The sequence below is a fragment of the Providencia sp. wls1922 genome (assembly GCF_009706505.1).
GTDB classification, from domain to species: domain Bacteria; phylum Pseudomonadota; class Gammaproteobacteria; order Enterobacterales; family Enterobacteriaceae; genus Providencia; species Providencia lanzhouensis.
In genome coordinates this window covers 1-57,671 of sequence record NZ_WLUG01000116.1, presented here as the reverse complement: position 1 = coordinate 57,671, position 57,671 = coordinate 1, and the positions used below count along the sequence as shown (strand labels likewise).

Here is a 57,671-nt window from a genome sequence, read left to right as displayed (position 1 = left end):
ATCTGGCTAAAATACAATGTTTTCAGTCAGATAGCGTTTAAAAAGTACAACTGTACTCTATTGAGATAACGTTATGACTGAAATAAGGCATCAGCGCAAAGGCGCAAAAGCCCCTGCACGCCAAAAATTCATTGTTGGCGAACAAGCGAGCAAAAACATTGAGCAGGTTCTCAATGAATATCAAACTAACCTTCTGGGGTTGTCTGAAAATGAGGCTCTCGACCGTCTAGTCGTCGAGGGGGAAAATGAAGTTGCTCATGAAAAAGCACCTCCTGCTTGGAAGCAATTACTCACTTCTTTTAAAAACCCATTTATTTTTGTTTTAATGATCCTCGCGATTGTGAGTTTCTTTACTGATTACGTGATCCCTGAGCGTCAAGGTGAAGAGACTGATTTAACGGGCGTTATCATCATTGTCACGATGGTTGTATTAAGTGGATTGCTGCGCTTTTGGCAAGAATATCGAACCAATAAAGCGGCAGAAGCCTTGAAATCCTTGGTAAGAACCACAGCAACGGTATACCGTCGCGACAATAGAACGGGACGTTCTATTCGCAAAGAGGTACCAATCAAATGCTTAGTGCCAGGGGATATCGTTTTATTATCAGCTGGAGACATGGTTCCTGCGGATTTAAAACTGGTGGAATCCCGAGATCTATTTATCAGCCAAGCTATTTTAACGGGGGAATCTATCCCGGTTGAAAAATATGACACTCTCGCAAATGTGTCCGCAAAAAGTTTGGAACCCGCATCACCGACAGAAAATGAATTACTTGAAATTTCCAATATCTGTTTGATGGGCACCAATGTAACGAGTGGAACGGCGAGGGGCATAGTGGTTGCAACGGGGAGCAAAACGTACTTAGGCTCGCTGGCCAAATCGATTGTGGGAACTCGAGCTCAAACTGCTTTTGATCGCGGTGTGAATAGTGTGAGTTGGTTGCTAATCCGCTTTATGCTGGTAATGGTGCCGATTGTCTTATTAATCAATGGATTCACTAAAGGTGATTGGTTTGAGGCAACACTATTTTCACTGGCTGTTGCGGTGGGATTAACCCCTGAAATGTTACCGATGATAGTGAGCTCAAACCTTGCAAAAGGGGCGATAGCCATGTCTAAGCACAAGGTTATTGTTAAACGGCTCAATGCTATTCAGAACTTTGGTGCGATGGATGTGCTATGTACCGATAAAACGGGAACATTGACGCAAGATCGTATCATTTTAGAGCATTATCTCGACAGTAATGGGCAAAAAGATAGCCGAATTTTGCAATTGGCGTGGTTGAATAGTTTCCATCAAAGTGGTGCCAAAAATATGATGGACCAGGCAATTATTCGACGTGGACGTGGCAATGATAAAGTCGAGCAGTTGAAGGCTTATCAAAAAATTGATGAACTACCATTTGATTTTATTCGCCGAAAATTATCCGTCACAGTAAAAACCCCTGAAGGTGAAGCTTTATTGATCTGTAAAGGGGCAGCGGAAGAAATGTTGGCTGTTTGTCATAGTTATCAGCAAGATGGACACTCCGTCTTATTGGATGACCAAGCTAAAGCTAGGATTGCGGAGCTGGTCAGTGACTATAATAAACAGGGGTTCCGGGTATTACTGCTGGCAACGCGTTCATTGAATGATGCTGAAGCTTTGTTACCGTTATCGGCTCAAGCAGAACAACAACTCGAGTTACAAGGTATTCTTACATTTTTAGATCCTGCAAAAGAGAGTGCAATTTCGGCTATTGCTGCACTAAGAGAAAATGGCGTGATGGTCAAAGTGCTTACGGGTGATAATGCCGTGATCACTGAAAAAATTTGCCATGATGTAGGTTTAAATATCGATGAGATAATGACTGGTCTTGAAGTCGAGGCAATGAGTGATGATGAGCTGAAAACGAAAGTTGAGCAAGTTTCCGTTTTCTGCAAATTAACCCCACTACAAAAATCTCGGATCCTAAAACTACTGCAAGCAAATGGACATACTGTCGGTTTCCTAGGGGATGGGATCAATGATGCACCCGCTTTATGGGATGCTGATGTAGGAATATCTGTAGATACGGGTACCGATATTGCGAAAGAGTCTGCGGATATTATTCTGTTAGAAAAGGATTTGATGGTATTAGAACAAGGGGTTATCAAAGGAAGAGAAACGTTTGGGAATATTATTAAGTATTTAAATATGACCGCTAGCTCTAACTTTGGAAATGTATTTTCTGTTCTTATTGCGAGTGCATTTATTCCGTTCTTACCGATGCTAGCTATTCATTTACTGGTTCAAAACTTGCTGTACGATATGTCCCAATTAGCATTACCTTGGGACAAAATGGATAAAGAATTTTTAAAACGTCCACGTAAATGGGATGCGAAAAATATTGGACGATTTATGATTTGGATTGGTCCAACATCTTCCATTTTTGATATCACGACATTTGCTTTGATGTGGTATGTATTCCAAGCCAATAGTGTAGCTCATGAAGCACTATTCCAATCTGGTTGGTTTGTTGAGGGATTATTGTCGCAAACCTTGGTCGTTCATATGCTACGAACACAAAAAATTCCCTTCATTCAAAGCACGGCTGCATTACCCGTGTTACTGACAACGGGAATTATCATGGCTCTTGGACTTTATATTCCGTTCTCATCATTTGGTACGATGATTGGCTTGCAGCCTTTACCAATGGAATATTTCCCTTGGTTAGTGCTGACATTAGTGAGTTATTGTTTTGTAGCACAAGGGATGAAGCACATTTATATTAAACGCTTTGGAACTTGGTTATAGTCTGCTCAAGTCACATTACTTTAGTAAAACAGTACAATAAAAAAAGAGCCATATAGGCTCTTTTTTTAACAGAGTAGGAAAGACTATTGCAGACCTAAAGCTGTTTTCATTTGTTTCATTGCATCAATGCCTTGCTGGCAAGCTTGATCTTGTTGGTCTTTAGGTAAAGCAGCAACTTGCTTTTTACCTTCTTCTAACTGACCTTTCATCGCATCTAATTGAGCTTTGGCTTGTGGGTTCTCAGAAGCTTTAGCAATTAAGCTATCAACTTCAGCGAAGTAAGCGTTACAAGTTTCAGTTGCACCAGCAACTTGACCTTTTTTCTCTTCTTCTGAACACGCAGTGATTGTCAATGCCAATAAACCCAGTCCACAAGCTAAAATCATCTTTTTCATAATCAACCTTATTAAAATTATTTATATATAAAGCAAATTAAGTATATAAGAGGATCTTCTTTTATCAATGTAACAAATCCTAAAAAGGAAATTGATAATTAATTCAAATGGTTAACCTTTAATGTAAATAGTTATACTTTATAAATGACTTTTGTAGCGATAATTATCTATCGTGTTTTATGTTAGCTTATTATGACGTGCGAAAAATAAGAATGGATTATTATTAATTGGTATAAATACGTAATTGATACTGAGTTCTCTTATTCATGAAATAAGAATAACCGCATAAAATACTTAGCGAGTAGTAAACCATTTTGTAAAAAATACGTTAAGTAGAAGTAACTAAAAATTGTATATAATAGGAGAAAATCAAACTCCTTATAACTTTTCTAATGACACTAATAACTTTTTTTCATATACAGTAAAAATAATTAAAATTAAGAAGTAGTGTAAAAAATAATTTACACCTCACTTATAAAACTGAATTATCGAATATTTATAGAATTAATGGCTGTACATTTAAAATGCGATTATAGAAGTGAAAAGTGAGCTGTATCACAAATTTATCAATAAAATGCTTTTCACTATATAATATTGATTTTTAAATTAAATTTCCTTTGAACCTTTAGGGGGTTATCAGGTAAAGTCTGTGCCTCCAAGGGGTGTCTCCTTTCGAATCTTGGTTCTTTAAGTGATAAAACTTTGCTATTTAGGTTAACAACGATTAGGTTCGTTAGGTTGACGCTAGGTCAAATTTACATGCAAAATTACTCTCATAAGAAATTCGCCAAAGTGTTTTAGACAGGTTAGAATGCTTCGGACAAAGGGAAATAAATTTTCTTACATTACATTCCCAGAAGGATCCACCTTACAAAGGGAAAGTAAGAAAATGAGATAAGGCAATTACGCTTATCTCGATATGCAACATAGCAGACAATCATTAATGCTATGGGCATGGTATGTATGTAACCGGATTTATCTTGTTACTTTTTATTTTTATAATTACACACAGGGCTTTACCATTATGTCTGCTTCTATTGTAAAGAAACGGCCGTTGAGTCGTTATATTAAAGATTTTAAACACAGCCAAACTCATTGTGCACACTGTAATAAAACTCTTGATCGTATCTCCCTCGTTTTCAACGATGGTATCTTGAATAAAGAAGCTATCGCTGACATGACCGATTTGGTTGATGAAGCGGCTTGGGGCGAACTTCAAGGGCAATTTACAGCACTTTGTCGTTTTTGTAGTGAAATTTTCTGTAATAGCAATACAGACTATTTCGATATTATGTCTTTTAAACAGTATTTGTTCTTACAGACAGAAATGAGTCATAGCACCGTCCGCGAGTACGTTGTTCGTCTGCGCCGCTTAGATGAACTGCTGTCATCCTCTAACTTTTCAATGAAAGATTTTACCGCAAGTAGAGTTCAAGAACAGTTGAGCGATAAAATGACTGATTCAGCATTTAGCAACTACAATATTGCACTACGTAAATATGAGCAGTATTTAAGCTGGCAGTCAGAAAAAAACTAATAATATTTTAAGTTAATAAAAATAGTTGGTTATACGATTATTTTTAATACTAAAATAGGCAAATAGGTGTCCAATAGGGCACCTTTTTTATTTTTTGAATAATAGTCAGTATAAATGATATAAATTGAACAGATTTAGAATTAAACGTAATCAACTGTTATAGCTAATACTTAATATATAATAATAAAAATTAATGGGAACTATTTAATTAAATTTATAGATAAATAAGAATGGCAAAAAACAAAAAGTAAGTGGATATTCGGATTTAATGATAAAGGAATAGAATATTATGAATGTAACCCAAGGGGTTATTGCTAAGAGAGAGCCTGAGTCAATCAGCCTATATTATACTGGACTGAAAAACTCAGGCTTTTGCCTATTATCCGATAGTCATTAAGCTTGCATTACCACCCGCTGCGGCAGTATTCACACTTAAAGAACGTTCATGTACTAAGCGTTCAATGAGCAAGTTAGTTTCACCACGCTCAAAGCCTTGAACAGAAATAATCGGTCCTTTACGTTTGGCAATCGCTTCGCAAACGTGTTTGAGCTGATCGCAATCTCCGTGATAAATCACACCTTCAATTGGCTCCACTGTGTTTTGCCAATCTTTGGTGAATGAGATAGTTTTGCGAACTTTTTCTGGCAGTGATTTAAATAGCTTCTGGTGCAGTTCGCTATTTTCCCACAATGTTTGACAACCACTTGCGAGCACAGCAGATAATTGAGTCAAACAATCACGTTCATTATCGCTAAGGCATAAAATAGTGCCGCGTGGACGCAAGGTGTAGGTGTTCTTTTCACCTGTTGGTCCTGGTAATAAACGTGTTGTACCGGCTTGTGTTAAACGGGCAAATTGTTCAACCGTAGATTGTTCAATTATGGATTGCTCAACATCCGTTTTCTGTTTTTGTACCCATGCAGAGAATGCTTCAAATGGTGCGAGTAACTCAGCGCGAGCACTTGCATCCATTGGTAAATGGCTGTCTTGCTGCTCCAGTGTTTGGCAAACTGCATTCTCAGGACGCTCGCTTAATAAACGGTAGAGATAAAGCGGTCCACCGGCTTTAGGTCCTGTACCTGAAAGTCCTTCACCACCAAATGGTTGCACTCCGACAACAGCACCGACCATATTACGGTTAACATATAAGTTGCCCACTTTCGCTTTAGCGACCACTTGGTTGATGGTTTCATCAATGCGAGTATGAACACCTAATGTTAATCCATAACCAGCAGCATTAATTTGGTCAACTAATTGCTCTAACTCATCACGTTTGAAACGAACAACATGCAGAACTGGTCCGAAAATTTCTTTCTTCAACTCACCAATATTATCTAACTCAATCAGCGTTGGCTTAACGTAGGTTCCTTCTGCCTGTTCTTGCTGATCTTGGCTATCGGCATAGACGGCTTGGAAAACGATTTTGCCTTTACTGCGCATTTGTTGAATATGTTGGTCAATATTCTCTTTGGCTTCACTATCAATAACAGGACCAATATCGGTGGAGATGTGTTCAGGATTACCCATCCGGCACTCTTCCATCGCACCTTTTAACATACGAATTGTTCGGTCAGCGACATCTTCTTGAACACAAAGAATACGCAATGCAGAGCAGCGTTGACCGGCACTATCAAATGCAGAGGCGACGACATCGGTGACGACTTGCTCTGTGAGAGCGGAAGAATCAACAATCATCGCATTCAATCCGCCAGTTTCTGCAATCAGTGGCGTCGGGCGACCTTGAGCATCTAAGCGACCTGCAATATTGCGCTGCAATAAGCCCGCGACTTCGGTTGAGCCAGTAAACATCACGCCACGAACGCGTTGATCGCCTACTAATTTTGCACCGATAGTTTCACCTTTACCTGGTAAAAATTGCAGGACATCACGAGGAATACCCGCCTGATGCATAATGGATACCGCAATAGCACCAATTAATGGTGTTTGTTCCGCCGGTTTAGCCAGCACAGTGTTGCCTGCGGCTAATGCCGCTGCGATTTGTCCTGAGAAAATGGCTAATGGGAAGTTCCATGGGCTGATACAAACAACAGGGCCAAGAGGGCGGTGAGTGTTATTATCAAAATCTTCACGAACTTGAGTTGCATAATAGTTTAAGAAATCAACCGCTTCACGCACTTCAGCAATCGCATTCGCGTAAGTTTTCCCAGCTTCACGCACCAGCACATCCAATAATGGCTGCAATTGTTGTTCCATAATGTCAGCTGCACGTAACAGGATAGCTGCACGTTCAGATGGTGGCGTTGCAAACCAAATCGCGCCAGCATCAGTGGCGATATTCAGCGCATGTTCAGCTTCTTGTTCACTGGCTTCGCGTACTTTACCAACGATATCACGATGACAGGCTGGGTTGATAATTGCGACAGCTTCAGGTAGCGCTTGTTGTGTCACAAATTCACCACCCAGCAGTGGTTCCGCGATTTTTTCTTGTGCCGCGGCATTGAGTAATGCGCTCGAGAGTGATGCTAAGCGGTGTTCGTTAGATAAATCTAAGCCCATTGAGTTAACACGACGGGTTCCATATAGGTCGCGCGGTAATGGAATTTTAGGGTGTGGTAAGCCAATTTGCCCTTCAGTTTTAGACAATTCACGAACATCTTTAACCGGATCAGCAACCAATTCATCTAATGGGATCGTGGCATCCGCAATTCGGTTAACAAACGAAGTATTTGCTCCATTCTCTAAGAGACGGCGTACTAAGTAAGCTAATAAGGTTTCGTGGGTACCTACTGGAGCATAAATACGACATGGGCGGTTGAGTTTACCGTCAGCCACTTTACCAACAACTTGTTCATATAATGGCTCACCCATGCCATGTAAGCATTGGAACTCATATTGACCAGGGTAGTAGTTTTTACCTGCAATTTGGTAGATAGCTGATAATGTATGTGCGTTATGAGTCGCAAATTGTGGGTAAATTAAATTAGGTACAGACAGTAATTTACGAGCACAAGCTATATAAGAAACGTCGGTATACACTTTGCGTGTATAAACTGGATAACCTTCTAAGCCATCAATTTGCGCACGTTTAATTTCGCTATCCCAATAAGCGCCTTTTACGAGACGGATCATCAGGCGTCGTTGGCTGCGTTCGGCTAAATTAATAATTGAGTCGATAACAAATGGGCAGCGTTTTTGGTAAGCTTGAATGACAAAACCAATACCGTTCCAGCCTGCTAATTTCGGCTCAAAACACAATTTTTCGAGTAAATCTAAAGAAATTTCTAAGCGATCTGCTTCTTCAGCATCAATATTGATACCAACATCGTATTGGTGAGCTTGCAAGACTAAAGAAAGTAAGCGCGGATACAGTTCTTCCATCACGCGATCGTATTGCGCGCGGCTATAACGCGGATGTAGTGCCGATAATTTGATGGAAATACCCGGTCCTTCATAGATACCGCGTCCATTCGATGCTTTACCAATTGCGTGGATCGCTTGTTGGTAAGAGACCATATAATCTTGGGCATCTTTCTCGGTTAAAGCGGCTTCACCCAGCATATCGTAGGAGTAGCGGAAACCTTTGTCTTCCAATTTACGTGCGTTGGCAAGGGCTTGGGCGATGGTTTCGCCGGTGACAAATTGTTCACCCATTAAGCGCATTGCCATATCCACGCCTTTTCGTACTAGCGGCTCACCACTTTTACTGATAATGCGATTTAACGATGTCGATAATTTGGCTTCATTGTGGGTAGAGACTAATTTACCTGTAAATAAAAGCCCCCATGTTGCCGCATTGACGAACATCGAGCTGCTTTGGCCAACATGAGATTGCCAGTTACCCGTACTGATTTTGTCTCGGATCAGCGCATCGCGAGTGGCTTTATCCGGAATACGTAATAGCGCTTCGGCAAGGCACATTAATGCCACACCTTCTTGAGAAGACAGCGAAAATTCTTGTAATAACCCTTGAACTAAGCCTGAACGACCAACCCCATTTTTTTGATTACGCAGTTTTTCTGCAATGGAGTAAGCCAATTTATGAGCCGCATCAGCTTGCTCTGGAGGCAGCTCAGCTTGTTGTAAAAGCATAGGCACGGCTTGAGTTTCAGGAATGCGGTACGCTGATGTAATTGCGGAGCGTTTTACGGATTGGGGTAAAATATGCTCAGCGAACTCAAGGAATGGCTGATAAAGGGTCTCAGGAGACGAAATTTCATCACCAGAATGCTGATCTTTTGTATCCAAAACCGTTGATAATTCAGGTATAATTTGGTTGTTATCGAGTTGCTCTAAATAATTATATATAGCTTGTTTAATAAGCCAATGGGATGTGCGATCAAGACGTTGAGCGGCGGCTTTAATGCGGTCACGAGTTTCTTCATCAAGTCTCACACCCATAGTTGTTGTGCTACTCATCTTAATTCCTTCCTTTTCACAGGTGTTAAATACCAAAAGTTACACACCATTATGATGATGTTGCAACTTTGTGCAACATTGTTAATGTGTTATGTGAAGAAAATGTGAAACAACTCTTATTTTTATGAGTGATTTATGATGCCCATTGATTGGGTTTTTATAATTTACTTATAAATCAATATATTGATTTCTCTTTTAAGATGGTGGCAAGTTAAACGCTTAATTAAGAATTTGACTTAAAAGTTTAACATTTGTGATGTGTCTTTTATTTATTGAACAAAAAATAGTTAATTTCTTGTTAAAAGCATCTGAGTCTGTCTAGCATGATGTGGCAAAGTTATTGAGTTATTGCAACACAAACAATCACAACATAGATAAGGTGTGCATCAAAAAACGCAAAATTGTGCAATTAAGTGCAACACCTTGAGATTAAAAGTTATCAAAGAAAATTATAAAGATAACGACAAAATAGACGCACTATGGAGACGACAGGATGACTGTAAGCACTCCGATGATCATTATGTTCATCGTATATATCACGGGTATGTTATTGATCGGCTATTTAGCCTATCGCTCAACGAAAAACTTTGATGATTACATTCTAGGGGGACGAAGTTTAGGTAGTGTGGTAACCGCATTATCTGCAGGGGCTTCAGATATGAGTGGCTGGTTATTGATGGGTTTACCAGGCGCTATTTTCCTCGCTGGGATTTCTGAAAGCTGGATTGCGATTGGTTTATGTTTAGGGGCTTATCTGAACTGGTTGTTTGTTGCAGGGCGCTTACGTGTACAAACCGAGAAAAATAATAATGCCTTAACGTTGCCAGACTATTTTACAAGTCGTTTTGAAGATAATAGTAAGATTTTACGTATTATTTCTGCGGTTGTTATTTTAGTTTTCTTTACTATCTATTGTGCATCAGGAGTTGTCGCGGGGGGCTTATTGTTTGAAAGTACCTTTAATATTAGTTACGACAAAGCGCTATGGTTAGGGGCATTGGCGACCATTGCTTATACTTTCTTAGGTGGTTTCTTAGCGGTAAGTTGGACAGATACTGTTCAAGCATCATTGATGATTTTTGCCCTGATCTTAACGCCAATTGTCGTGATTTTATCCCTTGGCGGGTTAGATACTTCAATCGAAGTCATTAAAGCTAAAAACCCTGAATATCTTGATATGTTTAAGGGAATGAACTTTGTTGCCATCTTGTCATTGTTAGGTTGGGGACTGGGTTACTTTGGGCAGCCGCATATTCTGGCGCGTTTTATGGCGGCAGATTCACATCGCACGATCCGTTCAGCACGCCGTATCAGTATGACATGGATGGCATTATGCTTAGGTGGAACGATTGCTGTTGGCTTCTTTGGTATCGCTTATTTTGAAAATAATCCTGCATTAGCAGGTTCTGTAATGAAAAATAACGAACGTATTTTCATGGAATTAGCCGGATTACTGTTTAACCCATGGATTGCGGGTATCTTGCTGTCTGCGATTTTGGCGGCGGTAATGAGTACATTAAGTTGCCAATTATTAGTATGTGCCAGCGCATTGACCGAAGATTTATACAAACCTTTCTTCCGCAAATCAGCGAGCCAGAAAGAGCTAGTATGGGTAGGGCGTGGAATGGTGCTGTTAGTAGCGGCGATCGCAATTTATATTGCCCAAGACCCAAATAACAAAGTCTTAGGATTGGTGAGTAATGCGTGGGCCGGTTTTGGTGCCGCATTTGGTCCCGTCGTTTTACTCTCTGTTATGTGGAAACGTATGACACGTACTGGTGCATTAGCCGGGATGGTTGTCGGTGCGGTAACAGTATTAGTTTGGATGAAATTCAAATGGTTAGGTTTATATGAAATCATCCCGGGCTTTATCTTTGCGACTATCGCTATCATTGTGATCAGCTTGATAACTAAGGCGCCAAGCGCAGCAGCACAAGCCCGTTTTGATGAAGCAGAAGCTGAATACAATACAAAATAATAGATAGATTTGGTTATCGATAGTAAAAAGGCTGAAAGGGAAACCTTCCAGCCTTTTATTTTTGTTAATTGCTTATTCGTCAAATAATCAACGTGGTTTACGGCGTTTTACGACTTGGTAGCCAATAAACAGAATAACAAACCACAGTGGTGTCGCAATTAATGCTTGTCGGGTGTCATGTTGGAACGCTAATAACACCACCATGAAAGCAAAGAAGGCGAGACTGACCCACGACATAAAAATACCCCAAGGCATCTTATAGCGAGATGCGGCATGTTTTTCTGGGCGATTCTTACGGAAATTCAGGTAGCTTAATAAAATCATACTCCAGATAAACATGAATAAAATCGCAGACACGGTTGTGACTAAGGTGAATGCATGCATGATATCGGGAATAAAGTAGATCAAAACAATACCGAAACTTAGGCAGATACAGGTGAAAATTAGGCCTGTTGCGGGTACTGCTTTTTTCGATAACTGACTAAATTGTTTTGGCGCATCTCCCTCTTTAGATAACCCAAACAGCATACGGCTGGTGGAGAAAACACCACTGTTTGCTGATGAAGCCGCAGAGGTAAGTACCACAAAGTTCACGATACTGGCAGCAGCAGGCAGGCTGATTAGCACGAACATTTCCACAAAAGGACTTTTATCCGCCAAAATGGTGCGCCAAGGGGTAACAGCCATAATCACAATCAGGGATAACACATAAAAAGCAATGATCCTAATCGGGATAGCGTTAATAGCTTTCGGCAGGGATTTTTCAGGATCACGGGTTTCCGCTGCGGCGGTTCCCACTAACTCAATTCCCACAAAGGCGAAAATAGCAATTTGGAATCCCGCAAAGAACCCACTGAGTCCCATTGGGAACATTCCGCCATCGTTCCAAATATTACTTAAGGATGCAGTATGCCCGGCCGGTGATTGGAAATTCATCGCAATCAACGTACCGCCAACGGCAATTAGTGTCACAATGGCGACAATTTTGATCATCGCGAACCAGAATTCCAGTTCACCAAATAGTCGAACAGAAACTAAGTTAAGCGTCAGTAGGGTGGCAACACAGATAAATGAAGTCACCCATTCCGGGAAATTAGGCACCCAGAAACTGACGTACGAGGTGATCGCGATAATATCGGCTATTCCCGTGATCACCCAGCAGAACCAGTAAGTCCATCCCACAAAAAAGCCAGCCCATGGACCGATTAAATCCGCAGAAAAATCACTGAAAGATTTATAGTCCAGGTTGGATAGCAGTAATTCCCCCATGGCTCGCATGACAAAAAACAGCACAAAGCCGATGATCATGTAGACAAAGATAATAGAGGGACCCGCAAGGGAGATGGTCTTTCCTGACCCCATAAATAGCCCTGTACCAATGGCCCCACCAATGGCAATTAACTGAATATGACGGTTACTGAGGCTACGTTTTAGTTGATTTCGGTCAGAAGATGGCCGAGAGGTGGTTGTCGCTGCATTTTCTTCCATATTGTTATTTATCCGATTGTCATTGTGATATTAGCCCACACTATTTTTTTAAGTTTGAGGCTGTGTTTGCTCGAAATATTGTGACATAAATCTCAATTAGAGTAAGAGAAAATTTACAAATGGCTGAGAGACCGCTGGTTTAACCAACGGATCCTCCTAGGTTATTAACACTATTAACGAAAAATTAACCTGAAAATAAAAATAGCAGAATAAGATGAAATGTACCAAATACTTAATTCTAAATAATGACAGTTGGGGTATTGGATATATATAAGAGTGATATAGCTTATTTTTTAACTGAAAATGCCACGAGTTTTCTTCTTTTTAACCGTTATCTTCGTTGGTTATTTCTAAACGATAGGGCTAACGGTCACTTTCACGTCATATCCCACGACAAATAAAGCTTGTTCGAGCGCTTCAATTTTTGATGCATATTGTAGGTCAAGTAACCGCTCTATTTGTTGAGCGCTGATATTGAGTGTCCGAGCAAGTTTGCTCCGCGGAGTTTGAGTTTCAAGAATGGCATTGTGTAGTGCGATTTTTAAGCAACTCAATACAGGTAAATGAATAGCAAACGCATTAGTGACCGAATTTTGGGGAAGAGGAATCGGATTTCTTAATGTGATTAGCTCCGAAAGTGTGGCGAGTAATGTTTCTTGAGCCTCTAGTTCGACATCTTCTGCGCAATAAGTCACGCCTTGAATATCGGGAAAATCACAAAAATTAATTTCGTATACTCCTTCATCTTCGACAAATTCAACTGTTGCTAAATAATTAAACATAGTAAACCTCAAAAATTAATTTCTTTATAAGATAAATAGTACAAAGCGTCACAGAATAGACAATGGGTTGCATGTTAATAAAATGAAAAATGGATAGCGATAGTTTGGAGAACGAACATTTTTACCGATTTTATGCCTGATTGGCTAAAGAATAAGCCTGTTTCATAATGAAACCATGATGTAACCTCATCACCTCTTTGTGAGCCAAGTCCCAGTTTTAACAATATTTTATCCACCCTTCACCTCAGTATCAATATGCCAATTTTACCCTTTTAGTCATCATATAATTTTTTAAATAAAACATATGAAAACGTATATGTATCTTAATTCGAATAAGCAGTTATACGTAATGTTGTCATTGTGGTTAAGTAATTTGTTAAAATAAAAGTATATAGTAACATAATGATATTATCATTCATTGTTACTAACTGGTAAATAAACAGCGATATGTACGCGGGGGTAATAAGTTAAATTACTTATTTACATAAGTCATATTTTCGAAGCAGGTCTTGCTTATTTACACATAGATGTAGTGAACTTGGATGACCATCTTATTGTTTATAAATTCGCTAGGAGAATGGTGCTTAGTTTTTTTTATTTTTTCCTTTTATCAATAACTCAGTGCGCTAACTAATGCTGTGGCTTGAATTTTTTATGCAAAAAATAATAGCTAAATAGGTTAATCAAATGTTTGAAAAGTTAATTTAATTAAAATGAGTTTGTCATACAAAAATAACAATATTGCTTATTAATATGGCAATGCTCGATGAAAATTCATGACAATTTTATCTGAAATCTTTAATGGTATTGTCTGTATATAAAATGGTCTTAATTAGAATTTTTAATGTTATTGCTATTGGTTAATATTAATACAGTTAAATTTAATTAATATAAATTTACTATGGAATAATAATATGTATGACAAATTTAACTTTAATCTTGGCAGGAAAAAATTGAATTAATTTGATTAAGATTTGTAATTTTGATTAAACACATTGAAAAATAATGTTTAATTTTTATTCCTAAGTTACCGATATTACTAAGCCTTTAAACGAATTGCATTTTTACGAGAGTAATAAAGATTGATTTAGATCAATATGTAGGCTCTTTCGTTATGCTTAGTGTTTATCGCTTATAAATTCCCTCATATGTGTGAGTTTTTTACTTAAAATGCTAGTATTTGACTTATGAAAAATCTAAATGTTGTGAATATTTGAGATAAGTAGGATTAAGATATAGTTGTAATAAAGAATTGTTAATATATAGATGGATAATTATCCCGATAGACCAAAAAGAAACATAAGTGTCTTGAATAGTTAATTTAGTGGTGCATAATAATTAACGGCTAATAATGAAATCGGTATATTCTGAGATTTACAGGAAATGCTAACTTTTTAGCCACTCGTTATTGTTGTAGGTAATCAGGAAATATATTTAATTTAAGTTTGAACCTGTGTGTTTATATACTCCAAACTGGGTATTTCAATGGACCTCATGGGATAGTAATGGACTACACTATCCAGCTTTAATTATTTTCATATTTAAAACTTTGGTTAACACATTCGGCTCAAATTGATATTTGTTCTTTCTTCATGCAGATGTTAATAATTATTCGAAAGGTATAAAAAAATGAGCTCTACCACTGATTTTCTGAAGCATATATACGATATTAATCTTTCATATTTGCTTTTAGCTCAAAAGCTTATCGCCCAGGAAAAAGCCACTGCCATGTTCCGTCTCGGGATTTCCGATTCAATGGCAAACACTTTAGCAGAACTTTCTTTACCTCAATTGGTTAAATTAGCGGAAACAAATCAGCTAATCTGTCAATTTAGATTTGAAAACAGCGACACGATTGAAAAGCTTACTCGAGATTCTCGAGTTGATGAATTGCAGCAAATTCATACGGGTATCCTTCTTTCTACCCGATTATTGCAAACGCATAATGAGTCCGATTCAGATATAGCGAGAAAAAGATGAGTAGCGTAGCTGAAAAAAGTATTGTCAAGGAAGCTAATGATATTCGTTTGGCAATGGAATTGATTTCTCTTGGGGCTCGCCTGCAGATGTTAGAAAGCGAAACTCAAATTAGTCGCGGACGCTTAGTGCGTTTATACAAAGAACTCAGAGGTTGCCCACCACCAAAAGGGATGCTCCCTTTTTCAACCGATTGGTTTATGACATGGGAACAAAATATTCACTCATCCATGTTCTACAACGCCTATCAGTTTTTACTGAAAACCGGTCAATGTGAAGGGGTTGATGCTATTCTCAAAGCCTATCGACTCTATCTAGAGCAGTGTTCACCCAATACTGGAGACGAGCCAATTTTGGCATTAACCCGTGCATGGACATTAGTTCGTTTTGTGGAAAGTGGCATGTTGCAAAGTTCCGATTGCAATTGCTGTAGTGGTTCATTTATCACCTATGCCCACATTCCTGAAAATAGTTTTACGTGTAGCTTGTGCCAGCCTCCATCACGAGCGATAAAAAAACGTAAACTTTCCGAGCATCTCGCCGATATTACGGAATATCGACAAGATGGCATTACCAAAGCGGTAATGTAATTGGATTAATTTGGTTTACAGGCAATTTTATTGCCTGTCCTTCCTCATATTCCCTTTGACTGCCATCTGTTAACCAACGGAGTGAAAGGGAATACTGTGTTAATACTCATCGGATATATCATTGTTACAGCTGCCGTTATCGGTGGCTATGTCATGGTCGGTGGTCATCTTGGCGCGCTGTACCAACCAGCTGAGTTTGTCATTATTTTAGGGGCTGGTTTAGGCGCATTTGTTGTGGGTAACAGTGGTAAAGCCATCGTTGCATTATGCAAAGTATTACCAAGACTCTTCCGTCGCTCTTCTTACAACAAAGCCATGTCAATGGACTTGATGGCTTTGTTATTTCAGCTTTTGAATAAATCTCGTCAACAAGGTCTACTTGCGCTCGAAAAAGATATTGAAAACCCGCAAGAGAGTGAGATTTTTTCTCAGTATCCTCGCATTCTCAAAGATCAAACTGCCATGATGTTTATCGTGGATTATTTACGTTTAATGGTGACAAGTAACTTACAAGCCCATGAAATCGAAGCATTAATGGATGAAGAGCTAGAAACATTCCGTCAAGAAAATGAAGTACCAGCATCCGGTTTGAACATGGTGGGTGAATCCATGCCTGCGTTCGGGATCGTGGCGGCTGTTCTAGGTGTGGTGAATGCACTTGCAGCTGCAGACCGACCTGCGGGTGAATTGGGCGCCTTGATTGCTCATGCAATGGTAGGAACTTTCCTTGGTATTTTAGTGGCTTATGGATTTATTTTGCCACTGGCTAGTTTAATTCGTCAGCGCAGTAGCGAACAATTAAAAATGATGGAGTGTATTAAAGTCACTTTCCTCTCTTCGTTGCAAGGGTATGCCCCTCAAATTGCGGTTGAATTTGGTCGTAAAGTCTTATTTAGCGTTGATAGACCATCATTCCTTGAGCTGGAAGACAAAGTCCGTGAAGTCAAAGTCGGTAATCGCGCAACAGAAACTACTGAGGAGTAATCGCTAATGGCAGCCAATGGCCCTCAAATTATTCGTGTTAAGAAAAAAGGCGGTCATCAGCAGCATGCCCACGGTGGAGCATGGAAAATTGCTTACGCTGATTTTATGACTGCGATGATGGCATTCTTTCTGGTTATGTGGCTGATTTCCATCTCCAGTCCTCAAGAATTAACCAAGATAGCGGAGTATTTTCGTACTCCGCTCAGTACTGCCATCAACCCAGGAACGAAAAGCGGAGATGCCACTAACCCCATTCCCGGTGGTGGAAAAGATCCGATTTTTCGTGATGGTGACGTGATGCCAGAACCAAATGACATCATTTCCGGTGATGCGAATTATCGATTTGAAAAATTAAAAGAAAATCTTGAGCAAGCGATTTTACAAGACCCGCGTTTGAATGAATTAAAACCCCATTTATTGATTGACATGATCAACGATGGTTTACGAATTCAAATCGTAGATAGCGCCAATCGCCCTATGTTTAAAGTGGGTTCTGCTACCGTCGAGCCTTACATGCGCGATATTCTGCGTGCCATTGCGCCACTACTCAATGATGTCCCGAATCGCATTAGTATTTCAGGACATACGGATGACTTGCCGTATGCCAGCGAAGCCTATTACAGCAACTGGGAACTCTCATCCGATAGAGCCAATGCCTCTCGCCGTGAGCTGATCATGGGGGGAATGGATGAGCGAAAAGTTTTACGTGTAGTAGGGATGGCTTCATCCATCCATTTAGACAAAGAAAACGGCTTAGCACCCGTCAACCGGCGGATCAGCATCATCGTATTGAATGAAGATGAAACAAATCAAATTTTACATGAATACGATGGCGCAACACCGATTAACGATGTGCTGAAAAAAGGCCCAGAAGATGTGCCAATACCGGCAAACAGTGATGTCGTGACTGTGAAGGTGACAAAGTCACCCGATAAACAGTAATGACAAAAACCATAATCACCCGAATCTCACTACTGCCGGACTTATCCGGCAGTCAGTGTTAAGTGAAACTTAAGCGAAATTGGATAAAAAGCATGGATATTACCGAGTTTTATCAAACATTTTTCGATGAAGCCGATGAGTTGCTTAGGGATATGGAACAGCATTTGCTTGAGCTTGATCCTATTGACCCAGATAGCGAGCAGCTCAATGCCATATTCCGCAGTGCCCACTCAATTAAAGGTGGGGCGGCAACCTTTGGTTTCACTCATCTACAAAACACCACGCATACCTTAGAAAACTTGCTCGATAAGGCACGTCATGATGAGCTGACATTAACGCCAGATATTATTGACGTTTTCTTAGATGCAAAAGACGTGATGGTGTCCCAATTGGATGCCTATAAAAATGACTCATTACCGGATGATGAGACTTTCAAACGCATTTGTGATGTGCTCAAAAGCATTGAACATGATGTCAGCGAAGTCGGCCCGGAAGAGGTTGCCGCTCTTGTTAGCATGAGTACCGAAGAGACTGACAGTGTTGTGGCTGACGATGTTGCGACAGAAGAGTCCTCGTCAGAAACCGCGATGCAAACTCATGCTGCGTTGACAAATAACGAATTTTCTCACTATTTCATCATTACGTTAAACGGTCTGAAATCGACGGAAGTAGATGTATTAGCGGATGAACTAGGTTTATTCGGTAGCTTATTTGGCTCTGAAAAAAGTGATTCCAGCTTAAAAGCGTGGTTAGGGACCAATACGGATATCGAAGATATCTGTGGGGTACTGTGTTTCGTCGTGGATGAGTCTCAAATCCAGCACAGCGAAATCAGTTTTGAAGAGTGCCAGCGTGCAACACAAGGTAGTAACCAAAAAAGTAAAGTTGCTGCAACTCTCGAAGAATTGGAAGCAACGGTGGAAGAGTTGGCAGCAATGGTTGAAGCACCTGCCGATCCAGTTGAAGCGCCTCAAGCGGTTGTACCGACATCTACACTTGTTGCGGCACCAACGTCAGCGCCATCTTCGACATCATCATCTTCAGCATCGTCATCCGCAGCCACTAAAAAAGCTGCTGCAGCGAAGCCCAAAGGGGATTCAAGCAGTATTCGTGTTGCAGTTGAAAAAGTTGACCAACTGATCAACTTAGTCGGCGAGCTGGTAATCATCCAGTCAATGTTGACTCAGCATAGCCAACAAGTTGACCAAAACGAATATGCAGATTTACTCAGTTCTATCGTTCAATTAGAGCGTAACTCACGCGCTCTGCAAGAGTCAGTTATGTCCATTCGTATGATGCCGATGGATTATGTCTTCAGCCGCTTCCCGCGTATGGTGCGCGATATTGCCTCTAAACTGGGTAAGAAAATCGAACTGAAGGTGGAAGGTAGCTCAACTGAATTAGACAAGAGCCTTATCGAACGCATCGTCGACCCTCTTAATCACCTTGTCCGAAATAGTCTTGACCATGGTATTGAAAAACCAGAAGTTCGCTTGGCAAATGGTAAGCCTGAAGCGGGAACATTAACGCTCTCTGCGGCACATCAAAGCGGCAATATCTGCATCGAAGTGCGTGATGATGGGGCAGGGCTAAACCGCGAACGAATTTTAGCAAAAGCTCGCTCTCAAGGTATGAATGTTCACGATGGCATGACCAACGATGAAGTCGCGATGTTGATCATGGCGCCGGGCTTCTCTACTGCCGAAGTGGTGACGGATGTTTCAGGGCGTGGTGTCGGAATGGACGTGGTTAAACGAAACATTCAAGACATGGGCGGACGTATTCAAATCGGTTTCACAGAAGGTAAAGGCACCATCATTCGGATTTTACTGCCATTAACCTTAGCCATTCTTGATGGTATGTCAGTCAAAGTCTCTGACGATGTGTTTATCGTGCCACTTAGCGCAATTATTAGCACATTACAGCCACGTCCAGAGGATATCTATCGCCTTGCCGGTGAAGAAAAAATGCTGCTCGTTCGCGGTGAATATTTACCACTGGTCGAATTGCATCACGTCTTTTCTATCAAAAATGCCGAACCAAATCTTGCCAATAGTATCGCGCTGATCATCCAAAATGCGGGGCATCGTTTCGCTTTATTGGTTGACAAGCTGGTGGGGCAGCAGCAGGTCGTGGTGAAAAATATCGAAAGTAATTATCGCAAAATTCCGGGAATTTCCGCTGCAACCATCATGGGCGACGGTTCTGTTTCGCTGATTTTAGACGTCGCAGAATTGCAGAGAATGAACAACAACATTTTGATTAATAAGAAACAGCCTGTTTCTCAACCAGTAATGCACTAAATAGAGGTTATATACCATGTCTATGTTAGATGACGATTTAAACAAGCTTGAAGAAGAAAAGAATGGCGAAGGCTACCTCATTTTTACGCTTGGTGAAGAAGAGTACGGAATCGAGATTTTAAAAGTGCAGGAAATTCGTGGTTATGAGCAAGTGACTCGTATTGCGAATACTCCTGACTTTATTAAAGGTGTCACCAACCTGCGTGGCGTCATTATTCCGATCATCGATCTGCGCATTAAGTTTTCCCATGAAAACGTAGTTTACAACGACAACACCGTCGTCATCGTTGTGAACTTAAAAGACCGAGTTGTGGGAATTGTGGTTGATGGTGTTTCCGATGTACTGGTGTTGCATGAAGAGCAAATTGCACCACCGCCAGATTTTGCGGTGACATTATCCACTCAGTATCTGACCGGTCTAGGAACAGTAGGCGAACGTATGTTGATTTTGGTTGATATCGAAAAATTATTGACCAGTGAAGAGATGGTGTTAATCGACAATATCGCGGAATAACGAGTCATTAGATGCGTTAAATACGCTGATAATTTGCTCAAAAATGGTAAGTGAATGACTAAAGTTTTTGAGCAACTGTCCGATATCCAAACTACAACAACACTATGTTAGTAAAACACCATGTACAGTCGAATTAAAATCGTATCAGGACTTTTGTCCGTTATTTTTGTATTTATTTTATTGCAGCTGGTATCAAGTGGTTTGATGTTTACCAAACTCGGCGATAACAGCGACAGTATTAATTATTTGAATTCTCTCCAACGCCAAAGACTCGTTCTGACTCAAAGCTGGGTCAATCTATTGCAAGCTCGTTCTGACTTAAACCGCGCCATTAACGCGTATTTATTAGAAGAGTTAAGCATTAAAGATGATGCCTCTGCTGCGGATCTTATTGCTTCAGCAAAAGGTAAATTTAAAGCTGCCGATGAAGCGTATGACAGTTACAGAAAGTTGATGGCAAACGCAGATGTGGATAAGGGGTTATTTGATAACTTACTAAAATCCTATGAGGATTATCGTGTTGCATTAACCAAACTGTCGGAATATGCAGAGAAGGGGGATTTAAACGGCTTCTATGCGCATAGAACGTCAGGGTTACAAGCCAAATTTGAAGAGCAATTTGGCCTCTATTTTGCTGAAATTTCTTCAGATTTTGAAAATGAAGTCGTGAATGCAGAATCCAATTACCGCCAATCACTGTATTTGCTGGTTATCTTATCCGTACTGTTAGCAGTGATCAGCGTGATTAGCTATCGCTATGTGCGTAAAGGGATCACTGAGCCATTAAATACGCTGATCGAGCGCATTAAAGTGTTCGCTTCAGGGGATTTAACGCCAAAAATTGATACCTCAGCGAACAATGAAATTGGTGAGTTAGCGCGTGGTGCTCAGCACATGCAACAAGAGCTGATCAATACGGTTCGTGGTGTACTGGATGGTAGTGAAACTATCTATCAGGGAACCACTGAAATCGCAGCGGGTAACAATGACTTATCTTCACGTACCGAGCAGCAAGTGGCTTGCTTAGAAGAAACGTCTGCTAGCATGAGTGAGCTGACAGCAACCGTTAAGCAAAACACTGAATATGCTCATCAAGCTAGCGAGTTTGCAAGCCAAGCTTCTGTTATTGCAAAAGAAGGCGGCAAAGTGGTGTCTAACGTGGTTCATACCATGCGCAACATTGCTGATAGCTCGCAAAAAATCTCTGACATTACCGCTGTTATCGACAGTATTGCTTTCCAAACCAATATCCTCGCATTGAATGCTGCGGTTGAAGCGGCGCGTGCTGGTGAGCATGGCCGTGGATTTGCTGTGGTTGCCGATGAAGTTCGTAGCCTTGCTCAACGCAGCGCAGATGCAGCAAAAGAGATCAAAGGCTTGATTGAAGACTCTGTTTCTAGAACAGACGTAGGGGCTCGCCAAGCAGAAGATGCTGGTGAAACAATGACAAAAATTGTCGACTCAGTCACACGTGTTACTGACATCATGACGCACATCGCAACCGCGTCTGATGAGCAGAGCAAAGGTATTGCTCAAGTGAGTATTGCCGTGGAAGAGATGGACAAAGTAACTCAGCAAAACGCCTCACTCGTTGAGCAATCCGCTGTTGCTGCAAATGTACTGGAAGAGCAAGTCGCTAAGCTTTCCCAGTTGATCTCCATTTTCCGTTTACCTGCAATGGATCAAGCAAAAGTACGCAACGCACAACCTGCACCAAGAACAGTATCTAATATTGTTAAAACACCAGATTTATCCAAAATCGCATCGAAAAATCATAAAGATGACGATAACTGGGAAACCTTTTAAGGGTAAATCTGTTCGAGCGCTGTGAGAGTTTCTCTCGCAGCGCTTTTATATGTTTAAGCTCGATAATTAAAAAAGGGCCAAATTTTTGGCTGGCATAAGTAGGGGATTAAATATGTTAGGAAAGAATATCCGAATTTCAGTGAGCTTATACTTACTCCTGATTTTATTTTGTGGCATGCAGTTAACCTCAAGCGGCGTTTCTGTTGGCATCGTTAACAGCGAATTAAACGCGCTAGAAAGAATCGATATGGGTTCTAAAAAACGCGCATTACTGGAAGAGACCAGCAAAAACTTAATGCAGGCACGTAATAGCCTGACTCAAATTGCCTTACTGATGAAAGTAGGCGACCACGTTCCATTAATCGAAGAAACCCGCGTTGTTTTCGATAACTACTTAATTTCAGCTAACAAATCGTATAACGAATTCAAAACTCAGCCAGTGCTAAGCGAAAAAGAAAACTTAGCGGCATTGGAAGAGAAATTTAATGCCTTTGTCGTCACGTTAAACGCATTGAAAGGCAATCTTGATAACAACGATGTTGCGGCTTATATCAATCTGCCTGCACAACAAAACCAAGATGAATTAATCAGTGTTATTAATAATTATCTCTCTGTTTTAAATGATGAAAGTAATGATTCTATTGCGGATGCAAGATTTTATAACCAATTTGCATGGGTTTCATTCTTTACCGTCATTGTCATTATTTTCGGTGTGATTGCCGTTGTGCATCTGTGGTTAAAACGTAAAGTCATTTCACCATTAAACAGCATGAGTGAACACTTTATGCACGTTGCGGAAGGAAAACTAAATCAGAATATTGAAATTAATTTCCGTGATGAAATCGGTGATGTATTCGAAAAATTAAAAGTCATGCAGCAATCATTGGCAAAAACTGTCACCTCTATTCGTTCTAATACAGACCAAATGTATACGGGTATTCGTGAGATTGCTTTAGGGAATAATAATTTATCATCAAGAACAGAACAGCAGGCCGCCTCGTTAGAAGAGACGGCAGCGAGTATGGAAGAGTTAACTGCGACAGTGAAACAAAACGCCGATAATGCGCGTCAAGCTAGCGAACTTGCAGTGAGTGCATCGCGCACAGCGACAAAAGGCGGTGAAATCACGGAAGGTGTGATTGACACGATGACTGCCATTTCTAATAGCTCTCAGAAAATTAGCGCCATCATCAGTGTCATTGATGGCATCGCTTTCCAGACCAACATCCTTGCATTAAATGCTGCAGTAGAAGCGGCGCGTGCGGGTGAACAAGGTCGTGGATTCTCGGTAGTTGCAGGTGAAGTTCGCGCATTAGCGCAACGAAGCGCTGAAGCGGCGAAAGAGATCAAAGGCTTGATTGACGAGTCAGTAGGGCGTGTGAACCAGGGCTCTCAGTTGGTGAATGAAGCAGGTCAAACCATGAATGAACTGGTTGCCGCTGTTAACCAAGTGACTGAATTAATGGGCAATATTGCGTCTGCATCGAATGAACAGAGCCGAGGTATTGAGCAAGTTGCGATTGCAGTAAGCCAAATGGATTCTGTTACACAACAAAACGCCGCATTAGTAGAGCAATCAACCAGTGCGACAGCAGCACTTGAAGACCAAGCCAATAATTTGGTCGAGACTGTGGAATTTTTCGAATTACCAGAACAGTCGACCCGAGTTAGACGGTAATGGGTATTCATGCGATAGCGTGAATAATGAACTCTCAATCTAGATAACTTGAACTAGGGAGAGGCGGTTAGTTAGACAACGCATAAGTTAGACGATGATAGTTAGGCAGCCACTTTCGGCTGCCTCGCCGGTTTTTATTGAATAGGACGACAAGTACGATGCTATTAGTACCACAGATAGAACCTTTGACTGATGACGAGTTTGGTCGGGTTTGTCGATTTATTCATAAAAAGTCTGGAATAGTCCTTACGATGAATAAGAAAAATATGGTCTATAACCGCTTATTAAAGCGCTTACGTGACTGTAATATCGACAATTTTTCTGATTACTTACGGATGTTAGAGCGTGAACCGTTGAATACGGAATGGCAAGCATTTATCAACGCACTGACCACAAACTTAACGGCATTCTTTCGAGAGCCTCACCACTTTGCGACATTGACAGATTTTTTAAAAAGCCGTCGAAATAGCAATATCAATATTTGGTGTTCGGCTTCTTCGACAGGGGAAGAACCTTATTCTATCGCCATGACAGTGAGCGATGTTCTGGGAGCCAACGCTGTCAATGCCAAGGTCGTTGCCAGTGATATTGACACGGAAGTATTAGAGAAAGCGAAACAAGGGATCTATCGAATCGAAGAACTCAAAACCCTGACAGCACTGCAACGGCAGCGCTACTTCATGAAAGGGGTGGGTGAGTACGAAGGGTTTGCTCGCGTAAAGCCCGCACTTAGCAACATGATTGAGTTTCGTTACTTAAACCTGACGGAAGGCGATTGGCAATTACAACATCGCTTCGATGCGATTTTTTGCCGCAACGTCATGATTTATTTTGACAAGGAAATGCAGATAAAACTGCTAGAGCGCTTTGCGCCACTGCTCAAGCCGGATGGCTTATTGTTTATTGGTCACTCTGAAAATATTTCGCAACTGACAAAACAGTTTGTGATCAATGGGCAGACCGTCTACAGCTTAGCGTCGGCGAGGAGAGGACAATGAAAAAAATAAAAGTATTGTGCGTCGATGACTCTGCACTCATGCGCCAATTAATGCGTGAAATTATCAACAGTCACACTGATATGGAAGTGGTCGACACAGCGCCAGATCCGTATGTTGCTCGGGACTTAATTAAGCAACTGGAGCCAGATGTTATCACCCTCGATGTTGAAATGCCGAGAATGGATGGTATTGATTTTTTAGAGAAATTGATGCGGCTGCATCCAATTCCGGTCGTTATGGTCTCCACATTAACCTCTAAAGGCTCTGAAGTGACATTAAAGGCTTTAGAACTGGGCGCCGTAGATTTTGTGACAAAACCACAGATTGGTATTCGCGAAACCATGATGAGTTATCGCGATATGATCGGTGAAAAAATTCGCGCAGCGGCAATGTCTAAAATGTCGCAGCGTAACCGTTTTGCTCGTACAGAGAAAAAAGTTGCTGAGCCGACAACTCTCGCTAAACCGCTGACGCCATACGTGTGCAACAACCGTGTGATAGCCGTGGGAGCCTCAACTGGTGGAACAGAAGCTATCCGCCAATTTTTAGAGATGCTGCCAAGAGAATGCCCGCCAGTGGTGATCACTCAGCATATGCCAGCAGGCTTCACTCGCTCTTTTGCTGAACGCTTAAATAAACTGTGTGCACTTACAGTTAAAGAGGCGGAGCACAATGAGATTTTGCAAAAAGGCTGCGCCTATATTGCGCCGGGTGATTCACACATGTTGATTGCCGATAAAGGCAAAGGTTATCAAGTGGTGTTGGAACAGAGCGAGCCGGTTAACCGCCATCGTCCTTCCGTCGATGTGTTATTTGACTCAGTCGCTAAGCATGTCGGACGTAAATGTATTGGTATTTTGCTGACCGGAATGGGAATGGATGGCGCCAAGGGCTTACTCAACCTGCGTCAACAAGGGGCTTTCACTTATGCTCAAAACGAAAGTAGTTGCGTCGTATTTGGTATGCCGCGTGCTGCAATCGAAATGAATGCCGCAGATGAAGTGCTGGATCTACTGAAAATTGCCCCAAGCGTATTAACAAAACTTTCTACTGTCACCGTTTAGTGGTGACAGTTTATTTATCATTGTATTTTTGAAGGAGTGGTTATGGCCGCTAAAGATCTGAGCTTTCTGGTTGTCGATGACTTTTCTACTATGCGTCGCATCGTCCGTAACTTATTAAAAGAACTTGGTTTTAACAAAATTGAAGAAGCGGAAGATGGCGTTGATGCCCTCGAAAAAATCCGTGCTGGGAATATTGATTTTGTTGTTGCTGACTGGAATATGCCAAATATGGATGGTTTAGAGTTACTCAAAACCATTCGTGGCGATGATGCACTTAAACATATCCCTGTCTTAATGGTGACCGCAGAAGCGAAAAAAGAAAATATTATTGCGGCAGCACAAGCTGGTGCGAGCGGCTATGTTGTGAAACCGTTTACCGCAGCTATCCTCGAAGAAAAATTAAATAAAGTATTTGAAAAAATGGGGCTGCAATAATCGCGGGCGGTAAAGGAGACAGTGATGATTGAACAAGTAGCAATGAATGGCAGTCGTAATGGCACTGGCAACGAAGATCTAAAACACGTCATTACACGTATTGGAACTCTGATGCGAACCTTACGTGAAAGTATGCGTGAGTTGGGTTTAGAGAAAAGCGTTCAGCAGGCAGTAGCAAGTATTCCAGACGGTAAAGACCGCCTGCGTTATATTGCGCAAATGACAGCCCAAGCGGCAGAAAAAACACTCAACGGCATTGATGTTATCAAGCCGCTGCAAGTGGAAATGAACAAAAATGCGATTGCGTTGCAGCAACAGTGGGAAGAGGCGGCGTCCGGTGAAGTCTCTGAAGCGTTACGCGGCTCCACTCAAGCATTTTTGGGACAAGTTATCCAAGATAGCGAAGTGACGAAAGCTGAACTATTAGAAATCATGATGGCGCAAGACTTCCAAGACTTAACGGGGCAAGTCGTCAAAAAAATGATGGAAGTGGTTGAAGAAGCAGAGAAACAGCTATTAGCGTTGCTGATGGAAAATACACCACCAGAAATGCGAGTGAAGACTCAAAGTGAAAGCCTGCTCAATGGTCCTCAGATTAATAAAGAAGGTGTGAATGTGATGGCATCACAGTCACAGGTGGATGATCTGTTAGATGAATTAGGTTTCTAATTCGCTCCTTCGAGATATTTTGAGCTATAGCGTTATTGGCTGAGTTTACCTGCTTGCTATGGCTCAAACTATTTAGGGTAGTTGTGCATCATTATTTTATTAGCAATTTTTCATCAAAACCCATCGACCAGTAGATCGCGTTTTTGATTTTATCTCTTTAGTACCCAATGCAAATAATCTCTTTTTCTAGCATGGATTTAGAGATAGCTGACATCAAATGAGTCATAAGTACATAGGGCTGTCCTTCAATATTAATAATCGGGTTAAGTCGAATCGGTAGGGCGGCTTGTTGATGACGTGTATCAAATAATGGAATGATAAGGCGTGTTGTTAGGTCATGAATAAGTTGCAATTGCTGACGAATGACTGGATAGCGTGCCGAGAAATGAAATTATAATGGTGGAATAGGGAGAGGAATGTTGAGGTGGTAAAAGAGGATATTAATAGGGCATTAACGCAGGCTTGAATAGCTTTTCAAACCTGCGCAAACAAAACAGAGATAAAGTTATTTCTTTTTATTCAACATAGCTTTTAAATCTGCAAACGGGTTATAAGTGGCTTCACCCACATCTTTTTGTGCATCTTCACCCGCAACCACATTCGTTCCGTACTGGTCGGCTTCTGTATACTTAGAGTGTTCATGGTCATGGCAGAAGAGACACAATAATTCCCAGTTACTGCCATCTTCAGGGTTATTGGTATGATCATGATCGATATGATGAACAGTTAATTCTCTTAGATTTGAATAAACGAATTCCCGTGAGCAGCGTCCACATATCCATGGATAAATCTTGAGTGCTTTTTCACGGTAGCCACTTTCTAAGCGAGCATAGTTTTTAGGGATCAAAGCCATAACGAATATCACCTGCTATAAATAGAGTGTTTTATATTGATACTGTCAATATACCCCATTTTACAGCACGGGTATTATAGGAAGTGATTTTTTAGGTCATCCTTTTTGACTTTTTCTCTTGTTACCTTTCATTTGCCTCTTTGCGAAGCGCTTCGCAAAGTTGTTGCCATATTGCTCAATAGCCAAAAAACCCCTGCGAACTACGTCTATTTTCCACCATTGATTTTTTTACACTCTGTCATGCTATAGCGACTATGCGTATAGGCTAATTTTTTGGAAGTCACGTGTCCGACGAAAGTGATGTAGAAAAAACAGAAGAACCCACGCCCCATAAAAAGCAGAAAGCGAAAGATGATGGGCAAATTGTTCGCTCCAAAGAATTAAGCTCCCTCATGATGATGTTGGCTGGAGTCAGTTTGCTGTGGTTAAGTGGCGGGCATTTGGCAAACCAGTTACGACAAATCATGCGCCAAGGATTTATCTTTGACGGGCATTACCTGCAAAACACAGGGTTAATGCTCAGTTATTTGGGGAGGGTGGTTAGTGAGGCGTTATTTGCTCTACTCCCAATTATCGGGGGGTTAGCGCTGGTGGGGATCTCTGCTTCGTCACTGGTGGGTGGGCTGTTATTTAATAGCAAATTGATTAAGTTTGATTTGAAAAAATTAAACCCAATCAAAGGATTAAAACGAATTTTCTCTATGAATGCCTTATCTGAATTGTTTAAGGCGATATTAAAATCACTGTTTGTGGGGTTAGGAGCATCCATTTTCCTCTGGCAAAGTTGGCCTTCACTACTCCATTTGGTGATGGAACCACCGACAACGGCATTAGCGAATGCACTAGAGAAGGTAATTTTTGCAGGTTATTTAATTGTCTTTCTCTTAATCCCGATGGTGGCATTTGATGTGTTTTATCAATTTCGTTCCCACTTGAAAAAGTTGCGGATGAGCCGTCAAGAAATTAAAGACGAATTTAAGCAGCAAGAGGGTGATCCGCACATTAAAGCCAAAATTCGTCAGCAACAACGAGCGATTGCGCGTAACCGAATGATGGCAGATGTCCCCAGTGCGGATGTGATTGTTACTAACCCGACTCACTACGCTGTCGCCCTAAAATATGACGATAAAAAAATGGGGGCGCCGAAAGTTTTGGCAAAAGGCGCAGGAGTTATTGCTCAACGTATTAAAGAAATTGGTGCAGAGCACCGCATTTTACAACTTGAAGCTCCACCGCTCGCGCGTGCGTTATACCGTCATGCGGAGATTGGACAAAGTATCCCTGTTGCGCTGTATGCAGCGGTAGCAGAAGTTTTAGCATGGGTTTACCAATTACGCCGTTGGCGTCGTGAAGGTGGCCTGAAACCAAAGAAACCGAAGAATTTACCAGTGCCACCGACGCTGGATTTTGCTGGAGATAACAATCGCGATGGCTAATTTGGCTGCACTTTTAAAATTGCCGAAAAACTTACAAGGAACTCAGTGGCAAATCCTCGCTGGACCCGTGCTGATATTACTGATTCTGTCGATGATGGTTTTACCATTACCGGCATTTTTGCTTGATTTGTTGTTCACCTTTAACATTGCTCTGTCCATTATGGTTCTGCTTGTGGCGATGTTCACCAAACGGACATTGGATTTTGCCGCATTTCCCACCATTTTGCTGTTCGCAACCTTATTGCGCCTATCTTTGAATATCGCTTCAACGCGTATTATTTTGCTGGATGGTCATACTGGACCTGATGCTGCTGGGCGTGTTGTCGAAGCTTTTGGTCACTTCCTGGTTGGCGGTAACTTTGCCATTGGTATCGTTGTTTTCATTATCTTGGTTCTGATTAACTTTATGGTTATCACCAAGGGTGCGGGGCGTATCGCCGAAGTGGGTGCTCGCTTTGTGCTTGATGGTATGCCCGGTAAGCAAATGGCCATTGATGCCGACTTAAACGCCGGTATCATTAATGATGATGAAGCGAAAAAACGCCGAGCAGAAGTCACTCAAGAAGCCGATTTTTACGGTTCAATGGACGGTGCGAGTAAATTCGTCCGTGGTGATGCTGTCGCCGGAATTATGATCATGGTGATAAACGTCATCGGTGGTCTGATTGTTGGTGTGGGTCAGCACCATATGACCCTCGGTGATGCAACGAGCGTTTATACCTTATTAACCATTGGTGACGGTCTAGTTGCCCAAATTCCAGCATTGATCATTTCAACGGCAGCGGGGGTTATTGTCACTCGCGTTGCAACCGATGAAGATGTCGGTGAGCAGATGGTCACTCAACTGTTCAATAATCCGCGCGTGATGTGGCTCAGTGCTGGGGTGTTAGGGTTGATTGGTCTTATTCCAGGGATGCCTAACTTTGTTTTCCTACTGTTTACTGCGGCATTGGCTGCATTAGGCTGGTATCTGGTAAAACGCTCACGTAACCCAGAAAAAGTGATGGATGATAGCCAAGCGCAACATTTCCAAGAAGCCAATAAAGTGGTCGAAGCAACATGGGATGATGTGCAGTTAGAAGATTTACTGGCAATGGAAGTCGGTTATCGCTTAATTCCGTTGGTTGATAACGATCAACAAGGGGAGCTATTGGGTCGACTTCGTGGGTTACGTAAGAAATTTGCTCAGGAAGTCGGATACTTACCTCCGGTGGTACATATTTGCGACAACTTAGAGTTATCCCCATGTGAATATCGCATTCTTATCAAAGGGGCTGAGGTGGGGCGCGGAGAAGCTCAACCTGGACGTAACTTAGCGATTGATCCGGGTAATGCGGCGGGAACTTTACAAGGAGATATGACTAAAGAACCTGCGTTTGGTCTGCCTGCAATATGGATCGATGACGATTTACGTGAACAAGCACAAATCCAAGGTTATACCGTCGTTTCTGCAAGTACCGCGGTAGCAACGCACTTTAACCAAATTTTACTGCAATATTCGAGCACTCTGTTCGGTCGCCAAGAAGCCCAGATGTTGTATGACCGAGTGAAAAAAGAGATGCCAAAACTGGCGGATGATTTGATCCCTGACACTATTTCACTGACCATCTTGCACCGCGTTTTACAAAACCTACTCATGGAAGATGTGGTGATCCGCGACATGCGCACCATTATTGAAACGCTGGCTGAAATGGCAGGTGAAAATGGTGAACAAAAAGACACTGATTACCTTACCTCTCAGGTACGTATTGCTTTAGGACGAGCCATTACCCAGCAATGGTTTGGTAGCGCTGAAGAGATCCAAGTGATTGGGTTGGATGCGAAGTTAGAGCAAATCCTGCTACAAGCCGCAAAGAATGGCGGTGGCTTAGAGCCAAACTTAGCCCAGTTTATTCAAACTCAAGCTGAAGAAGCAGTGGGGCATCAAGAAGCGATGGGGGCGCCAACCGTATTGTTAGTGAATCATGCCCTGAGGCTGATTTTATCTCGCTTCCTGCGTCGTAGTTTGCCGCAATTAGTGGTGATGTCCAATTTAGAAATGACAGATCACCGTAAGATTAGAATGACATCGATGATCAGTGGGTCATAAACAGTCGATTGATTTCAAGTTAACGAAACGCAAATAAGTATCACAATAGGTAGTGTAGTGAGATGAGTGTCATAACTCCTCACTCACTGCCTATTTTTTCGTGCATTAGTTTTATACAAAAGCACAGTTAAGGTCTTTGCAGACTTTAAACCGAACGCTGCGAACAGCATCAAGTCTCACTAACATGAGCCGAAAAATGTTAGATATTAATCATTAATGTGCATCGATACCTTATACATAATCATGGTGTAAAGAACATGGCAGACACATTGAAGGAATTATTGGAATTTGCTAAAGGACTAGAGAAAATCGGGGTTACAGATGGAGATGTTGTGAAACGTATTGAGGCGAGAATAAAAGCAAAAAAGGTGAAATCTAATCGACCAAAAGGCTAAATTTAATAAACCAAAAGACTAAATTTAATAAACCAAAAGACTCTGATCATTTAACCAGATAAAAATGGGGGGCGAGGAAAACAGGTTTAGTCAGAAATCTAAATTGAAATTTTCTTTCCTAACGCAGGACGTTTAGATTCTAAGCCATCGGCACCGTAAGTTGACTGATTATTATGCTTTTTCACAAAATTTAGACGTTGTGCATTCAGCTCAATATGCAGTTGAAGCATTTGGTGATTACGATAATTTAAATCTTTTAGTTGGGTCGTTAGGTCTTTAATCGTATTCCAAGTATGGTTGAGCACTGGGTTACCTTCATAAGGTGCAACGATTTTTGCTTGCTCTTCCAGTTGTAAACGGTGGTTCTCACCATGACTGATAGCGGCAACTAAAAAACGTTTTTGCTCCGTCGTTTCCTGAAATGGAGAAGGTGGCACACGATGGTAACCCAATAATAACTCTTCATTCTTCATCACAATTTCCAGTGATTGCAAATGACCAAGCTGCTGTTCTAATAGTAGTAATAATTCGTCGTTCATAGTCGTTCAGTTTATTTCATAGAAAGCATGCATTCATGGGCATCACGTAAAATACCATCAGCGATTTTACCTGCATCCATGGTTAACGTGCCGTCTTTGATGGCTTGTTTGATTTTTTCAACTTTAGCGACATCAATATCAGAAGCTTGAGGTTGAAGTAATTTCTTTTGTAACTCACTCGGTGCAAAAGAGCTTTCTTTAACGGCTTCATTTGCGGAGACTTTTTTCTCACGAACCAGCGCTGCGGTTTCTTGTGGATCGCGAGTGGTTACCTGAGTCAAGGCAGAGATTGCAGATGTTTGCTCAATAGCCATAGTATTTTTCCTGTTCCCGATATTTTTGATATAGAAGGTTATCGGCAGATATTAATGAACCTTTAATATTCGGTTAGCTTTCAAATTACCAATGAGATAGGTAATTTCACTTAAATCGCGATATAAATTCTGATAATTAACTGCATGTTTAACTACTTCAGACGAATTGCAAAAATTATACCTGTAATTCACTTCAAAAACAGAAAATTATCACGCTATAACTTGATGATTTAATTTTAAATTAAGTTAGTTAAGCGCTACTTGAACACTGCCATTTTCTTGAGCTTCACCATTAACCACTTGCCCATTGATAAGTCGAACTCGAATATTTTCACCCATGGCGGCATTATTAATGGCTCGACCTTCATATTTAACGGAAAAGTTATTACCAGTGGCAAATACATACACGGTTTGACCTGCCTTAATAGCCCAAGGGCGCCTAACCATTGAGCTAGTAAACGTCTGCCCTGCGGTAATATTGCGAAGGGCTAACGTACCACGCAGCGCCATCTTGTCGGTAGATGCCCCAGATGGCAATTGGTGAATAAGCCCTCTTTTGGTGCCAATATCCACAAATTCAATGGTTTCTCCCCGTTGAATATTACGGGTGGCAACATAATATAGCCCAGTGACATTCACCGTCAGCTGTAAATACTGTTTTTTCTTATCGCATTGCACAGGAAGTGAGATATTTCCCATATTACGACCCCCACTTGGTAAGCCAATTTGCGGCTTATCACAATTTGGCCATTTATCAATTGGGGTTTTTATTTCAATTGAAACGCTATTTTGCTTTCCATGAATTTTACGGAAATACTGGTCAATATCTTGTGGGAGAGATGCTTGCGCAGAAAAAGAAAATAGATTTAATATACTGATAATTAAAATATATTTAATTGAAAAAACAGTTTTCATCATCCCATTTCCTTTTTCATCCCATACCTTTTTACCCTTGAAGTTTACCTACATCGTCAATAATGAATGAGGCAAATAGGTCAATTATTTTGCCTTTATCTCGCCATTAGATTTTTTATCTGCCAGCTAATATGAGCATCGAATTTCTATATTCAAACTTTGCGTTTATAAAAACTGCAATTAAAAAATTCTTAATTTTCGTCTAAATCGATTAGGAATTAACTTAAATCCATTGAGGAAACCATGATTGATAAATTAGATGCCACCTTTGCTTTTCAGCAACGGGCTTTGTCCATAAGAGAAGCAAGACAGACTGTTTTGGCTTCTAACATCGCCAATGCGGATACCCCTGGTTATCAAGCACGTGATATTGATTTTAATCGTCAATTACAACAAGCGATGGATAAAGGCGTGGTGAAAGGAAAGGGTATTTCACTGGCAGTGACAGCCAAAGGGCATATTGAAGGACATGATATGAAGCCTGCTGCATTGGATCTGAAATATCGTGTGCCTTATCAAACTTCAATGGATGGAAATACGGTTGATATGGATGTTGAGCGCAGCCAATTTGCTGATAACACATTGAAATATCAAGCCGATCTTACATTCATCAATAGCCAAGTCAAAAGTATGTTGGCCGTTCTACAACAAGGGTAAGGGTTATGGGTCTACTCAGTATTTTTGATATCTCCTCTTCTGCATTAACCGCGCAATCTCAGCGTCTAAACGTTAGCGCGAGTAACATGGCGAACGCAGAAAGTGTGGTGGGTCCTGATGGTGAACCGTACCGTGCGAAGCAAGTGGTTTTTCAAATGGCGCCACAAGGTCGCAATCAAGTCGGTGGCGTTCGTGTGAGTGAATTAATCGAAGATCCTGCTCCTCCGCGTATGGAATACAAGCCCGGTCATCCTCTTGCAGATGAAAAAGGCTACGTGAAGATGCCTAACGTCGATACCGTAGGTGAAATGATCAACACCATCTCCGCATCGCGCAGCTATCAAGCCAACTTAGAAGTCATGAATACCGCAAAAACATTGCTACAGAAAACCTTAACGCTAGGTCAGTAACGGAGGCGCGCAATGGGAATTTCTGCATCAATGAATGATTCTTTGGATAACACAGTTGCTGGGCCAGCAGCTGCAGCCAGTAACATTCCAAAGAAAAGTCAAAGTGATGATATGCGTGACACATTTTTAACCATGATTGTCACGCAGATGAAAAACCAAGACCCGACCAAACCAATGGATAACGCGGATTTAACGGGGCAACTAGCTCAAATCGCTACACTTGAGAGCATGAATAAGCTCAGTGATAGTGTGACAGGGATTTCGCAACAGATAGGGTCTGGGCAGTCATTACAGGCAACGCAACTCGTGGGCAAAGGGGTGCTTATCCCGCGCAATGAAATTGTGCTGGCACCACTGAAAAAAGAGAGTAGTGGCGAAAATAGCAATGTAGCTAAGCCAGCGAACCCATTACCTGACGATGTGATTAGCGCGAATAGCCCATCTAATTTTGGGCTCAGTAATTTTGGCGCAACAGAGGGTAATGAAGGCGGAGAAGGTACTGAAGAGCCGCAAACTGATTACATTTCATCGCCATTTGGCTTCTTCCTACCGAAGATGGCCGATAGCGTTGAAATTACCATTCGAGACAAAAACCGCACCGTAATCCGCACTATCACCTATGACTCAGAAGTGAAACCCGATATTTACGATATGGCATGGGATGGTCGCGATAACAACGGTAATGTGGTTGCCGATCCGAAAGGGAAATATTTCTTTGATGTGAAAGCCGTCAGGATGGGGTCTGAAATTGAGGTCACCAAACTCGGTTATACCCGAGTCAATGGTGTCACACCTGGCTCAGATGCACCATTACTGGATGTTGGAATAGGGCAAAGTGTGCCACTAAGCAGCATCTTTAAAGTGTATCCCGCATCTTAATTTTATTCCCCAAACTTTTATTCCCCAAATATTCATGGAGAAAATATGTCTTTTTCACAAGCAGTTAGTGGCTTAAATGCAGCATCAGCGGGGCTAGACTCGATTGGTAACAATATTGCCAACTCCGCAACTAACGGTTTTAAAGGGGCAACAACCTCGTTTGCTGATATGTTTGCCGGCTCCGGTGTTGGGCTAGGTGTGAACGTCGCAGCGGTCACTCAAAACTTCAAAGATGGTCCAATTACCCGTACTGATAGAGCAACCGACGTTGCGATTTCCGGTAACGGGTTTTTCCGCGTTCAAGACCAAAACGGTGATGTTTATTACAGCCGTGACGGTCAATTCTTGCGTGATAAAAGCGGTAACTTAGTCAACAACCAAGGCATGGTAGTGACTGGGTATCCGGCAAGCGTGGATGAGAAAGGTAACATCACTGTGCAAAGCGGCGGTGTTCCGGCTGGAATGAATATCCCAACGGATATGATGGATGCGAAGCAATCTGATTTAGCTAAGTTAACCATCAACCTGAACTCAGAAGATAAAGTTAAAGATAAGCCTTTTGATCCAAACAAGCCTGATGATATCGCGACATATAACTTCAGCACGACCATGACAGCTTATGACAGCCAAGGTAACACCCATGAAATTTCTGTTTATTTTGTGAAGGATGCAGATAACAAATGGAGTGCATACGCTAAAGATTCTAGTGAAACCAAAGCTGAAAAACTGGGGGAGCTAGAATTTGACGGTAACGGTAAGCTAATGACTGAAAAAGTAGTCAAAGGTCCAAACCCTGGTGACCCAGATACTACGGTTCAATTACCAACAACGTTTGCTTTCCCATTCAAAGGCTTAAATGGTGCGAATGATGGTACTCTACAAGTCGATTTGGGTAAAACTCGTCAACAAAAAGTGAGCGAATCTTCAGTCAGTGCTATCGATGTGAACGGCTACCCAGCCGGTGAATACACCACCTTCAAAATCGAAGATAACGGTCTGATTGTTGCTAACTACTCCAACCAACAAAAACGTGTTGTGGGTCAAATTGCGTTATCCGCATTTGCTAACCCGAACGGTTTGGTTTCCCAAGGTGGTAACGTTTGGGCGGCATCAAATGCTTCTGGTAACCCAATGGATGGCGTTCCGGGTGTAGGTCAATTCGGTAAGTTGACCAGTGGTGCGCTGGAATCGTCCAACGTGGATATGAGCCAAGAACTGATCAGCATGATCGTAATGCAGCGTAACTATCAGTCCAATGCCCAAACCATTAAGACCCAAGACCAGATGTTACAAACACTGGTTAACTTACGTTAATCCTAGAGGCTGGCGATGGATCATGTCATTTATACCGCAATGGGCGGGGCGCGTCATGCGCTTGAAAACCAAAGTATTGTTTCGAATAACATTGCGAACGTTTCAACAGCGGGCTTTAAAGCTCAACTGTCAGCGATGCGCGCGGTGCCTATTCACGGTGATACCGAGCAGACGCGTACGCTAGTTGTTGCATCAACACCGGGTGCGGATATGAGCCAAGGTCAACTGAACTATACCGGTAGACCGATGGATGTTGCGTTGAATGATAAACACTTTTTGGCAGTCGCTTTAGGCGATGGCACGGAGGCGTATACCCGCAACGGTAACATCCAAATTTCGCCAGACGGTGAATTAATGATTGGTGAGCGTGTGTTGCAAGGGGATGGCGGGGCTATCAACGTGCCACCTAACGCGGAATTAACCATTGGTAACGATGGCACCATTACGGCTTTGCTGGCAACCGATCCACCAACCATGTTGGGACAGATTGGCCGCCTCAAAGTGGTTGAAGCGCAGCCGCAAGACTTAGTCCGTGGCGAAGATGGATTATTCCATTTATCTCCTCAGGCACAAGCAGCGAATGGCGAAGGATTACCCATGAGCGAGCGTGCTATCGTGACTTCTGGCGTGATTGAAGGAAGTAACGTCAATGCCGCTGAAGCCATGGTCTCCATGATTGCCAATGCTCGTCATTTTGAAATGCAAATGAAAGTGATCCACAGCGCAGACGAAAATGCGCAGCGTGCCAATCAACTACTTACTATCAGTTAATCACTAACAGCTAGCCGCTAGTCGGCAAATGTTAGTAAGGAATGACTATGATCCGCTCTTTATGGATTGCAAAAACAGGGCTTGATGCTCAACAAACTAACCTTGACGTGATTTCCAACAACTTGGCAAACGTCAGCACTAATGGCTTTAAACGCCAACGTGCGGTATTTGAAGATTTACTGTACCAAAACATCCGTCAACCGGGTGCGATGAGTTCAGAACAAACTTCATTACCATCAGGTTTACAAATGGGTACAGGTGCGCGCCCAGTGGCGACCGTACGTATTCATAGCCAAGGTAACTTAAACAAAACTGGCACGACCACGGATATCGCTATCAAAGGTCAAGGCTTTTTACACGTTCAAATGCCAGATGGTACTGATGCTTACACCCGTGATGGTGCTTTGCAGCGTAACCAAGATGGTCAGTTAGTGACATCGAGCGGTTATCAAGTGGTTCCGGCGATCATGATCCCAGAAAACGCCAACAGCTTGAGTATTGCCCGTGATGGTACGGTTTCTGTCACCGTGTATGGGGATAACCAACCACAGCAAATCGGTCAAATCACGTTAACCACCTTTATTAACGATGCTGGCTTAGAAAGCATGGGTGAAAACCTGTATATGGAAACCGCAAGTTCAGGTGCACCGAATGAGAGTGCTCCGGGTACTAATGGCGCAGGGTTGCTGTATCAAGGCATGTTAGAAACCTCAAACGTTAACGTTGCCGAAGAGTTGGTGAACATGATCCAAACTCAACGCGCATACGAAATTAACAGCAAGGCAGTTTCTGCATCAGACCAAATGCTGCAACGTCTGACACAGCTGTAAGTAAGGATGGCAGTTCATGAATAACATTGTGAACTGCCTTTCGTGATGACAAAGGTATCCAGTAGCAAAAGAGTCGCATGATGATTGAAAACGGTATTGTTCCTAAGCGGAAAAAAACAGTGTTACAGACCATAAAATCCGTCTGTTTGGTTGCGGCAGTGGCGGTCACATTAAATGGCTGTGCACATATTAAGCCACGCCCGCTGGTGGACACACAAACCAGTGCAGTACCGACTGCACCACAGCACCCGCTCCTAACGGTGCTATTTTTCAAAGTGCTCAACCTGCTTACTACGGCTACCAGCCGCTATTTGAAGACAGAAGACCACGTAACGTTGGCGACATCTTAACGATCAACCTACAAGAGAACGTGAGTGCGAGTAAAAACTCGTCGGCAAATGCAAACCGTAGCGGAAAAACCGGATTTTTGGCAGCGATTCTGCCTGGATTTATGCAAGGTTGGTTAGGCGGTAGCAACACAGAAATTGATGTGAAGGGAAACAGCGATTTTAACGGTAAAGGTGGCGCAAATGCCAACAATACCTTTAAAGGCACAATTACAGTGACCGTTGACCAGTTATTAGCAAATGGCAATTTGCATGTCGTGGGTGAAAAACGCATTGCGATTAATCAGGGAACGGAATCTATTCGTTTCTCCGGCGTGGTGAACCCGCGCACGATTGGCGCAGATAACAATGTAAGTTCCACGCAAGTGGCTGATGCTCGGATTGAATACGTTGGTGATGGCTATATTAACGAATCCCAAACAATGGGGTGGTTACAGCGTTTCTTCTTAAATGTATCCCCTTACTAAGTGAATATCCGTCAGCTAATAGCCGAGAAAAATCAATGAAAAACAAATTATTCGTTCTCATTTCATTTGTTTGCCTTTTCGGGAGCCTATTTGTTGCTCCTGCCTACAGCGAACGAATTAAAGATCTCACCACAGTACAAGGGGTGAGAGATAACCCATTAATTGGTTATGGTTTAGTGGTTGGATTGGATGGAACGGGTGACCAAACCATGCAAACGCCCTTTACCACTCAAAGCTTAAATAACATGTTGTCCCAAATGGGCATTACCGTTCCACCAGGCACCAACATGCAGCTGAAAAACGTTGCCGCAGTTATGGTCACGGCGAAGATGCCGCCATTTGGTCGCTCTGGTCAATCGGTGGATGTTGTTGTTTCCTCAATGGGTAACGCAAAAAGCTTACGTGGTGGAACCTTGCTGATGACCCCATTAAAAGGGGTTGATGGGCAAATTTACGCGATGGCGCAAGGTAACGTTTTAGTGGGCGGCGCAGGGGCTAGCGCGGGTGGAAGCAGTGTAAAAGTCAATCAGCTTAATGGTGGGCGTATTACGGATGGTGCAACGATTGAGCGTGAACTGGCCAGTAGCTTTGGGCAAAGTGGTGCTATCAACCTGCAACTTAACGAAGACAGTTTCGCATTAGCGCAAGACATTTCAGATGCGATTAACCGTCTGGGTGGAATGGGTTCAGCACGCGCATTAGATTCACGAACTGTTCAACTACTCGTTCCTGCAAATAACACGGACCAAGTCCGCTTTTTATCACGAGTTCAAGAGCTGAACGTGCGCACACCGATGGCAGAAGCCAAAGTTATCCTGAATTCACGCACTGGCTCTGTGGTGATCAACCGCAGTGTTACCTTAGACAGTTGTGCGGTCGCGCACGGTAGCTTAGCTGTTACGGTTGACCGTCAAACCCAAGTTAACCAACCGAATACGCCATTTGCTGGTGGACAAACGGTGGTCACTCGTAACACAAATATTGGCGTGAAAGAGCAAGGTGGGGCGCTACAGAAAGTGAATGCAAGCGTTCAGCTTAACCAAGTTATCCAAGCGCTCAATACGTTAGGGGCAACGCCAACAGACTTGATGTCTATTCTGCAAGCGATGGAAAGTGCTGGCTGCTTACGTGCGAAATTGGAGATCATCTAATGAGCGATATGCAGTTATTACAAGGGGCTGCGTATGATGTCCAGTCGCTCACCAGTTTAAAAGGCGAATTAAACAAATCGCCAGAACAAGGGCTGCGTCAAGTGACGCAGCAACTGGAAGCGACATTTGTGGAAATGATGCTCAAGAGTATGCGTTCAGCATTACCGCAGGATGGCATGTTTTCCAGTGACCAAACGCGCATGATGACCAGTATGTACGACCAGCAAATTGCCCAAGATCTTGCCCAAAAAGGGCTTGGTTTTGGGGAAATGATGTATCAGCAACTGACCCGTGACCAATCGCCAAGTTCACCTGCACAAGGCGCTTTTATGCCACTCAATGAGCAGGATCTACAATCGTTACCGCCGTTTGCTTTAGAGCAAATGGTACGACGATTCGCTCCTGCCATGGGGGATGCACTGGCATCGCCATTTAAGCAAATCAAATCCTTATCACTCAATAGCAGCAATTTTATCAATCAACTGATTGAGCCTGCTAAAAATGCCAGTGAAAAAAGCGGTATTTCTCATTTCTTAATTCTGGCGCAAGCGGCATTAGAAAGCGGTTGGGGAAAACGCGAAATTTTGACGGCGGAAGGCAAAACCAGCCATAACTTATTCGGTATTAAAGCGGGTAAAAATTGGCAAGGACCGGTCACGAATATTATGACCACGGAAGTGATCAACGGCAAAACTATCAAAATGCGCGATGATTTTCGTGTTTATGGTTCCTATGAAGAGGCGATTTCCGACTATATCAGCCTGTTAACGGAAAATCCTCGCTATAAAGACGTTAAACACGCCGCAACCCCTGAAATTGCCGCACGTCGACTTCATAAAGCGGGATATGCGACTGACCCCGGATATTCAGACAAACTGATCACGTTAATTAACCAGATTCGTGGTTCGGGCAGTGTGGCGAATACCTCGGCGTCACGGGCTATTCAAGCTTATAACATCGACTTAAACGATATCTTTTAAAGTGTCGCAATAAATCAAAGTTTGCGCTAAACATTTGCGCCAATTTTCCGATAAATAAATAAGTGAAAAATTTTGAGTGGCTAGCGCTGAGATTGAGTCAGCCAATCAAAGCGCTCAGTCCCAAGAATAGGAAAAGCTTATGCTGAACAATGTAATGAATAATGCGCTCAGTGGTGTGAACGCTGCGCAAGGCGGGTTAAGTGTTATTTCTAACAACTTAGCGAACGCCGGCGTAGGTTACTATCACCGCCAAAGTGCTGTTTTCGGGGAGAATCCCGGTACGATGACACCTAATGGTTATTTTGGTAACGGCACCTATTTCAGCCATGTTCGCCGTGAGTTTGATGAATTTGTTAATGCGCAATATAGCCAATCCCGCGCGCGTAGCGGTGATTTCGAAGCGTATGTGAAAAACTGCAACAAAGTTGATGATTTGCTGACAAACGATGTCGAAGACTTGTCTGGTAGCATCGGAAGCTTCTTTACTGCGCTGGATGCAGCTAGCAGTGATGCGAGCGACAAAACGCTGCTTGATGTTTTCTTAGGTCAATCCAACGCGTTAGTTTCTCAATTCAAAGAAGCTGATAAGCAACTGCAAGAGATGGAACGTGATATCAACCGCCAAATTGAAAATAAGGTGAAAGATATCAACATCTACGCAGAAAAAATTGCGGGATTAAACCAACAAATCGCGCGCGTGCGCTCCGTCAGCGGTTCAGAGCCTAATGACCTGCTGGATGTGCGTGACCGCTTAGTGAATGAAGTTAACTCGCTAGTTGGCGTTAAAGTTATCGAGCAAAATGGTAACTACAACGTGACCTTTGCCAACGGTTTACCGTTAGTCACGGGCGAAAAAGCTAACCGCTTAGAAGCGGTGCCATCTTCAAAAGATGACAGCCGTTTTAGTATTGGTTTTGTGGGTGCGAATGACCAAGTTCGTGAAATCCCTGACGAAGCGTTCAAAGGCGGTGAATTGAGCGGTATTTTGCGTTCACGCCAAGAAGTGCTCGACCCTGCTTATCAAAAAATCAATAAATTAGCGTTAGTTTTCGCGACTAAATTTAATGAAATTCATCAAAAAGGCTTTGACTCTAATGGCGAAACTGGCAAAGACTTTTTCGCGATTGGTAAAGGCTCTGTGGTCAGCAACACCTACAATACCGGCAAAACTGACTTTGACCTGAGTTACAGCGATGTTTCTCAAGTGACGGGCAAAAACTATGAAATGCGTTTTGATGGCGGCAAATGGAATGTGACCCGTTTACCGGATGGCGTTGACGTCAAAGTTGATACTAGCACTCCAGGCTCACTGAAATTTGAAGGTATTGAACTCAAAATCACGACCAATTCTCCTGCACAAGGAGATACTTTCGTCGTTAAACCGATGAATGGCGTGATTAACAGTATGTCAACGCTAGTGACGGATTCTTCGCAGTTTGCAAAAGCCGGCAGCAAAGATGGTGGCCCAGGAGACAACGAAAACATCAAAGAGTTAGTTAAGCTGCAAGATCAAAAACTGATTGATGGTGGCTCGACGTTCTCTGATTTTTACGCAACATTAGTCAATGATGTGGGAAGCCGCACTAAGCAAGCGCAAATTGATTCTGAAACCCAGAATAAAATGACCGAAAGTTTCTATCGCCAAGAGCAAGAAATTTCAGGGGTCAACATGAATGAAGAGAGCATTCAGATGCAAAAAATTCAGCAATTCTTTAATGCTAATGCTCAGGTATTAAAGACGGTTGATGATTTATTCAATGCATTAATGCGTGCGTTCTAATTAATTAAAAATACTGGGTTTTAATCAGAATTTAATAAGGATTTAAGCGATGCGTTTAAGTACCAATATGATTTTCCATCAACGCTTGCAGGACATGAATAGCGCCCAATCTCGTTGGATGGAGGCAGGGAGCCAAATAGCTTCAGGACACCGCGTAAATAAGCCTTCGGATGACCCGCAAGCGTCATCCCAAGCCGTGCGTATTAACCAGTCTGAAAACCGTAACCAGCAGTATGTGACCAGCCGTGGTTTCGCTAAAACTGGTATGACGCTGCAAATGAGTATTCTGACTCAAATGACGGATGTCACGACGCAAATCGATACTACTATCATTCAAGCCTCTAACCAAGGTGCTCTGAGTGATAAAGACCGAAACTCACTGGCTGAGCAACTGACTGGTCTAAAAGATCAATTGGTTGCACTGGGTAACACCACCGACGGTAATGGTCGCTATATTTTTGCAGGTTTTAAATCCGATAAGCCGCCATTTGAAATTGATGCTGACGGTGAGGTGCTGTATCACGGTGGCGATAAGCCTATCACTCAGAACGTCGCGAGTGAGCGTGAAATGACTACCTATTTCACAGGCGCACAAGTGTTTGAAACTGATGGTGCGGGTATGGTCAATGTGTTTAAAGCATTGAACGAAGGCATCAAAGCGCTGGGCATTCCACAAGAAAATGCACCGCAAGCGGATTTAGATAGAGCGCAAGCGGGTATGGACACGGCTAACCGTGGTATCAAAGCGGCATTGGATCAAATTTCCAATATCGAAGCGAAGCAGGGTTTGCAGCTGCAAGAAATTGATAAACTTGATTTCTTAGCGGATACCCGTTCAATCCAGAATTCGGCACGTAAAAGTGAGTTGTTAGAGACTAACTGGACCGCAGCCACAACGGATTATTATAAAGAGAAGGCGATGTTCCAAGCTTCTCAAGATATTTTCAAAGATCTAAACAGCATGTCATTATTTGGTGGCCGTTAATTGATTTTTACCGCACCCTGTAGCAGTGGCATGTGTATCGGGTGCGGGTTTTCTTCTGAGATTATTTTCAATTTTCCCTTCTGATTTTTCTCGCCTAATTTTTTAGCGTTTGAATATCTATATTCCAATCTATATTTCCGCTTTTCTCGTTCGAAATAACAGAGTTTATTTTTCTGTTGTTGGCTTATAGTATTTGTCACGATGAATTTGACCTTTGTTTTTGTTATTTAATAAACAAGCTACTGTTGTTCACTGCTGTGTAGGCAGCTTAGAAACAGAGTAATTGGCTGCGAGAGCGAGAACGGATATTCACTGCCGTACAGGCAGTTTAGGAAAGTCATGCAGCAGCGCAGCTAGACGAGTTAATTTTCACTGCCATACAGGCAGCTTAGATGTATAAATATAAAAAACATGAATAGCGCATCCAGTTAATTACCCGATATAACTTTTTTATATTTATCACCATAGAACGTATTTTATCCCTTACGGAGGATATTCTTGATTTATCCCCTATAAGGGATAATTTTCTTTTATCTCTTGCGGGGATAAAAAATGACTATGTCGGAGGTAAAATGAAAATAACAACTCCCGTTATGCTATCTACTACAATTCGTGAACATCGTAAAAAAAGTAAATTGACTCAGGCAGAAATTGCTGAACTAGTGGGAATTAAGCAGGCCACGGTCTCTGATTTTGAAAGCAAACCGGAGTCAACAAGACTTGGAACGTTATTTAAAATTCTTGCCTCCTTAGAATTGGAGCTTCGTGTCGTAGAGCGAGGTTCAACATTAAGTGAAGACCTAGGCTGGAACAGGGAATGGTAAGTGTCGAGAATTCAAACATTGTTGTTGCTATGAATGGCGACCCTATAGAAATAGGGTAAAACGGACTGAAATTAATATTCCCTCAGTAATTGATGATGAGAAAATTTAATAATTATTAACAGTATGGTTAATGTATAGAAAATAAATATTCTTTGATGAAGAATTAAATGGATTTTAATTTTTATTAAGCTATGAGATTCTGGCTTGGTTCAGTTTTCAACATATTGTTAAAGTTAGAAGATTGAGCAGCATTTTCTTCATAATCTTCAATGATAGTATACATGATTTCTACTAGTGGATTGTCAGGATCATTTTCAATTAAGTGTCCTATTAATTTGATTGTATGCTCGTAATTTTGGCGAGAGTAACGTGTACCAATAACAGGGTAAATTAATTGATTAATAAATATAGTGATTCTATTTAACATCATAAATATGTTCCCTAATTTAATGGTTATATCGGAAAGCGCTAATTTTAAGTGAAATAAATCTAGCAATATTTATTATTTTTTTTTCAAACTAAAATTTTAGATTCGTTTTTATATGTAAATTAAAGGTGATTTAATGTTATGTCATTTTAATAAAAATTCAAAATTTATCAAACTAACTAATTATGCTTTATTTCAATATTTTTGGAGGAAGAAATGAAAACGCATGCTGAGTTACATAGTGAATGGATACAAGATCCAGAATATCGCAGAGCTTACGAAATAGAAGAGCGAAGTAATACGTCGGTGGAGATAGTTATATTAGAGCTAGAAGACGAAAATGACTTTTTTGAAAGCTAGTAGATTGAGTAAAATGAATGGCTAACATTAATTGAGTGACCTGCTGCTTAGAAGTCCGTAGGTCATATCAAACCCACAAATTAAACATCAACGACAGCTGCTCAAACGCTTGATGGATCAGGCGTTCTGTATAGCGTGGTAGGATAGAAATAATCAGCCCCAACATACTGATACCGATAGTTAATGTAAGGGGGAAACCTACCACAAACACCGATAACTGCGGCGTCATTCGGTTTAGAATACCGAGGGACAAGTTGAGAATTAAAAACAGTGTAATAAACGGCAGGGCGAGCATTAACCCATTGATAAAAATGGTATTAGCAAATTGCAAAAACACCCAAAAACCATCGCGGTGAAGAGGAGCAGTTTGGATAGGGATCAGCTCAAATGAGTTTGTCAGAATATAAATCAGCCACAAATGCCCATCGAACGACAAAAACAGCAGCAGCGTGATTAAATTTAAAATTCGTCCGAGGATCGGCATATTGGGACCGCCAGTCGGGTCAAAGAACGTCGCGAATGACAATCCCATCTGTAAACCAATCACTTCCCCCGCATGACGTACCGCGGCGAAAGCCATCTGCATGGTTAATCCCATGGCGGCACCAATCACGATTTGTTGTACACACACCCATAATCCCATCGCTGAAAATAGTGGAATGGTTGCGACAGGCAATTGTGGAGAAATGACTAAAACGGTAAAAAATGCGAGGGCGATACGTACCTTACTGATAGCCTGTTTTTCATTAAAAAACGGGGCGGTACCAAACAGGGCTAACAGGCGAACAAAAGGATAAAAACCTTGGCTTAACCATAGCGTGAGGGTTTCGCTGGTAATGGTTAACATGATCAGCCAATGATAAACGGTAAGTTACTAAACAATGTGCGGATATAGTCCGTAAGCAGGTTTAGCATCCAAGGTCCCGCGATGATTAATACCGCAATTACCGATAAAATCTTAGGAATAAACGACAATGTCATTTCGTTTACTTGGGTAGCCGCTTGTAGCAGGCTGATAATTAAACCCGCTGCTAGAGCAGCTAACAGCAAAGGCGCCGCCAGCATCAATGCGATTTTCATCGCTTCCGTTCCCATTGCCATTACAGATTCAGGTGTCATATGTGCTCCTAATTAAAAAAGCTTTGGGAAAGGGAACCGAGTAGTAACTGCCAGCCATCGACTAACACAAATAGCATTAGCTTAAACGGCAATGAAACCGTTGCAGGTGGCACCATCATCATCCCCAACGCCATCAATACGCTGGCAACCACTAAGTCGATAATCAAAAATGGGATAAAGATAGTAAAACCAATCTGGAATGCCGTTTTTAGCTCACTGGTAATAAACGCCGGAATTAAAATGCGCATTGGCACATCTTTGGCCTCTTGGATATCACCCACTTTGGCGATACGCGCAAACAGCGCTAAATCAGATTCCCGAGTTTGCCCTAGCATAAAGGTACGCAGTGGCGCAGTGCCTTTTTCTAATGCGGTTTCTAGGCTAATTTTATCTTCGCTAAAAGGTTGATATGCCTCGCGATAAACCTGATCGGCAACCGGGGACATCACAAAGAATGTGAGAAATAAAGCTAAGCCCAATAAGACTTGGTTTGGTGGCGCTGACGGTGTACCTAGGGCGTTACGGAGTAACCCTAATACGATGATAATACGGGTAAAACTGGTCATCATCAGTAACATTGCAGGGATAAAACCCAGCAAGGTTAAAAACAGTAACGTTTGAACGGGCAACGACCAGGATTGACCACCATCGGCCAATGTATGGCTGATCACGGCAGGCAATGCCGCAGAGGCAGATTGTGGCAGAACAAGTAACAGAGCGCTGATAATGACAGCAGGTTTTAAAGGTGACATGGGCGCTTCCGGTTACTGTTTTTCAGGTGCCACAGCGTTAGCAGCATCCTGTTTTTTCTTGAAAATCGACTGAAACGTTAACGGTTCAGAGGCAAAGTTCACAACATCATTTTCTAGTGGTGCAGGGTACTGGTGCAGCAAATTCACGGATTGTGATGTGACGCCCAGCACTAAATATTCGTTATTCACTTCCACCACGACAACGCGCTCTTTGCCACTCAGAGTACAACGACCTTTCACATTAATCAGTTGCTGCTTAACAAGCGGATTACGTCCAAACCCAAATGTCTTAAACAGCCATGCACCCAGTAAGATCAGTAAAATGATCCCGCCAAGTGCCCCTGAAATCTGTGCTAAGCTATCATTTTGGTTGATAGCTTGTGCAGAGTTACCTTCGCTGCTGACGGTGCTGGTCAAAAAAGGCTTTTGAGTGTGCGCCGAATCAATCTGTGAAGCTGGTGTCTGCAAGGATGCCTCGGTTTGCAAAGGTGTGGCTGTTTCGTCAGACATTTTTAACGGCTCAAGCGGCGCATACGTTCTGATGGTGTGATGATGTCAGTGATACGAATACCATAATTGTCAGACACCACGACCACTTCACCTTGGGCAATTAAATAGCCGTTGATCAGGATATCCAATGGTTCACCGGCTAAGCCATCTAAAGAAACCACAGAACCTTGAGACAGGCTCAGCAATTTTTTAATCGTCATCTTGGTGCGACCCAGTTCCACCGATAGGCGAACTGGAATATCCATGATCATATCGACATCAGATAATTGATTTAATGGATTTTGTCCGTCGAAATTATCAAAATTTTGCATACCTGCGGAGGCGGATTCCGCTTGTTTTTGCTGTTCCAGCGCCTCAGCCCACAGATCCTCTTCATTGTGGTTGGTTGATGCATCAAGAGAATTCTTCGCCTCACTCATTGGTACTTTCCTCATCTAGAGTGTTTAAAACAGGATTAATCAAATGTTCCACACGCAGCGCATACTGGCCGTTTTGGGTACCGTATTGACTGGTTAATACTGGCACGCCATCAACATTGACGATAAGACGGTCAGGTTTCTCGATAGGGAGCACATCCCCTTTTTGCAATTGCAGTAAGCGAGAAATACGCAGCGGGACCTCAACCAAATTGGCAATCAGTTCAAGTTCTGAACGTTTTACTTGCGTGACTAAATTGGTTACCCACGCTTCATTTTCTTGATGCCCTTGCTCCATTGGTGGGTTAATTAACCGTTCACGCAATGGTTCAATCATGGCAATAGGAATACAGATACTGAACTCACCGACGGTATTACCAATTTCCACTAAGAACGGGGTTGTCACCACGATATCGTTCGGGGAAGTGGTGATGTTGGTGAATTTAACTTGGATTTCAGAACGCACATACTCGACTTCCACGTCAGCAATTGGCTTCCATGCATCACGGTAAGCGCCTAAAGCCAGCTTCAGCATACGGTTGATAATACGTTGTTCTGTATTGGTAAATTCTTTGCCTTCAGAACGGACAGGGAATCGACCATCTCCCCCAAACAGGTTATCCACGGCGATATACACTAACGCAGGTTCGAAAGTGAACAATGCGGTACCGCGAAGCGGTGGCATATGGATCAAGTTCAGGTTGGTTGGAACTGGCAAGTTACGCGCAAATTCATGATAAGGTTCGATTTTGATGGCGCCAACCGTGATATCCGGGCTCCGGCGCAACATGTTAAACAACCCCATACGAAACTGACGGGCAAAACGCTCATTAATAATTTCCAAGGACTGCATACGTTCGCGAAATACCCGACGTTGGGTATTCGGGTCATAAGGGCGAACGTTGTCTTTGCCTTGAAGATCCGTGGATGGCTGCTCGCTTGATGGCGCGTCATCATTGAGTAGCGCATCAATTTCAGCCTGAGATAAAATATTATCGCTCATGGGTCTTATCGCAGAATAAAAGTAGTAAATAACACGTCTGAAATATCCTGATCGGTATCGCCTGGGATCAGGGTAGGGGTGAGTGTCCCCTTAATATCTTTCATTAATTGCAACTTACCCTCGTTAGTGCCCATGTTTTTAGATTGCTGTTCTGACAGCAATAACAGTAGGCGGCTACGCACTTCTGGTAGGTATTCATGAAGTTGCTTACGCGACTTTTCATTCGCTAGACGTAAGGTGATGTGGATATAGAGCACGCGATCTGCCGCATTGTTTACCCCTGGCAGGTTAACGGTAAACGGTTCTAACTCCATAAAAATCGGTTGAGGCATATTTGGGCGTTTTTCTTCCCCATTCGCAGTCTCCTGCGCCTCTTGTTTTGTCGTCCACCAGCTGTAACCACCGAAACCTGCACCGGCTAAGGCGATGAGGGCAAACAGTAAAATTAACCCTTTGTTCGAACGTTTAGATTGATTGCGTGAAGACGACATGTTGCAAAATTCCTGTTGTAAATGCCAAACCCATACGGAGTTTTATACTTTATGATCTCTAGCATTATCCCTAGATTGGGAAGAGTTAAAGGAGTGAAAAACGAAACAAAAAGGCGGTAACTCGACGCTTTAGACCTGAAATTACCGCCATTAGATTATTTCTTAGGCAAAGGTATTAATTCCACCTTGATGTGTTGGCAATTTAACCCCACTCACGCTGGCATGAGATTCACTGATACCAACCGTGCCCATTGTTGGATGGGTTGGCTGAATTTGCCCATCATGTTGGCGAGATTGCTGTTCCGCGTTTGATTGACCGCTAAAATTATCTTGCCCCACAGAGCCTTGCGCTAAATGAATACCACTTTCCTGCAATGCACTGCGCAGGACTGGCATCATGCTTTCCATTGCAGCACGAACATGGCTATGTGGAGAAACAAAGTGCATCACGGCTTGATTATCTTCGATACGTAAATGCACATTTAGGGAACCTAACTCTTCAGGATGTAAGCGAATTTGCGCTTGAGAAACCCCTTGGCGAGAGAAAAACAGCATTTGTTGGCTAAGTTGTTGTTGCCAAGCTTCAGTACCAAATGGCGCAGCAAGGTTCATGGTTGGCGTTGGCATTGCAGGCGTTGCCGTTGGCATTGGTGTGGCAGATGGTGTCGCCATAATACCGGCTACATGCGTTACAGAAGGCGTCGCTGTATTGTTAAATGCGCTGCTTTCAGTTTGAACACTAAAAGCCCCTTTAGCACTGTTTTGAAGATTCTGGGTATTTTCAGCCGTTGCACTGGCGATTTGTGACAATGATTCTGTGCCTGGCGCTTTTTTACCGAGCGACATCGCATCTTGATTCAGATCTTTCGTTGGGATTGTGCGTGGATTATCCAGCGCAAATAGCGCCTGGTCACGACGTTCACCCACTTCTTTTTTGCTCATTAAAGCGAGTGTCGGTTCATCAGCTTCCCCGGCAAGCTGCAATTGTGCTCCAGCCAAGGTTTTATCATCAAATGGCGCCACGTTACGTGCCACATCTGTCAGTTGTTGCAGTGTTTGAGTGAACGGAGTTGCAGAGGGTTTCTCCGCACTGATTTGTGGGTTAGCGGCCGCTTGAATACGCTCATCCATGGCTTGTTTTAATTGGCTAATTAAGGCGTGTTCCTCGCTTTGTTTACCCGTTAATAGCTCCGCTTGTAGTGGTGATTGTGCATTGAGGTCACGGCGGAAATTCAGCTGCGCTAAGGTATTTTCAGCTTGTTGTTTTTGAGTTAACTGATTTTCTGTGGTCGCGATTTTGTCCGTTGCTAATGGCGCGTCAGTGGATTTTTCTGAGGCGGCAGTGGCTGCATCAGATTGTTTTTGCTCACTGATCTGTTGATTCAAAGGCGTTTCGTTAGCAGTGCCATTAAGCGTTGGGGCGCTATCACTATTTTTTTCTGGTAATTGCTGGTTTTCAAGAACTGCCTGAAAGGGTACGGCAGGTGCTTGATTTTCATCAATCTGCTTGTCTCGCGGCTGTTCCTTCGCGGAGTTAGCGGTAGGGGGGACCGGTAACAGGTTTGCATTGACGTCCATTTATTGGGTTCTCCGTAAAGTCGCGCGTTGAGCAAATTCATCCATCTGTTTCTGCTCTAAGCGATTTTGACGTTGGCTTTGAGTGTGTTCTGCACGCTGGATCAAGGTATCGAACGCATTGACGCGTTGCTGTTTTTCTTGCCAATGACGATTGGCGTCACTGACACGTTGTTCCCAGAGCGTTAACTGTTGCTGTTGCTGCTCAATAGTTAGCTCCAAGGTCACAAGAAATTGCTGATAGTTTTGCCATTTGTCCGAGTCCATGCCCGTGTGCAATGTTTGGTTTAATTTCTGCCGATATTCCGACTGATAGTTTTCCAACATGTGCAATTGCTCCGCCATTTGCGTGTGCGTTTGGCGGACTTGAGCAAGGACTTTAGCCGCTTCCTCTGAGGCATCTTCTGCTAAGCTCAGTAAGGTCGCTAATGCATGACTATTGGACATCGCATTCCTCGTTATTCATTGGGAACAACATGAGCCAGTTGTTCACAAGCGGTTTGATAATCACAACGTTCATCAATATCTTGCTGTAAAAACTTCGACATTCTTGGGTAATACTGAATTGCGGTATCGAGCATTGGGTCGCTGCCCATGGCATAAGCGCCGACGTTAATCAGGTCACGGTTGCGTTGATAGCTGGATGTGAGCTGTTTAAAGCGCTGGATCTTGCGATAATGTTCTTTAGCGATAAGCTCCGTCATTGCACGGCTAATGGATGCTTCAATATCAATGGCAGGGTAGTGCCCAGATTCTGCCAATGAGCGTGACAGAACAATGTGCCCATCTAAAATAGCGCGAGCGGAGTCGGCAATCGGGTCTTGTTGGTCATCCCCTTCGGTCAATACAGTATAAAAGGCTGTAATCGAACCGCCGTTTTTACCATTACCAGCACGCTCAACCAATGCAGGTAATTTCGCAAACACTGATGGTGGATAGCCTTTGGTTGCCGGAGGTTCACCGACAGCAAGCGCGATTTCACGCTGTGCCATGCTGTAGCGCGTGAGTGAATCCATGATAAGCAATACGCTTTTGCCTTGATCACGGAAATATTCTGCGATGCGGGTAGCGTAAGATGCCCCTTGCATTCTCAGTAACGGTGAAACATCAGCCGGCGCGGCGACGACAACGGCACGGCGTAACCCTTCAGCACCTAAGATATTTTCAATAAAGTCTTTAACTTCGCGCCCACGCTCACCGATCAACCCAACGACAATAATGTCCGCTTGAGTGAAACGCGCCATCATGCCGAGTAAGACGCTTTTACCGACGCCAGAGCCTGCAAACAGCCCCATACGTTGACCGCGGCCGACAGTTAACAGCGAGTTAATCGCTCGTACTCCCACATCTAAAATATCGTGAATTGGTGTACGCTCTAGCGGGTTGATGGATGGCGTGATTAGCGGCGCCCGTTGTTTGGTTTCCAGTGGTCCTTTGCCATCTAATGGAGTGCCTTGGGCATCTAATACGCGCCCAAGTAATTCATTGCCGAGTGGCAGCAGGCGACTCGTTTGTCCGTCTTCTCCCGAAGTTTGCGCATACACGCGCGCCCCCGGGGAAATACCTTCGAGGTCGGAGAGCGGCATCAACAACATGCGAGGGCCGTTAAAGCCAACCACTTCGCAGACAACTTCGTCAGTGCCACCATTAATAATGCGTTCGATATAGCAGGTGGCGCCTAAAGGCATCTTAATGCCTTCGGCTTCCATCACGAGACCTGTAATTTTGGTCAAACGTCCATAGCGGCGTACCATCGGAATGCCTTTCATGCGTGACTCTAAGTCATCAAGAGACGCTATCCAACGGCCGAGTCTCGCAGTCATGACAAGCTCTCCGGTGCATACAGGCGGCATAATTCTTGCCAGCGAGTGGCTACGGTCATATCAATTTCACCATCTTCAGCGACCACGCGACAGCCACCCATATGCAGGCTTGGGTCGGCGACTAAGCGCCAGCCATTCAAGTCTAACAATGAGCCTAAGTGTTGTTCGATAAGCGCCACATGATTCGGGTTCACATGCAGTTCAGGCTGGCTCGCAAATATTGGTTTTTGTTGCATTAAATGGCTAATTTCTTCTAATAGCGCGGTACCATCGCACACAGTAGATTGCCCCAACACTTGCTTCGCGGCAGTTAGCGCGATTTGCAGTAATTTGGTGGTAACGACGGTGTCAAAAGTATCTAGCGAATAGTGAAATTCTGATAACAGTTTCTGCCATGTTTCAATCACCGGTTGCTGAAGGGCGAGGGCTTGCTCGCTCCCTTGCTGCTCACCAGAACGTAAGCCTTCCGTAAAACCAGCTTGATAACCTTCTTTTTGACCTTTTTCAAAGCCTTGTTGAAAGCCCGTTTTCTGGGCATCCTCTTTGATGTTATCCAGCAAGTTGATCTGCTCGAGCACTTCTTTTGGCTCTAAGCAGGGGACTTTCGGCGTGTTTGGCTCAGGAACGTCATTCAACGGCGGAATAGCCGATGAATTCAGATCCCATTGATTAAGTTCCCGTAACTGCCAAGGCTGCCACTGCTGATTATTTTTGGATGTATTAGACATACACGTCGTCTCCACCACCAATCGCGATTTCGCCTTTCTCCATTAAGCGGCGAACAATCATCAGAATAGCCTTCTGTTCGGTTTCCACTTGTGACATACGGACTGGTGCTCGAGATTCCAGGTCGTCGCGAACAATCTCGGCTGCACGCGCTGCCATATTGTTGAGGAAATGGTCGCGTAGAGCTTGGTTGCTGCCTTTGAGGGCAATAACCAGCGAGTCGGTAGACACGTCTTGCAGAATGCGCTGAATACTGCGGTTGTCCACTTCGATAAGATTTTCGAATAGGAACATTTCGTCGATAATGCGCTGAGCCAGCTCACCATCGTAATCACGCATGGCATCGATAACGCTTTCTTCTTGCTGATTTTTCATCAGGTTGATAATTTCTGCCGCGGTTCTTATGCCACCCATTTTGCTGCGTTTGAGGTTCTGACCGTCTAGCAGGTTGTTCAGAACTTCGGTCAGCTCAGCTAATGCGGCTGGCTGAACACCACCAAATGTTGCGATACGCAGCATAATGTCGTTACGCTGACGCTCTTCGAACAGTTCTAAAACATCGGCCGCTAAGTTGCGTTTTAAGTGAACCAAGATTGTGGCGATGATTTGTGGATGCTCGTCGCGAATAATATCGGCAACCGTTTGTGGCTCCATATAGTTGAGGCTTTCGATACCCGAGGTGGTCTCTTGCTTCTCGAAAATATCTTCCAACAGGCTGGCAGCACGTTCTTCCCCAAGGGCTTTGACCAACACCGAACGCAGATAGTCGTTGGTGTTGATATTTAAGGCGGCAAACTGAATTGCCGACTCTTCAAACTCGGTGAGCACTTCCGCCAGTTCGTTGTTGGAGATTTGGCGCATGTTGGACACCGCCATACTCAATTGCTGAACTTCTTTGGGATTCAGGTGCTTAAACACTTCAGCTGCCTGATCTTCGCCGAGTGTCATCAACATCACGGCGCTTTTTTCTGTTCCAGTTAAATTCATTGGGATTTTCCTAACCACTGACGGATAACCATTGCCACAACTTGTGGGTCTTTCTCTGCCATTTCACGAATACGCTGGCTTTGAATTTCAGCGCTAACACGTTGGCGAGTAAGACGGCGACGGGTTTTCTCGTCCATATCTTCACTAATTTCTTCTTCCACCACGAACGGCGCTTTAACTTGAGATGCATTGGCAATGGACATTTCAGCATCAATTTGCGCTTGTTGGGCTTTGCGATATTTCACCCACTGAGGTTTGATACCAAAGCGCCACATAAACCACGCAATCAACGCAATCAGCAAGATTTTGCCGTAATCTAAAGCTTGACCAATCACCTGTGGGTTATTCAATAACGATGGCTCTTCAACCACTGGCGTATCGTCAGTAAATAAGGAGTTAGTGATATTGATGGAGTCGCCACGCTGCGCAGAATAGCCCATCGCTTCACGGGTTAATGCATCAATTTGCTGTAACATTTCCGGTGGGAGCGGCTTCATTTCTGGACCTTTCTCACCTTCTTGGGATTGGTAATTGACGATCACCGCAACAGACAGTCGGTCAACGACACCAATTTGGCGCTGTGTGTGACTGATTTTGCGATCCACTTCGTAGTTTGTGGTTTCATCACGCTGAGTATTGAGAGTACCATTACGGGTATTCCCTGCGGTTTTTCCATCGGTGCTTTCTTTATTAGCATCAATCGGTGCGCTTGGTGCACTAACAGGTTGATTAGATAAGGCACCCGGTACGCCACTTGGACCGCCATTACTGTTTTGTAGGCTTTCGCTATTCTGGCGAGAACGTACCGCAGCGGCATCAGGAGTTTGATTTGGTTTGTACTCTTCAGAAGTCTGCTCAACTTTTGAAAAATCCATTTGCGCGGTGACTTGCGCGTGAATATTGGCACGACCGACTAATGGCGACAGAATATCTTCAATGCGCTCTTTAAGATGAGCCTCCATCTCTTTGGTCATTTTGATTTGTGTGCTATTGGCAGATTGTTGGCTGTTGTCGTTGTTGGTCAGCAGGCGACCCGTTTGATCGACAATGATCACGTTGGCGGCAGTTAAGCCGGTCACGCTGCTGGAAACCATGTGAACGATAGCGCTGATTTGCCCTTCATCCAACATTCTGCCTGGCAATAAACCGACAGTGACCGAGGCGGTCGGCAGTTTTTGTTCACGGACAAATAAGGTTGGTTTAGGGATAGCCAAATGGACTCGGGCGCTTTGAACGGGGCTGAGGGATTCGATGGTACGAGACAGCTCGCCTTCAAGGGCGCGCTGATAGTTGATTTGCTCACTAAATTGGCTGATACCAAATTGTTCTTTATCAAGCAGTTCAAAACCGGTATTGCCACCTTTCGGTAAACCTGATTGCGCCAGTTTCAAACGTAATTCATGGACTTTATCAGCAGGCACAAGAATAGCGCTGCCATTATCCGCGATTTGATAAGGGACGTTCATCTGGGTCAATTGACCGACAATATCGCCACCATCTTTTGCACTCAGATTACTCAGTAGCACACGGTAGTCAGGGCTACGAAACCAGAGGAGCAGGGCGACAATAATAGATATCGCAGCAGCACCGGCAATAATTAATGGTATTTTAGGGTCGGCTTTGATGCTTTCGATCAGTGAGGCAAAACCTTTTTTGGCCTCCCCCGTATCTTTAGATGCGGTACTCATAAATATTCCCTGCTATGCAAACTAAACGGATGAATATACGTTTGGTGAAACAATCTTATTTCCCTCTTCGTAACCTCATTTTTTTACGCTGCTATTATTTATTGTCTTGATGCAATCTAATGACGGAATCAGCCTATAATTTTGGTGTTATTTATCGGCTTCAAGTAAAAAACGGTGTGGTAGGGTAGGCAAACTAAAATTCGTGACGGCAATTTTTTGCTCAACTTATCGACTAACCGAAGAGAACAGAATGACGATTCAAGCGATTGAAGGGGTGGTTTCCCAATTAAATGTGGTGGCAACTCAAGCGGCACATAATACCAAACCCGTTGTAGAGCCGGTGGGTTTTGCCGATCATTTAGTGGCATCCGTGAACCAAATCAATGAAACCCGTGTACAATCTGCGCAGAAAGTGCAAGATTTTACCCTCGGTAAGCCGGATGTTTCATTAAATGATGTGATGGTCGATATGCAAAAAGCCAGCTTGAGCCTACAAATGGGCATTCAGGTGCGTAATAAGCTGGTAGCAGCGTATCAAGAGATCATGTCAATGCCAGTGTGATT

Annotated in this window: 54 protein-coding genes and 1 pseudogene; 32 read left to right on the top strand and 23 right to left on the bottom strand. The window is 42.8% G+C overall.

The window, feature by feature from the left end:
- Positions 1-73: 73 nt before the first annotated feature.
- Positions 74-2,776, top strand: a complete 2,703-nt coding sequence (mgtA, locus tag GKR71_RS18490; RefSeq protein ID WP_154634676.1) for a magnesium-translocating P-type ATPase — start codon at positions 74-76, stop codon at positions 2,774-2,776.
- A gap of 83 nt (positions 2,777-2,859) precedes the next feature.
- Here mgtA and GKR71_RS18485 read toward each other — a convergent pair whose 3' ends face one another.
- A complete protein-coding gene (locus GKR71_RS18485; protein ID WP_006657479.1) occupies positions 2,860-3,171 on the bottom strand; it encodes a DUF5339 domain-containing protein in 312 nt (103 codons plus the stop codon).
- A 1,024-nt stretch (positions 3,172-4,195) separates the two neighbouring features.
- Between GKR71_RS18485 and fliZ the strand changes: the two genes are divergently transcribed.
- Entirely contained in the window at positions 4,196-4,708 is a 513-nt protein-coding gene (gene fliZ / locus GKR71_RS18480; protein ID WP_036951530.1) for a flagella biosynthesis regulatory protein FliZ, read from the top strand.
- A gap of 379 nt (positions 4,709-5,087) precedes the next feature.
- On the opposite strand, the gene putA is transcribed toward fliZ, so the two are convergent.
- The gene (putA, locus tag GKR71_RS18475) at positions 5,088-9,086 is read right to left on the bottom strand and encodes a trifunctional transcriptional regulator/proline dehydrogenase/L-glutamate gamma-semialdehyde dehydrogenase (protein WP_036951526.1); all 3,999 of its coding nucleotides are present in this window, start codon (positions 9,084-9,086) and stop codon (positions 5,088-5,090) included.
- Between the two features lie 493 nt (positions 9,087-9,579).
- On the opposite strand from putA, the gene putP reads away from it, so the two are divergent.
- The gene (gene putP / locus GKR71_RS18470; protein WP_036951523.1) at positions 9,580-11,064 is read left to right on the top strand and encodes a sodium/proline symporter PutP; all 1,485 of its coding nucleotides are present in this window, start codon (positions 9,580-9,582) and stop codon (positions 11,062-11,064) included.
- 87 nt (positions 11,065-11,151) lie between these two features.
- On the opposite strand, the gene cycA is transcribed toward putP, so the two are convergent.
- Both cycA and GKR71_RS18460 read right to left on the bottom strand, forming a co-directional pair.
- Complete coding sequence (cycA, locus tag GKR71_RS18465; protein WP_154600298.1) at positions 11,152-12,552, bottom strand: D-serine/D-alanine/glycine transporter; 1,401 nt, start codon at positions 12,550-12,552, stop codon at positions 11,152-11,154.
- A gap of 350 nt (positions 12,553-12,902) precedes the next feature.
- The gene (locus GKR71_RS18460) at positions 12,903-13,334 is read right to left on the bottom strand and encodes a hypothetical protein (protein ID WP_036951513.1); all 432 of its coding nucleotides are present in this window, start codon (positions 13,332-13,334) and stop codon (positions 12,903-12,905) included.
- 1,629 nt (positions 13,335-14,963) lie between these two features.
- Here GKR71_RS18460 and flhD point away from each other — a divergent pair.
- The 12 genes from flhD (at position 14,964) to GKR71_RS18400 (ending at position 27,294) form a co-directional block, all read left to right on the top strand.
- Positions 14,964-15,314, top strand: coding sequence for a flagellar transcriptional regulator FlhD (gene flhD / locus GKR71_RS18455; RefSeq protein ID WP_036951507.1), 351 nt, complete (start codon positions 14,964-14,966; stop codon positions 15,312-15,314).
- Positions 15,311-15,901, top strand: coding sequence for a flagellar transcriptional regulator FlhC (flhC, locus tag GKR71_RS18450; protein ID WP_036951503.1), 591 nt, complete (start codon positions 15,311-15,313; stop codon positions 15,899-15,901). Before flhD ends, flhC begins: the two co-directional genes overlap by 4 nt.
- A 96-nt stretch (positions 15,902-15,997) precedes the next feature.
- Positions 15,998-16,885, top strand: coding sequence for a flagellar motor stator protein MotA (gene motA, locus GKR71_RS18445; protein ID WP_036951501.1), 888 nt, complete (start codon positions 15,998-16,000; stop codon positions 16,883-16,885).
- A gap of 6 nt (positions 16,886-16,891) precedes the next feature.
- Entirely contained in the window at positions 16,892-17,827 is a 936-nt protein-coding gene (gene motB / locus GKR71_RS18440) for a flagellar motor protein MotB (protein ID WP_036951498.1), read from the top strand.
- Between the two features lie 92 nt (positions 17,828-17,919).
- Positions 17,920-20,130, top strand: a complete 2,211-nt coding sequence (cheA, locus tag GKR71_RS18435; RefSeq protein WP_036951496.1) for a chemotaxis protein CheA — start codon at positions 17,920-17,922, stop codon at positions 20,128-20,130.
- A 16-nt stretch (positions 20,131-20,146) separates the two neighbouring features.
- Positions 20,147-20,644: a chemotaxis protein CheW gene (gene cheW / locus GKR71_RS18430; RefSeq protein ID WP_154634675.1), complete on the top strand. Its 498-nt coding sequence runs from the start codon at positions 20,147-20,149 to the stop codon at positions 20,642-20,644.
- 120 nt (positions 20,645-20,764) lie between these two features.
- Complete coding sequence (locus GKR71_RS18425) at positions 20,765-22,450, top strand: methyl-accepting chemotaxis protein (protein ID WP_036951493.1); 1,686 nt, start codon at positions 20,765-20,767, stop codon at positions 22,448-22,450.
- A 112-nt stretch (positions 22,451-22,562) separates the two neighbouring features.
- Positions 22,563-24,128, top strand: a complete 1,566-nt coding sequence (locus GKR71_RS18420) for a methyl-accepting chemotaxis protein (protein WP_036951488.1) — start codon at positions 22,563-22,565, stop codon at positions 24,126-24,128.
- Positions 24,129-24,286: 158 nt separating this feature from the next.
- Entirely contained in the window at positions 24,287-25,126 is an 840-nt protein-coding gene (locus tag GKR71_RS18415) for a CheR family methyltransferase (RefSeq protein ID WP_036951486.1), read from the top strand.
- Positions 25,123-26,190: a protein-glutamate methylesterase/protein-glutamine glutaminase gene (locus GKR71_RS18410; protein WP_036951484.1), complete on the top strand. Its 1,068-nt coding sequence runs from the start codon at positions 25,123-25,125 to the stop codon at positions 26,188-26,190. The genes GKR71_RS18415 and GKR71_RS18410 overlap by 4 nt, the downstream gene beginning before the upstream one ends.
- Positions 26,191-26,232: 42 nt before the next feature.
- Entirely contained in the window at positions 26,233-26,625 is a 393-nt protein-coding gene (cheY, locus tag GKR71_RS18405; RefSeq protein WP_036951481.1) for a chemotaxis response regulator CheY, read from the top strand.
- 24 nt (positions 26,626-26,649) lie between these two features.
- The gene (locus GKR71_RS18400; RefSeq protein ID WP_132494647.1) at positions 26,650-27,294 is read left to right on the top strand and encodes a protein phosphatase CheZ; all 645 of its coding nucleotides are present in this window, start codon (positions 26,650-26,652) and stop codon (positions 27,292-27,294) included.
- Between the two features lie 157 nt (positions 27,295-27,451).
- On the opposite strand, the gene GKR71_RS20535 is transcribed toward GKR71_RS18400, so the two are convergent.
- The gene (locus tag GKR71_RS20535) at positions 27,452-27,646 is read right to left on the bottom strand and encodes a CcdB family protein (protein WP_154634674.1); all 195 of its coding nucleotides are present in this window, start codon (positions 27,644-27,646) and stop codon (positions 27,452-27,454) included.
- 153 nt (positions 27,647-27,799) lie between these two features.
- Positions 27,800-28,147, bottom strand: a complete 348-nt coding sequence (gene yajD, locus GKR71_RS18390) for an HNH nuclease YajD (protein WP_154634673.1) — start codon at positions 28,145-28,147, stop codon at positions 27,800-27,802.
- Between the two features lie 284 nt (positions 28,148-28,431).
- Here yajD and flhB point away from each other — a divergent pair, with 284 nt between their 5' ends.
- The 3 genes from flhB (at position 28,432) to GKR71_RS18375 (ending at position 32,067) form a co-directional block, all read left to right on the top strand.
- Entirely contained in the window at positions 28,432-29,583 is a 1,152-nt protein-coding gene (gene flhB, locus GKR71_RS18385) for a flagellar biosynthesis protein FlhB (protein WP_036951475.1), read from the top strand.
- Positions 29,576-31,672, top strand: a complete 2,097-nt coding sequence (gene flhA, locus GKR71_RS18380) for a flagellar biosynthesis protein FlhA (protein ID WP_036951472.1) — start codon at positions 29,576-29,578, stop codon at positions 31,670-31,672. The genes flhB and flhA overlap by 8 nt, the downstream gene beginning before the upstream one ends.
- 257 nt (positions 31,673-31,929) lie before the next feature.
- Complete coding sequence (locus GKR71_RS18375) at positions 31,930-32,067, top strand: hypothetical protein (RefSeq protein WP_154634672.1); 138 nt, start codon at positions 31,930-31,932, stop codon at positions 32,065-32,067.
- Positions 32,068-32,165: 98 nt separating this feature from the next.
- Here the strand turns inward: GKR71_RS18375 and GKR71_RS18370 are convergent, their stop codons facing one another.
- From GKR71_RS18370 to flgA, 3 genes are all read right to left on the bottom strand, one after another.
- Positions 32,166-32,606: a flagella synthesis protein FlgN gene (locus GKR71_RS18370; protein ID WP_036951468.1), complete on the bottom strand. Its 441-nt coding sequence runs from the start codon at positions 32,604-32,606 to the stop codon at positions 32,166-32,168.
- Positions 32,607-32,617: 11 nt separating this feature from the next.
- Positions 32,618-32,920, bottom strand: a complete 303-nt coding sequence (gene flgM, locus GKR71_RS18365; protein ID WP_036951464.1) for a flagellar biosynthesis anti-sigma factor FlgM — start codon at positions 32,918-32,920, stop codon at positions 32,618-32,620.
- Between the two features lie 246 nt (positions 32,921-33,166).
- The gene (gene flgA, locus GKR71_RS18360; protein ID WP_154634671.1) at positions 33,167-33,838 is read right to left on the bottom strand and encodes a flagellar basal body P-ring formation chaperone FlgA; all 672 of its coding nucleotides are present in this window, start codon (positions 33,836-33,838) and stop codon (positions 33,167-33,169) included.
- A gap of 240 nt (positions 33,839-34,078) precedes the next feature.
- Between flgA and flgB the strand changes: the two genes are divergently transcribed.
- The 12 genes and pseudogenes from flgB to GKR71_RS18300 all read left to right on the top strand — a co-directional run bounded on the left by flgB (position 34,079) and on the right by GKR71_RS18300 (position 45,230).
- A complete protein-coding gene (gene flgB, locus GKR71_RS18355; RefSeq protein ID WP_006657508.1) occupies positions 34,079-34,492 on the top strand; it encodes a flagellar basal body rod protein FlgB in 414 nt (137 codons plus the stop codon).
- 5 nt (positions 34,493-34,497) lie between these two features.
- Positions 34,498-34,902, top strand: a complete 405-nt coding sequence (flgC, locus tag GKR71_RS18350) for a flagellar basal body rod protein FlgC (protein ID WP_036951457.1) — start codon at positions 34,498-34,500, stop codon at positions 34,900-34,902.
- Positions 34,903-34,914: 12 nt separating this feature from the next.
- Positions 34,915-35,781 carry a flagellar hook assembly protein FlgD gene (locus GKR71_RS18345; RefSeq protein ID WP_036951454.1) on the top strand — a complete coding sequence of 289 codons (867 nt, stop codon included), beginning with the start codon at positions 34,915-34,917 and terminating at the stop codon, positions 35,779-35,781.
- A 45-nt stretch (positions 35,782-35,826) separates the two neighbouring features.
- Positions 35,827-37,095, top strand: coding sequence for a flagellar hook protein FlgE (gene flgE, locus GKR71_RS18340; RefSeq protein WP_036951452.1), 1,269 nt, complete (start codon positions 35,827-35,829; stop codon positions 37,093-37,095).
- A gap of 15 nt (positions 37,096-37,110) precedes the next feature.
- Complete coding sequence (locus GKR71_RS18335; RefSeq protein ID WP_036951450.1) at positions 37,111-37,866, top strand: flagellar basal body rod protein FlgF; 756 nt, start codon at positions 37,111-37,113, stop codon at positions 37,864-37,866.
- A 47-nt stretch (positions 37,867-37,913) separates the two neighbouring features.
- Positions 37,914-38,696, top strand: coding sequence for a flagellar basal-body rod protein FlgG (flgG, locus tag GKR71_RS18330; protein WP_006657513.1), 783 nt, complete (start codon positions 37,914-37,916; stop codon positions 38,694-38,696).
- Positions 38,697-38,776: 80 nt separating this feature from the next.
- Positions 38,777-39,510 (top strand): annotated as a pseudogene (locus GKR71_RS18325) (flagellar basal body L-ring protein FlgH).
- A gap of 35 nt (positions 39,511-39,545) precedes the next feature.
- Positions 39,546-40,661: a flagellar basal body P-ring protein FlgI gene (locus GKR71_RS18320; RefSeq protein ID WP_036951445.1), complete on the top strand. Its 1,116-nt coding sequence runs from the start codon at positions 39,546-39,548 to the stop codon at positions 40,659-40,661.
- Complete coding sequence (flgJ, locus tag GKR71_RS18315; RefSeq protein ID WP_036951441.1) at positions 40,661-41,641, top strand: flagellar assembly peptidoglycan hydrolase FlgJ; 981 nt, start codon at positions 40,661-40,663, stop codon at positions 41,639-41,641. Before GKR71_RS18320 ends, flgJ begins: the two co-directional genes overlap by 1 nt.
- A gap of 139 nt (positions 41,642-41,780) precedes the next feature.
- Complete coding sequence (flgK, locus tag GKR71_RS18310; RefSeq protein WP_036951438.1) at positions 41,781-43,421, top strand: flagellar hook-associated protein FlgK; 1,641 nt, start codon at positions 41,781-41,783, stop codon at positions 43,419-43,421.
- 49 nt (positions 43,422-43,470) lie between these two features.
- Complete coding sequence (gene flgL / locus GKR71_RS18305) at positions 43,471-44,406, top strand: flagellar hook-associated protein FlgL (RefSeq protein ID WP_036951436.1); 936 nt, start codon at positions 43,471-43,473, stop codon at positions 44,404-44,406.
- A 572-nt stretch (positions 44,407-44,978) separates the two neighbouring features.
- Positions 44,979-45,230 (top strand): helix-turn-helix domain-containing protein, encoded by a 252-nt coding sequence (locus tag GKR71_RS18300; protein ID WP_154600295.1) that lies wholly within the window; start codon positions 44,979-44,981, stop codon positions 45,228-45,230.
- A 184-nt stretch (positions 45,231-45,414) separates the two neighbouring features.
- Here the strand turns inward: GKR71_RS18300 and GKR71_RS18295 are convergent, their stop codons facing one another.
- The gene (locus GKR71_RS18295; protein WP_154600294.1) at positions 45,415-45,660 is read right to left on the bottom strand and encodes a hypothetical protein; all 246 of its coding nucleotides are present in this window, start codon (positions 45,658-45,660) and stop codon (positions 45,415-45,417) included.
- Between the two features lie 213 nt (positions 45,661-45,873).
- On the opposite strand from GKR71_RS18295, the gene GKR71_RS20470 reads away from it, so the two are divergent.
- The gene (locus GKR71_RS20470) at positions 45,874-46,017 is read left to right on the top strand and encodes a hypothetical protein (RefSeq protein WP_195848038.1); all 144 of its coding nucleotides are present in this window, start codon (positions 45,874-45,876) and stop codon (positions 46,015-46,017) included.
- Positions 46,018-46,084: 67 nt separating this feature from the next.
- Here GKR71_RS20470 and fliR read toward each other — a convergent pair whose 3' ends face one another.
- The 13 genes from fliR to fliF all read right to left on the bottom strand — a co-directional run bounded on the left by fliR (position 46,085) and on the right by fliF (position 57,107).
- Positions 46,085-46,864 carry a flagellar biosynthetic protein FliR gene (gene fliR, locus GKR71_RS18290; protein ID WP_036951417.1) on the bottom strand — a complete coding sequence of 260 codons (780 nt, stop codon included), beginning with the start codon at positions 46,862-46,864 and terminating at the stop codon, positions 46,085-46,087.
- A 2-nt stretch (positions 46,865-46,866) separates the two neighbouring features.
- A complete protein-coding gene (gene fliQ, locus GKR71_RS18285) occupies positions 46,867-47,136 on the bottom strand; it encodes a flagellar biosynthesis protein FliQ (RefSeq protein WP_036951410.1) in 270 nt (89 codons plus the stop codon).
- Positions 47,137-47,144: 8 nt separating this feature from the next.
- Entirely contained in the window at positions 47,145-47,888 is a 744-nt protein-coding gene (fliP, locus tag GKR71_RS18280; protein WP_036951405.1) for a flagellar type III secretion system pore protein FliP, read from the bottom strand.
- A gap of 12 nt (positions 47,889-47,900) precedes the next feature.
- The gene (locus GKR71_RS18275) at positions 47,901-48,398 is read right to left on the bottom strand and encodes a FliO/MopB family protein (RefSeq protein WP_154634670.1); all 498 of its coding nucleotides are present in this window, start codon (positions 48,396-48,398) and stop codon (positions 47,901-47,903) included.
- Between the two features lie 2 nt (positions 48,399-48,400).
- A complete protein-coding gene (gene fliN / locus GKR71_RS18270; RefSeq protein ID WP_036951399.1) occupies positions 48,401-48,817 on the bottom strand; it encodes a flagellar motor switch protein FliN in 417 nt (138 codons plus the stop codon).
- Positions 48,810-49,817, bottom strand: a complete 1,008-nt coding sequence (gene fliM, locus GKR71_RS18265) for a flagellar motor switch protein FliM (RefSeq protein WP_154634669.1) — start codon at positions 49,815-49,817, stop codon at positions 48,810-48,812. The genes fliN and fliM overlap by 8 nt, the downstream gene beginning before the upstream one ends.
- A 5-nt stretch (positions 49,818-49,822) precedes the next feature.
- Positions 49,823-50,308 carry a flagellar basal body-associated protein FliL gene (gene fliL / locus GKR71_RS18260; RefSeq protein ID WP_036951392.1) on the bottom strand — a complete coding sequence of 162 codons (486 nt, stop codon included), beginning with the start codon at positions 50,306-50,308 and terminating at the stop codon, positions 49,823-49,825.
- Between the two features lie 162 nt (positions 50,309-50,470).
- Entirely contained in the window at positions 50,471-51,886 is a 1,416-nt protein-coding gene (locus tag GKR71_RS18255; RefSeq protein ID WP_154634668.1) for a flagellar hook-length control protein FliK, read from the bottom strand.
- Positions 51,887-52,330, bottom strand: coding sequence for a flagellar export protein FliJ (fliJ, locus tag GKR71_RS18250; protein ID WP_036951388.1), 444 nt, complete (start codon positions 52,328-52,330; stop codon positions 51,887-51,889).
- A gap of 11 nt (positions 52,331-52,341) precedes the next feature.
- A complete protein-coding gene (fliI, locus tag GKR71_RS18245) occupies positions 52,342-53,706 on the bottom strand; it encodes a flagellar protein export ATPase FliI (RefSeq protein ID WP_036951385.1) in 1,365 nt (454 codons plus the stop codon).
- A complete protein-coding gene (gene fliH / locus GKR71_RS18240; RefSeq protein ID WP_036951383.1) occupies positions 53,703-54,434 on the bottom strand; it encodes a flagellar assembly protein FliH in 732 nt (243 codons plus the stop codon). The genes fliI and fliH overlap by 4 nt, the downstream gene beginning before the upstream one ends.
- A complete protein-coding gene (gene fliG, locus GKR71_RS18235; protein ID WP_006657530.1) occupies positions 54,427-55,419 on the bottom strand; it encodes a flagellar motor switch protein FliG in 993 nt (330 codons plus the stop codon). Before fliG ends, fliH begins: the two co-directional genes overlap by 8 nt.
- Positions 55,416-57,107 carry a flagellar basal-body MS-ring/collar protein FliF gene (fliF, locus tag GKR71_RS18230; RefSeq protein ID WP_154634667.1) on the bottom strand — a complete coding sequence of 564 codons (1,692 nt, stop codon included), beginning with the start codon at positions 57,105-57,107 and terminating at the stop codon, positions 55,416-55,418. Before fliF ends, fliG begins: the two co-directional genes overlap by 4 nt.
- A gap of 250 nt (positions 57,108-57,357) precedes the next feature.
- Between fliF and fliE the strand changes: the two genes are divergently transcribed.
- Complete coding sequence (gene fliE, locus GKR71_RS18225) at positions 57,358-57,669, top strand: flagellar hook-basal body complex protein FliE (protein WP_036951378.1); 312 nt, start codon at positions 57,358-57,360, stop codon at positions 57,667-57,669.
- Positions 57,670-57,671: the final 2 nt, after the last annotated feature.

Excerpts from the sequence above, each read along its gene's own strand:
- mgtA (WP_154634676.1), top strand. The coding sequence starts at position 74 with ATGACTGAAATAAGGCATCAGCGCAAAGGCGCAAAAGCCCCTGCACGC.
- GKR71_RS18485 (WP_006657479.1), bottom strand. The coding sequence starts at position 3,171 with ATGAAAAAGATGATTTTAGCTTGTGGACTGGGTTTATTGGCATTGACA.
- fliZ (WP_036951530.1), top strand. The coding sequence starts at position 4,196 with ATGTCTGCTTCTATTGTAAAGAAACGGCCGTTGAGTCGTTATATTAAA.
- putA (WP_036951526.1), bottom strand. The coding sequence starts at position 9,086 with ATGAGTAGCACAACAACTATGGGTGTGAGACTTGATGAAGAAACTCGT.
- putP (WP_036951523.1), top strand. The coding sequence starts at position 9,580 with ATGACTGTAAGCACTCCGATGATCATTATGTTCATCGTATATATCACG.
- cycA (WP_154600298.1), bottom strand. The coding sequence starts at position 12,552 with ATGGAAGAAAATGCAGCGACAACCACCTCTCGGCCATCTTCTGACCGA.
- GKR71_RS18460 (WP_036951513.1), bottom strand. The coding sequence starts at position 13,334 with ATGTTTAATTATTTAGCAACAGTTGAATTTGTCGAAGATGAAGGAGTA.
- flhD (WP_036951507.1), top strand. The coding sequence starts at position 14,964 with ATGAGCTCTACCACTGATTTTCTGAAGCATATATACGATATTAATCTT.
- flhC (WP_036951503.1), top strand. The coding sequence starts at position 15,311 with ATGAGTAGCGTAGCTGAAAAAAGTATTGTCAAGGAAGCTAATGATATT.
- motB (WP_036951498.1), top strand. The coding sequence starts at position 16,892 with ATGGCAGCCAATGGCCCTCAAATTATTCGTGTTAAGAAAAAAGGCGGT.
- cheA (WP_036951496.1), top strand. The coding sequence starts at position 17,920 with ATGGATATTACCGAGTTTTATCAAACATTTTTCGATGAAGCCGATGAG.
- cheW (WP_154634675.1), top strand. The coding sequence starts at position 20,147 with ATGTCTATGTTAGATGACGATTTAAACAAGCTTGAAGAAGAAAAGAAT.
- GKR71_RS18425 (WP_036951493.1), top strand. The coding sequence starts at position 20,765 with ATGTACAGTCGAATTAAAATCGTATCAGGACTTTTGTCCGTTATTTTT.
- GKR71_RS18420 (WP_036951488.1), top strand. The coding sequence starts at position 22,563 with ATGTTAGGAAAGAATATCCGAATTTCAGTGAGCTTATACTTACTCCTG.
- GKR71_RS18415 (WP_036951486.1), top strand. The coding sequence starts at position 24,287 with ATGCTATTAGTACCACAGATAGAACCTTTGACTGATGACGAGTTTGGT.
- GKR71_RS18410 (WP_036951484.1), top strand. The coding sequence starts at position 25,123 with ATGAAAAAAATAAAAGTATTGTGCGTCGATGACTCTGCACTCATGCGC.
- cheY (WP_036951481.1), top strand. The coding sequence starts at position 26,233 with ATGGCCGCTAAAGATCTGAGCTTTCTGGTTGTCGATGACTTTTCTACT.
- GKR71_RS18400 (WP_132494647.1), top strand. The coding sequence starts at position 26,650 with ATGATTGAACAAGTAGCAATGAATGGCAGTCGTAATGGCACTGGCAAC.
- yajD (WP_154634673.1), bottom strand. The coding sequence starts at position 28,147 with ATGGCTTTGATCCCTAAAAACTATGCTCGCTTAGAAAGTGGCTACCGT.
- flhA (WP_036951472.1), top strand. The coding sequence starts at position 29,576 with ATGGCTAATTTGGCTGCACTTTTAAAATTGCCGAAAAACTTACAAGGA.
- GKR71_RS18375 (WP_154634672.1), top strand. The coding sequence starts at position 31,930 with ATGGCAGACACATTGAAGGAATTATTGGAATTTGCTAAAGGACTAGAG.
- GKR71_RS18370 (WP_036951468.1), bottom strand. The coding sequence starts at position 32,606 with ATGAACGACGAATTATTACTACTATTAGAACAGCAGCTTGGTCATTTG.
- flgM (WP_036951464.1), bottom strand. The coding sequence starts at position 32,920 with ATGGCTATTGAGCAAACATCTGCAATCTCTGCCTTGACTCAGGTAACC.
- flgA (WP_154634671.1), bottom strand. The coding sequence starts at position 33,838 with ATGATGAAAACTGTTTTTTCAATTAAATATATTTTAATTATCAGTATA.
- flgB (WP_006657508.1), top strand. The coding sequence starts at position 34,079 with ATGATTGATAAATTAGATGCCACCTTTGCTTTTCAGCAACGGGCTTTG.
- flgC (WP_036951457.1), top strand. The coding sequence starts at position 34,498 with ATGGGTCTACTCAGTATTTTTGATATCTCCTCTTCTGCATTAACCGCG.
- GKR71_RS18345 (WP_036951454.1), top strand. The coding sequence starts at position 34,915 with ATGGGAATTTCTGCATCAATGAATGATTCTTTGGATAACACAGTTGCT.
- flgE (WP_036951452.1), top strand. The coding sequence starts at position 35,827 with ATGTCTTTTTCACAAGCAGTTAGTGGCTTAAATGCAGCATCAGCGGGG.
- GKR71_RS18335 (WP_036951450.1), top strand. The coding sequence starts at position 37,111 with ATGGATCATGTCATTTATACCGCAATGGGCGGGGCGCGTCATGCGCTT.
- flgG (WP_006657513.1), top strand. The coding sequence starts at position 37,914 with ATGATCCGCTCTTTATGGATTGCAAAAACAGGGCTTGATGCTCAACAA.
- GKR71_RS18320 (WP_036951445.1), top strand. The coding sequence starts at position 39,546 with ATGAAAAACAAATTATTCGTTCTCATTTCATTTGTTTGCCTTTTCGGG.
- flgJ (WP_036951441.1), top strand. The coding sequence starts at position 40,661 with ATGAGCGATATGCAGTTATTACAAGGGGCTGCGTATGATGTCCAGTCG.
- flgK (WP_036951438.1), top strand. The coding sequence starts at position 41,781 with ATGCTGAACAATGTAATGAATAATGCGCTCAGTGGTGTGAACGCTGCG.
- flgL (WP_036951436.1), top strand. The coding sequence starts at position 43,471 with ATGCGTTTAAGTACCAATATGATTTTCCATCAACGCTTGCAGGACATG.
- GKR71_RS18300 (WP_154600295.1), top strand. The coding sequence starts at position 44,979 with ATGAAAATAACAACTCCCGTTATGCTATCTACTACAATTCGTGAACAT.
- GKR71_RS18295 (WP_154600294.1), bottom strand. The coding sequence starts at position 45,660 with ATGATGTTAAATAGAATCACTATATTTATTAATCAATTAATTTACCCT.
- GKR71_RS20470 (WP_195848038.1), top strand. The coding sequence starts at position 45,874 with ATGAAAACGCATGCTGAGTTACATAGTGAATGGATACAAGATCCAGAA.
- fliR (WP_036951417.1), bottom strand. The coding sequence starts at position 46,864 with ATGTTAACCATTACCAGCGAAACCCTCACGCTATGGTTAAGCCAAGGT.
- fliQ (WP_036951410.1), bottom strand. The coding sequence starts at position 47,136 with ATGACACCTGAATCTGTAATGGCAATGGGAACGGAAGCGATGAAAATC.
- fliP (WP_036951405.1), bottom strand. The coding sequence starts at position 47,888 with ATGTCACCTTTAAAACCTGCTGTCATTATCAGCGCTCTGTTACTTGTT.
- GKR71_RS18275 (WP_154634670.1), bottom strand. The coding sequence starts at position 48,398 with ATGTCTGACGAAACAGCCACACCTTTGCAAACCGAGGCATCCTTGCAG.
- fliN (WP_036951399.1), bottom strand. The coding sequence starts at position 48,817 with ATGAGTGAGGCGAAGAATTCTCTTGATGCATCAACCAACCACAATGAA.
- fliM (WP_154634669.1), bottom strand. The coding sequence starts at position 49,817 with ATGAGCGATAATATTTTATCTCAGGCTGAAATTGATGCGCTACTCAAT.
- fliL (WP_036951392.1), bottom strand. The coding sequence starts at position 50,308 with ATGTCGTCTTCACGCAATCAATCTAAACGTTCGAACAAAGGGTTAATT.
- GKR71_RS18255 (WP_154634668.1), bottom strand. The coding sequence starts at position 51,886 with ATGGACGTCAATGCAAACCTGTTACCGGTCCCCCCTACCGCTAACTCC.
- fliJ (WP_036951388.1), bottom strand. The coding sequence starts at position 52,330 with ATGTCCAATAGTCATGCATTAGCGACCTTACTGAGCTTAGCAGAAGAT.
- fliI (WP_036951385.1), bottom strand. The coding sequence starts at position 53,706 with ATGACTGCGAGACTCGGCCGTTGGATAGCGTCTCTTGATGACTTAGAG.
- fliH (WP_036951383.1), bottom strand. The coding sequence starts at position 54,434 with ATGTCTAATACATCCAAAAATAATCAGCAGTGGCAGCCTTGGCAGTTA.
- fliG (WP_006657530.1), bottom strand. The coding sequence starts at position 55,419 with ATGAATTTAACTGGAACAGAAAAAAGCGCCGTGATGTTGATGACACTC.
- fliF (WP_154634667.1), bottom strand. The coding sequence starts at position 57,107 with ATGAGTACCGCATCTAAAGATACGGGGGAGGCCAAAAAAGGTTTTGCC.
- fliE (WP_036951378.1), top strand. The coding sequence starts at position 57,358 with ATGACGATTCAAGCGATTGAAGGGGTGGTTTCCCAATTAAATGTGGTG.